The organism is Micromonospora sp. GCM10011541 (genome assembly GCF_042650725.1).
GTDB classification, from domain to species: Bacteria; Actinomycetota; Actinomycetes; order Mycobacteriales; family Micromonosporaceae; genus Micromonospora; species Micromonospora sicca.
Genome location: NZ_JBHSBP010000049.1, coordinates 502504 through 558909 on the forward strand (window position 1 = coordinate 502504; position 56406 = coordinate 558909).

Genomic DNA, 56406 nt, shown 5'->3' on the forward strand with positions numbered 1-56406 from the left:
CGCTGACTTTCGTTTCGGGCGACGTCGTCGAGGCGGCGAAGGGGCTTCGCGACTTCGCGAAGGCCAACCCGAAGCTGGTCATCAAGGGCGGTGTCTTCGAGGGCAAGGCCATTTCCGCGGCCGAGGTCACGAAGCTCGCCGACCTGGAGTCCCGCGAGGTGCTGCTGGCCAAGCTGGCCGGCGCGATGAAGGGCAACCTGAGCAAGGCCGCGGCCCTGTTCCAGGCTCCGCTCTCCAAGACCGCCCGTCTGGCGGCCGCCCTGCAGGACAAGCGCGAGAAGGAGGGCGCCGAGGCGGCCTGAGGCCTCCCGGCGCACCCACGTTCTTAGTTTTCACCTTTAGAAAGGACGCCAGACATGGCGAAGCTCAGCACCGACGAGCTGCTCGACGCGTTCAAGGAGATGACGCTGATCGAGCTCTCCGAGTTCGTGAAGCAGTTCGAGGAGACCTTCGAGGTCACCGCCGCGGCCCCGGTCGCCATGGGCGTTGCCGCCCCGGGTGCCGCGCCGGCCGAGGCCGAGCCGGAGAAGGACGAGTTCGACGTCATCCTCGACGCCGACGGTGGCAAGAAGATCCAGGTCATCAAGGTCGTGCGTGAGCTGACCGGCCTGGGCCTCAAGGAGGCCAAGGACCTGGTCGAGGCCGCTCCGAAGGCCGTCCTGGAGAAGGCCAACAAGGAGACCGCCGAGAAGGCCAAGGCCAAGCTCGAGGGCGAGGGTGCCAAGGTCACCCTCAAGTGACCTTGCGTACGACCTGACGCGCGTCCGGCTCACGTGAGCCGGGGCACAACCGCGTCGCGGCGGGCGGTGATCCGGGAACGGATCGCCGCCCGCTGTGGTTGGTAGTTCCGGTGGCAGCGGCGTGAGCAGGGCGTCCGGCGTCCGGCGTACCCCTGCACAGCGGGTCCTGTCGGTAGTCCGTCGGTGGGAAAGACACCCCGACCGGTAACCGGCCCTTGACGCGACACCGGGCTGACAGGCACGCTGACACCAGCAAGACCTTCCGCGCTTGCAACGGCCACCTCTCGGGTAATGGCAACGGCAGCACCACCGCCCGCGGCACCCGAGCGGACCGGCAGGAACATCGCGTTCCGAGCGGCCCGGTAGACCCGGTTTTCCGAGGTCCCGAGGCGTGTTCCGCGATGACCTGCGGGGTGGGCTGGACAGCGGTTAGCCTCTCGGCTACACTGCTAGTTTGCGCTGCCTTCCGACTAGACCCCTGCTCGGAAATGTCCGTTTACGGATATTTCTGGTGGGGTCATTGGAGTGCACGCGTACCAGCCGTTCTGCAGCACCGGTCCTCGGAAGGACGCATCTTGGCAGCTTCCCGCCCTGCGAAGACCAGTCGTACGTCGAGCGCTTTCGCTCCCCGCCGAGTTTCATTCGGCAGGATCACCGAACACCTCGAGGTCCCCAACCTCCTCGCCATTCAGAACGAGTCCTTCGACTGGCTCGTCGGCAACGAGGCTTGGCAGGGCCGGTCGGCGGACGACCCGCACGCACGCTCGGGTCTCGCGGAGATCCTCGAAGAGATCAGTCCCATTGAGGACTTCTCCGGCACCATGTCGCTCTCCTTCTCGGCTCCGCGCTTCGACGAGGTCAAGGCCTCGATCGAGGAGTGCAAGGAGAAGGACCTGACCTACTGCGCGCCGCTGTTCGTGACCGCGGAGTTCACCAACAACACCACTGGCGAGATCAAGAGCCAGACGGTGTTCATGGGTGACTTCCCGATGATGACGCCGAAGGGCACCTTCATCATCAACGGCACCGAGCGCGTCGTGGTCAGCCAGCTCGTCCGGTCCCCGGGCGTGTACTTCGACAAGCAGCCGGACAAGACCTCCGACCGCGACCTCTCCAGCGTCAAGGTCATCCCGAGCCGGGGTGCCTGGCTGGAGTTCGACATCGACAAGCGCGACACGGTCGGCGTTCGCATCGACCGCAAGCGCCGGCAGGCCGTCACCGTCCTGCTCAAGGCCATCGGGTGGTCCGCGGAGCAGATCCGTGAGAAGTTCGGCTGGTCCGAGCTGATGATGACCACGCTCGAGAAGGACCACATCGCCGGCCAGGACGAGGCGCTGCTCGACATCTACCGGAAGCTCCGCCCTGGCGAGCCGCCGACCCGTGAGAACGCCCAGACCCTGCTCGACAACCTTTTCTTCAACCCGAAGCGGTACGACGTCGCCAAGGTCGGGCGCTACAAGTTCAACAAGAAGCTCGAAGTCGACGTGCCGATCACCACCGGCACGCTCACCGAGGACGACATCGTCGCCACCGTGGAGTACCTCTGCCGGCTGCACGCCGGCGAGGACGGCTACGAGGCCGACGACATCGACCACTTCGGCAACCGGCGCCTGCGTACCGTGGGCGAGCTGATCCAGAACCAGGTCCGGGTCGGTCTTTCCCGGATGGAGCGGGTCGTCCGCGAGCGGATGACCACCCAGGACGTCGAGGCGATCACGCCGCAGACCCTGATCAACATCCGCCCGGTGGTGGCGGCGATCAAGGAGTTCTTCGGCACGTCGCAGCTGTCCCAGTTCATGGACCAGACCAACCCGCTGGCGGGTCTGACCCACCGGCGCCGGCTGAGCGCGCTCGGCCCGGGTGGTCTGTCCCGGGAGCGGGCCGGCTTCGAGGTCCGTGACGTGCACCCGTCCCACTACGGCCGGATGTGCCCGATCGAGACGCCGGAAGGCCCGAACATCGGTCTGATCGGCGCCCTGTCCACCTTCGCCCGGGTCAACCCGTTCGGCTTCATCGAGACGCCGTACCGGAAGGTCGTCGAGGGTCGGGTCACCGACCAGATCGACTACCTGACCGCGGACGAGGAGGACCGGTTCGTCAAGGCGCAGGCCAACGCGCCGCTGAAGGCGGACGGCACGTTCGCCGAGGACCGCGTCCTGGTCCGCCGTAAGGGCGGCGAGACCGAGGACGTCGCGCCGGGCGCCGTGGACTACATGGACGTCTCGCCGCGGCAGATGGTCTCGGTCGCGACCGCGATGATCCCGTTCCTCGAGCACGACGACGCGAACCGCGCGCTGATGGGCGCGAACATGCAGCGCCAGGCGGTGCCGCTGGTCAAGGCCGAGGCTCCGCTGGTCGGCACCGGCATGGAGTACCGCGCCGCCGTCGACGCCGGTGACGTCGTCGTCGCCGAGGTCGGCGGTGTCATCGAGGACCTCTGCGCCGACTACATCACCGTCCACCAGGACGACGGCCACCGCCGGACGTACCTGCTGCACAAGTTCCGCCGCTCCAACGCCGGCTCCTGCGTCAACCAGAAGCCGGTCGTCTTCGAGGGCGACCGCGTCGAGGCCGGTCAGGTCATCGCCGACGGTCCGTGCACCGACGAGGGCGAGATGGCGCTCGGGCGCAACCTGCTCGTGGCGTTCATGTGCTGGGAGGGCCACAACTACGAGGACGCGATCATCCTGTCGCAGCGCCTCGTGCAGCAGGACGTGCTCACCTCGATCCACATCGAGGAGCACGAGGTCGACGCCCGGGACACCAAGCTCGGCCCGGAGGAGATCACCCGCGACATCCCGAACGTCAGCGAGGAGATGCTCGCCGACCTCGACGAGCGCGGGATCATCCGGATCGGCGCCGAGGTCGTCCCCGGCGACATCCTGGTCGGCAAGGTCACGCCGAAGGGCGAGACCGAGCTGACCCCGGAGGAGCGGCTGCTCCGCGCGATCTTCGGTGAGAAGGCGCGCGAGGTCCGGGACACCTCGCTGAAGGTGCCGCACGGCGAGACCGGCACGGTCATCGGGGTGCGTACCTTCTCCCGCGAGGACGGCGACGAGCTGCCGCCGGGCGTCAACGAGCTGGTCCGGGTGTACGTCGCCCAGAAGCGCAAGATCCAGGACGGTGACAAGCTCGCGGGCAGGCACGGCAACAAGGGCGTCATCTCCAAGATCCTGCCGATCGAGGACATGCCGTTCCTGGAGGACGGCACCCCGGTCGACATCGTGCTCAACCCGCTGGGTGTGCCCTCCCGGATGAACATCGGCCAGGTCCTGGAGACCCACCTCGGCTGGGTCGCCAAGACCGGCTGGAGCGTGGAGGGCGACGACGCGGCGTGGAAGAAGCAGCTGCGCTCGATCGGCGCCCACGAGTCCGAGCCGGACACCAACGTGGCCACTCCGGTCTTCGACGGTGCCCGCGAGGAGGAGATCTCCGGTCTGCTCTCGTCGACCCTGCCCAACCGGGACGGCAAGCAGCTGATCGGCTCCTCCGGCAAGGCGCAGCTGTTCGACGGTCGCTCCGGCGAGCCGCTGCCGGACCCGATCGCGGTCGGCTACATCTACATCCTGAAGCTCAACCACCTGGTCGACGACAAGATCCACGCCCGGTCGACCGGCCCGTACTCGATGATCACGCAGCAGCCGCTGGGTGGTAAGGCGCAGTTCGGTGGCCAGCGCTTCGGTGAGATGGAGTGCTGGGCGATGCAGGCGTACGGCGCCGCCTACGCGCTGCAGGAACTGCTGACCATCAAGTCCGACGACGTCCTCGGCCGGGTCAAGGTCTACGAGGCGATCGTCAAGGGCGAGAACATCCCCGAGCCGGGCATCCCGGAGTCGTTCAAGGTGCTGCTCAAGGAGCTGCAGTCGCTGTGCCTCAACGTCGAGGTGCTCTCCAGCGACGGTGTGGCCCTAGAGATGCGCGAGACCGACGACGAGGTGTTCCGGGCCGCGGAGGAGCTGGGCATCGACCTGTCCCGGCGCGAGCCGAGCTCGGTCGAAGAGGTCTGAGGTGAGCGGTCGGGAGCCGGCTCGCCGGCTCCCGATCCGCCCACCCACTAGCTAAGCAGTACAGACGACGACATAGGGGACATAGTGCTCGACGTCAACTTCTTCGACGAGCTGCGCATCGGCCTCGCCACCGCCGACGACATCCGTCAGTGGTCGCACGGTGAGGTCAAGAAGCCTGAGACGATCAACTACCGCACGCTCAAGCCGGAAAAGGACGGGCTCTTCTGCGAGAAGATCTTCGGTCCGCAGCGGGACTGGGAGTGCTACTGCGGTAAGTACAAGCGGGTCCGCTTCAAGGGCATCATCTGCGAGCGCTGCGGCGTCGAGGTGACCCGTTCCAAGGTCCGTCGTGAGCGGATGGGGCACATCGAGCTGGCCGCTCCGGTGACCCACATCTGGTACTTCAAGGGCGTGCCGAGCCGGCTGGGCTACCTGCTGGACCTGGCCCCCAAGGACCTCGAGAAGATCATCTACTTCGCCTCGTACGTCGTGACGAGCGTGGACGCCGAGTCGCGTCACCGTGACCTCTCGACCATCGAGAACGAGATCCTGGCCGAGAAGCGGCAGGCCGAGAACAGCCGCGACTCGGAGATCGAGAAGCGGGCCGCCAAGCTCGAGGCCGACCTGGCCGAGCTGGAGGCCGAGGGTGCCAAGGCGGACGTCCGGCGCAAGGTCAAGGAGGGCGGAGAGCGCGAGATGCGCCAGATCCGCGACCGGGCCCAGCGCGAGATCGACCGCCTCGACGAGGTTCTCGACACCTTCCGCAAGCTCGAGCCGAAGCAGCTGGTCACCGACGAGCTGCTCTACCGCGAGCTGCGCGACCGCTTCGGCGAGTACTTCACCGGCGGCATGGGCGCCGAGGCCATCAAGGCCCTGGTCCAGAACATGGACCTGGATGCCGAGGCCGATAGCCTGCGCGAGACCATCCGCTCCGGCAAGGGCCAGCGGAAGATCCGGGCGCTCAAGCGGCTGAAGGTCGTCGCGGCGTTCCAGAACACCCGCAACTCGCCGCTCGGCATGGTGCTGGACTGCGTCCCGGTCATCCCGCCGGACCTGCGTCCGATGGTGCAGCTGGACGGTGGCCGCTTCGCGACCTCCGACCTGAACGACCTGTACCGCCGGGTGATCAACCGGAACAACCGCCTCAAGCGGCTGATCGACCTCGGCGCGCCCGAGATCATCGTCAACAACGAGAAGCGGATGCTCCAGGAGGCCGTCGACGCGCTGTTCGACAACGGCCGCCGTGGCCGGCCGGTCACCGGCCCGGGTAACCGCCCGCTGAAGTCGCTCTCCGACATGCTCAAGGGCAAGCAGGGCCGGTTCCGCCAGAACCTGCTGGGCAAGCGCGTCGACTACTCCGGCCGTTCGGTCATCGTGGTCGGCCCGAAGCTCAAGCTGCACCAGTGCGGCCTGCCCAAGCAGATGGCGCTGGAGCTGTTCAAGCCGTTCGTGATGAAGCGGCTGGTCGACCTCAACCACGCACAGAACATCAAGTCCGCCAAGCGGATGGTCGAGCGGCAGCGGCCGGTCGTGTGGGACGTGCTGGAAGAGGTCATCGGCGAGCACCCGGTGCTGCTGAACCGCGCGCCGACCCTGCACCGGCTGGGCATCCAGGCCTTCGAGCCGCAACTGGTCGAGGGCAAGGCCATCCAGATCCACCCGCTGGTCTGCACCGCGTTCAACGCCGACTTCGACGGTGACCAGATGGCGGTGCACGTGCCGCTGTCCGCCGAGGCCCAGGCCGAGGCGCGGATCCTGATGCTCTCGTCGAACAACATCCTGAAGCCGGCCGACGGCAAGCCGGTCACCATGCCCACCCAGGACATGGTCATCGGCCTGTACCACCTCACCCACCTCACCCCCGGTGAGAAGGGCGAGGGCCGGGCGTTCAGCTCGGACGCCGAGGCCCGGATGGCGTTCGACAACGGCGAGCTGCACCTGCAGGCTCCGGTCAAGATCCGGCTGCGCGGCGTCATCGGTGTCGACAACGGCGCCGGCGCCGAGCCGTGGACCGCGCCGGAGGGTTGGGTCGAGGGCGAGCCGCTGACGGTGGACACCACCCTCGGTCGGGTGCTGTTCAACGAGACGCTGCCGCAGGGCTACCGCTTCGTGAACTACGAGATCCGCAAGGGTCAGCTCTCCGCGATCGTCAACGACCTCGCCGAGCGCTTCCCGAAGGTTGCCCTCGCGGCCACCCTCGACGGGCTCAAGGAGGCCGGTTTCCACTGGGCCACCTGGTCCGGCGTGACGATCGGCATGGAGGACGTCATCGCTCCGCCGCGCAAGCGGGAGATCCTGGAGCGGTACGAGGCGGAGGCCGACCGGATCGACAAGCAGTACCAGCGTGGTCTGATGACCGCCGAGGAGCGTCGCGGCGAGCTCATCGAGATCTGGACCAAGGCGACCAACGAGGTCGCCAAGGAGATGGACACCGCGCTGCCGCAGGAGAACCCGCTGTGGAAGATGATCAACTCGGGTGCCCGCGGTAACCTGCTCCAGCTCCGGCAGATCGCGGCGATCCGTGGTCTGGTGGCCAACCCCAAGGGTGAGATCATCCCGCGGCCGATCAAGGCCTCGTACCGGGAGGGTCTGTCCGTGCTGGAGTACTTCATCTCCACGCACGGTGCCCGTAAGGGTCTCGCGGACACCGCCCTGCGTACCGCCGACTCGGGTTACCTGACCCGTCGTCTGGTGGACGTCTCGCAGGACGTCATCATCCGTGAGGAGGACTGCGGCACCGACCGCGCCATCCCGATGCAGATCGGCGAGCGGCTCGACGGCAAGCTGGTGGTCCACACCCACGCCGAGACCAGCGTGCACGCCCGGACCCTGGCCGACGACATCAAGGGGCCGGACGGCACCGTCGTCGCCGAGCGGGGCCAGGACCTCAACTCGATCCTGGTCGACAGGATCGTCGCGGCCGGCGTGGAGACGGTGCGGGTGCGCAGCGTGCTCACCTGCGAGTCGAAGCTGGGCGTCTGCGCGGCCTGCTACGGCCGTTCGCTGCCGACCGGCAAGTCGGTCGACATCGGCGAGGCGGTCGGCATCATCGCCGCCCAGTCCATCGGTGAGCCGGGTACCCAGCTGACGATGCGTACCTTCCACACCGGTGGTGTCGCGGGTGAGGACATCACCCAGGGTCTGCCGCGTGTCCAGGAGATCTTCGAGGCCCGGGTCCCGAAGGGTAAGGCGCCCATCGCCGACACCCCCGGCCGGATCCGGATCGAGGACGGCGAGCGGTCCCGGAAGATCATCGTGGTGCCGGACGACGGCAGCGAAGAGATCGTCTACGACAAGATCTCCAAGCGGGTCAAGCTGCGGACCCACGACGGCGGTCACGTCGAGGTCGGCGAGAAGCTCACCGAGGGCACCATCGACCCGCACGAGCTGCTGCGCATCCTCGGCCCGCGCGCGGTCCAGGTCCACCTGACCCAGGAGGTCCAGGAGGTCTACCGCTCGCAGGGTGTGCTCATCCACGACAAGCACATCGAGATCATCATCCGCCAGATGCTCAAGCGGGTGACGGTCATCGACTCCGGCTCGACCGAGTTCCTGCCGGGTGTGCTGGTCGACCGGGCGCTCTTCGAGTCGGAGAACCGCCGGCTCGTCGGCGAGGGCGGCGAGCCCGCCGCTGGTCGCCCGGTGCTGATGGGTATCACCAAGGCCTCGCTGGCCACCGACTCCTGGCTCTCGGCGGCCTCCTTCCAGGAGACCACCCGGGTGCTGACCGACGCGGCGATCAACTCGCGCAGCGACTCGCTCGTCGGCCTCAAGGAGAACGTGATCATCGGTAAGCTCATCCCGGCTGGTACGGGCATCAGCAAGTACCGCAACGTCCGGGTTGAGCCGACCGAGGAGGCGAAGGCCAAGGTCTACTCGATGACCGGCTACCCGGAGACCGACTACGGGTTCGGGCCGGCCAGCGGCCAGGCGGTGCCGCTGGACGACTTCGACTTCGGGTCGTACCGCTAACCAGCAGTAGACGACGAGGCCCCCGGCACCCGCCGGGGGCCTCGTCGTGTCCGTGGAGTTCATGCGACGCGTGGGGGAGCGGGCGGGCGGTCCGGGCCGCCGGCCGGGCCGGCGGGGCATGATGGGGACATGACGACCGCACCCGGGCCGGCACCGGTCGCCCAGCACGGTCCGCGCCACCCGCTCGACCCCGAGCCGGCCCGGTCGACGAAGGCCCGCGCGGTCTTCGCCCTGGGCCTGATCGGGGCGTTGACCGGGCTCTTCGTCGGTGGCGTGGTGCCGTCGACGATCGCCCTCCAGCTCGCCCGGCAGGCGCGTCGGGAGGCGTACGCCTCCGGCGGCTTCCTGACCGGCGGGGAGCGGCTGCGGCGGGGGGAACGGCTGGCCCGGACGGGCCTGGTGCTGGCGGCCGTGGCGGTGGTGGCGGCGGTGGTGATCGGGGTCGTCCGGCTCGCCGACGCGCCTTTCGGGCACGACTACGCCCCGAACGTCGACTGACCGCCCGGGCGGAGGAGCCGTCCGTGCCCGGACCCGCCCGCAGGACCCGCGACGGTAGCCTGACCCGTGTCCGCCGCGCGGCGGGTGAGCCACTTCCCCAGGAGGACCCCGTGACGGAACCGGCCCCATCGCCGGCAGGCGACCCCACCCGGCCCGCCGCCGGTCCGGATGCCGCCGAGCCGGACGCCGGCGGGCCGACGCCGGGCGGGGAGCCCACCAGCCCGTGGGCCGCGCCGGGGGCCGGGCTCGACGAGGGGCCGAGCGTGCCGCCGGAGGTCGCCACCGTGGGGTACGCCCCGCCGCCGGTCGCCCCGCCGTCCGCGCCGGCGGGCCCGTATCCGCCGGTCGGGCCGTCGGGTGCCGTGCCGGCCGGGCCACCGCCTCCCCCCGGCGCTCCGCCGCATTACGTCGGATACGCCCCACCCACCGGCCTCGGCACGTACCCCGGATCGCCGTCCGCCGCCGGCGGGTGGGCGCCCCACGGGGCGTACTCCGGCAACCCGTCGGCCCCCGGCGGCTGGACGGCTCCGGGTGCCGGCTGGGGTCCGATGCCGCCGGCGGTGGGTCCCCGGCCCGGGCCGGTGCCACCGCCCCCGCGCGAGCCGGCCCGCCCACCGAAGCGGGTCGATCCGGTCCCCGGCACGCCCTTCGGCGTGGTCCACCTGGACGTGCCGCCGGTGACCTCGGGGCTGGCCGTGGGGTCGCTGGTGACCGGGATCGCCGCCATCCTGGTCTCGTTCCTGGTGCTCTGCTTCGGGGTTGCCGGCCCGGACTATGGCGGAGCCTGGGCCGCCGGGGCGTTCACCGTGCTCGGTGGCCTGGCCGGGACGGCGGCGATCGTCGCCGGTCTGTTGGCGCGGCGGCAGATCCGGCGGCCGGCGCCGCCGCCCGCGGTCCGCTTCACCGGCAACGGGCTTGCCATGGCCGGCCTGAGCTGTGGCGGGGTGGGGTTGCTGCTCAGCCTGCTCGGGCTCGGCCTGGCGCTGGCGGTCCAGCTGGTGTGACCGGATTCACCTTCGGCCCGGCGCGTCGATGACCTCGGCGGGCGGGCGGGCCCGGCGGTCCGGCCCCCGGGCGGAACCGGGGCCGCCGGGCCGTCCCGCGGGGAAGCCGGTAGACTTGTCACCGTAGGTGCCCATTGCGGGTGGGCGGGCATGACGGGTTCGGCCGGCGGGCTACGACGCAGGTTCTTCCGGACCGCTCCGTTTTGACCTGCGCGGCTGTGGTAGGTACTCTTTCCCCTTGTGCCCGGGCCAGCCCGGGCAATGCGTGCGTGCGCTGGAACCGGTCCACCGGTGATCGCGCGGAGCACGATCAAAGCCAAAGATCCGGCGCTCGGTGATCTGTGTGCCGGTGACACACCCGGTACGACGCGCGAGCGCCGCGATCGGAACCGTGATTCGGGCGACACGCCCGACCGCGGGTGCTGGGACCTCCGTCAGGTGGCCCTGGTTGGAATGTAAGAGAGCCGTCCATCAGGCCGGCTACGAGCAGACGGTGCGGCCGCGACAGCGGCCGAAGGGAGCGGAGAAACCCGGTGCCCACGATCCAGCAGTTGGTCCGAAAGGGCCGCCAGGCCAAGACGACCAAGACCAAGACCCCGGCGCTGAAGGGCAGTCCTCAGCGGCGCGGTGTGTGCACCCGCGTGTACACCACCACCCCCAAGAAGCCGAACTCGGCGCTCCGCAAGGTCGCTCGTGTCAAGCTCAGCAGCCAGATCGAGGTGACCGCCTACATCCCGGGCGTGGGTCACAACCTGCAGGAGCACTCGATCGTGCTCGTCCGCGGCGGCCGGGTGAAGGACCTCCCCGGCGTGCGTTACAAGATCGTCCGCGGTTCGCTGGACACCCAGGGTGTCCGCAACCGCAAGCAGGCGCGCAGCCGTTACGGCGCGAAGAAGGAGAAGAGCTGACATGCCGCGTAAGGGACCCGCTCCGCGGAAGCCGCTGGTCGCTGACCCGGTGTACAACTCGCCGCTGGTCACCCAGCTGGTCAACAAGATCCTGATGCGCGGCAAGCGTCAGCTCGCCGAGCGCATCGTGTACGCCGCCCTCGAGGGTTGCCGTGAGAAGTCCGGCACCGACCCCGTCGTCACCCTCAAGCGGGCGATGGACAACGTGAAGCCGACCCTCGAGGTCCGCAGCCGTCGCGTCGGTGGCGCCACCTACCAGGTTCCGGTCGAGGTCCGCCCGTCCCGGGCGACCACCCTCGGGCTGCGCTGGCTGGTGACGTACTCCAAGGCGCGTCGCGAGAAGACCATGGTCGAGCGGCTGATGAACGAGCTGCTGGACGCGAGCAACGGCCTCGGTGCCGCCGTCAAGCGGCGCGAGGACACGCACAAGATGGCCGAGTCCAACAAGGCCTTCGCGCACTACCGCTGGTAACACCTTGGTTCCGGTGCCCATGCGGCGCCGGAACCGCCACCAGTTGTGTCGAGACGACGATAAGTAGGGATTGAAGTGGCCGCCGCAGACGCGCTCGCCAACGTACGCAACATCGGCATCATGGCGCACATCGATGCCGGTAAGACCACGACCACCGAGCGGATCCTGTTTTACACCGGTATCACGTACAAGATCGGTGAGGTCCACGAGGGCGCTGCCGTCATGGACTGGATGGAGCAGGAGCAGGAGCGTGGTATCACCATCACCTCCGCTGCTACCAAGTGTGAGTGGAAGGGCCACACGATCCAGATCATCGACACGCCCGGTCACGTCGACTTCACGGTCGAGGTCGAGCGGTCGCTGCGGGTGCTGGACGGTGCGGTCGCGGTCTACGACGGTGTCGCCGGCGTGGAGCCGCAGACGGAGAACGTCTGGCGTCAGGCCGACAAGTACCACGTCCCGCGGATGTGCTTCGTCAACAAGCTCGACCGGACCGGTGCCGACTTCTTCCGCTGCGTCCAGATGATGATCGACCGGCTCAACGCCACCCCGCTGGTGCTCCAGATCCCGATCGGGCTCGAGGGTGACCACATCGGCGTCGTCGATCTGATCAACATGCGCGCCCTCACCTGGCGTGGGGAGACCCAGAAGGGTGAGGACTACGCCATCGAGGAGATCCCGGCCGAGCTGGCCGACTCCGCGGCGGAGTGGCGCGAGAAGCTGATGGAGACCCTGGCCGACGTCGACGACTCGGTGATGGAGAAGTACCTGGAGGGCGAGGAGATCTCCGTCGAGGAGATCAAGGCCGCCATCCGGCGGGCCACCATCGCCAGCAAGGCCAACCCGGTGCTCTGCGGCTCGGCGTTCAAGAACAAGGGCGTGCAGCCCATGCTCGACGCCGTGGTCGACTTCCTGCCGTCGCCGCTGGACGTCCCGGCCATCGAGGGCACCGCGACCGACGGCGAGACTCCGCTGCAGCGGAAGCCGTCGAAGTCCGAGCCGTTCTCCGGCCTGGCCTTCAAGATCCAGACCGACAAGCACCTCGGCAAGCTCACCTACGTCCGGGTCTACTCGGGTGTGGTCGAGACCGGTACCCAGGTGGTCAACTCCACCAAGGACCGCAAGGAGCGGATCGGCAAGATCTACCAGATGCACGCCAACAAGCGGGAAGAGCGCGGTTCGGCCCAGGCTGGCGACATCATCGCGGTGCAGGGTCTCAAGCAGACCACCACCGGTGACACCCTGTCCGATCCGGCGAACCCGGTCATCCTGGAGTCGATGACCTTCCCGGAGCCGGTCATCGAGGTCGCCATTGAGCCGAAGACCAAGGCCGACCAGGAGAAGCTCAGCACCGCCATCCAGCGGCTGGCCGAGGAGGACCCGACCTTCCGCGTCAAGCTGGACGAGGAGACGGGTCAGACCGTCATCTCCGGAATGGGCGAGCTGCACCTGGACATCCTGGTCGACCGGATGCGCCGCGAGTTCAACGTCGAGGCGAACATCGGTAAGCCGCAGGTGGCGTACCGCGAGACCATCCGCCGCAAGGTGGAGAAGGTCGAGTACACCCACAAGAAGCAGACCGGTGGTTCCGGCCAGTACGCCCGCGTGATCGTGAGCATCGAGCCGCTGCCGCTGGACAACGACTCGCCGACCTACGAGTTCGCGAACGCCGTCACCGGTGGCCGCATCCCCCGGGAGTTCATCCCTTCGGTGGACGCGGGCGCCCAGGACGCCATGCAGTACGGCATCCTCGCCGGCTTCCCGCTGGTGGGTGTCAAGCTGACCCTGCTGGACGGCCAGTACCACGAGGTCGACTCGTCGGAAATGGCATTCAAGATCGCCGGCTCGATGGTGATGAAGGACGCGGCCCGCAAGGCCGACCCGGCGTTGCTCGAGCCGATGATGGCCGTTGAGGTCACCACTCCTGAGGAGAACATGGGCGACGTCATCGGCGACCTCAACTCCCGCCGCGGCATCATCCAGGCGATGGAGGAGCGCAGTGGCGCCCGCATCGTGAAGGCTCTGGTGCCGTTGTCGGAGATGTTCGGCTACGTCGGCGACCTGCGGTCGAAGACCCAGGGCCGGGCTAGCTACAGCATGCAGTTCGACTCCTACGCCGAGGTTCCGCAGAGCGTCGCGAAGGAGATCATCGCCAAGGCGACGGGTGAGTGACGCTCACCTGAGTTCGATCCGATGATCCGGGGCTGGTCGCGGGAGGGATTCCCGCCCGTGGCCACCTCGTCGGGTTGTGTGAGACCGGGCCTGTAGGCTTCATCGCCGCAGAACCCACAAAAGCTCTCCGGCCGTCAGGCCGGAAAGGCTGTCGACAGAGTCCTAAGCGCCGACCGGCGCGCCGGGGCGAACGAACCAAGAAGTCCACAGGAGGACACCAGTGGCGAAGGCGAAGTTCGAGCGGACTAAGCCGCACGTCAACATCGGCACCATTGGTCACATCGACCACGGTAAGACGACGCTGACGGCGGCCATCACCAAGGTCCTGCACGACAGGTATCCGGATGTCAACCCCTACACGCCTTTCGACGAGATCGACAAGGCGCCGGAGGAGAAGGCCCGCGGTATCACGATCTCGATCGCACACGTCGAGTACCAGACCGAGGCGCGGCACTACGCACACGTCGACTGCCCCGGTCACGCCGACTACATCAAGAACATGATCACCGGTGCCGCGCAGATGGACGGCGCGATCCTGGTGGTGGCGGCGACCGACGGCCCGATGCCGCAGACCCGCGAGCACGTGCTGCTGGCCCGCCAGGTCGGCGTGCCCTACATCGTCGTGGCGCTGAACAAGAGCGACATGGTCGACGACGAGGAGCTCCTGGAGCTCGTCGAGCTCGAGGTCCGCGAGCTGCTGTCGGCGCAGGAGTACCCGGGCGACGACCTGCCGGTTGTGCGCGTCTCGGCGCTGAAGGCGCTCGAGGGCGAGCCGGAGTGGACCGAGCGGCTCATGGAGCTGATGAACGCGGTTGACACTGCGATTCCGCAGCCCGAGCGGGAGACCGAGAAGCCGTTCCTCATGCCGATCGAGGACGTCTTCACGATCACCGGTCGTGGCACGGTCGTCACCGGTCGCGCGGAGCGTGGCATCCTCAAGCCGAACGAGGAGGTGGAGATCGTCGGCATCCGCGAGAAGTCGCAGAAGACGGTCTGCACCGGCATCGAGATGTTCCGCAAGCTGCTCGACGAGGCCCGCGCGGGCGAGAACGTCGGTCTGCTGCTGCGTGGCATCAAGCGCGAGGACGTCGAGCGCGGCATGGTGGTCGTCAAGCCCGGCACCAGCACCCCGCACACCGAGTTCGAGGCGACGGTCTACATCCTCTCCAAGGAGGAGGGCGGCCGGCACACCCCGTTCTTCCAGAACTACCGTCCGCAGTTCTACTTCCGGACCACGGACGTCACCGGCGTCGTCACGCTGCCCGAGGGCACCGAGATGGTCATGCCGGGCGACAACACCACGATGACCGTGAAGCTGATCCAGCCCATCGCGATGGAGGAAAACCTCAAGTTCGCGATCCGGGAGGGTGGCCGTACGGTCGGCGCGGGTCGCGTCACCAACATCATCAAGTGAGCTGGGTAACCCCGATTAGCGTCGCCGCCGGTCGTGCGGCATACTAGTCAGGTTGCGTAACGACGGTTAGTTGCCCGCGTCCGGTGGAAGCTGGACCTCCGGGAGACGAACAGTCGCGCGTAGGGTGGTTGATCGCCCCAGGCGGTCAACCACCCTCGCACGGCGTCCAGGTCGCGGGTTCGCGATCGGCGCCTTGACCCACCGCGTGGTCAGAGAATCGCTCCGGAGTCCCGGGGCGGAGCCTGGTCCGAGGGCGCGACACGCCCGACCGCGGGGGTCGGCGAAGTGGGCCTGTACCAGCCGGTACAGGTGCCCGCAACACAGCGGCATCGAGAGAAGGAACAGAAGCCACCATGGCGGGACAGAAGATCCGCATCCGGCTCAAGGCCTATGACCACGAGGTCGTCGACTCCTCGGCTCGGAAGATCGTCGAGACGGTGACGCGTACCGGGGCGCAGGTCGCTGGCCCGGTGCCGCTGCCCACGGAGATCAACCGTTTCTGCGTTATCCGCTCGCCGCACAAGTACAAGGACTCGCGCGAGCACTTCGAGATGCGCACGCACAAGCGTCTGATCGACATCATCGACCCGACCCCGAAGACGGTCGACTCGCTCATGCGCCTCGACCTGCCGGCTGGCGTCGACATCGAGATCAAGCTGTAGGGACCGGACAAATGGACAGGCAAGTCAAGGGGATCCTGGGCGCAAAGCTCGGCATGACCCAGGTCTGGGACAACAACCGAGTTGTCCCCGTGACCGTGGTTCAGGCCGGCCCGTGCGTCATCAGCCAGGTTCGTAGCGCCGAGAAGGACGGTTACTCCGCGGTCCAGCTGGCGTACGGCACGATCGACCCGCGCAAGGTCAAGAAGCCGATCAGCGGGCACTACGCGAAGGCGGACGTGGCGCCGCGCCGGCACATCGTCGAGCTGCGCACCGCGGACGCCGCGGACTACTCGCTGGGCCAGGAGGTCACGGTCGAGGAGTTCCCGGCCGGCGTCACCATCGACGTCACCGGCAAGACCAAGGGCAAGGGCTACGCCGGCCCGATGAAGCGGCACGGCTTCCACGGCCTGCGCGCCAGCCACGGTGTCGAGCGAAAGCACCGCTCGCCGGGCTCCATCGGCGCCTGCGCCACCCCGGGTCGCGTCTTCAAGGGCACCCGGATGGCGGGCCGGATGGGTGGCGTGCGCTACACCGTCCAGAACCTGACCGTCCAGGCGGTCGACACCGAGAACAACCTCCTGCTCGTCCGCGGTGCCATCCCCGGCCCCAAGGGCGCGCTGGTCCTGGTCCGTACCGCGGCCAAGACCAAGGTGAAGAAGGGCGGTGCGGCCAAGTGACCACCGTTGACGTCCGCAACGTCGAGGGCGCCAAGAGCGGCTCCGTCGAGCTGCCGGCCGACATCTTCGACGTCCAGGCCAACCTCGCGCTGATGCACCAGGTCGTGGTGGCCCAGCTCGCGGCGGCCCGGCAGGGCACGCACAAGGTCAAGACCCGCGGCGAGGTCGCCGGCGGCGGCAAGAAGCCGTACAAGCAGAAGGGCACCGGTCGTGCCCGCCAGGGCTCGATCCGCGCGCCGCAGTTCGCCGGCGGTGGCGTGGTCCACGGCCCGGTGCCGCGCGACTACAGCCAGCGGACCCCGAAGAAGATGAAGGCCGCCGCCCTGCGTGGCGCCCTCTCCGACCGGGCCCGCGCCGGGCAGGTGCACGTCGTCGAGGCGTTCGTCTCGGGCGAGAAGCCGTCGACCAAGGCCGCTCTGGCCACGCTGACCAAGCTGACCGAGGCCCGTCGGGTCCTGGTCGTGCTGAGCAGCACCGACGAGCTGAACTGGGTGTCGCTGCGCAACGAGCCGCGGGTGCACCTGATCGAGGCCGGCCAGCTCAACACGTACGACGTGCTGGTGGCCGACGACGTGGTCTTCACCAAGGACGCCCTGGACGAGTTCCTGGGTGTTCCCGCCGAGACCACCGAGGAGGGTGGCAAGTGAGCACGATCGCCGATCCGCGCGACATCATCGTCGCGCCGGTCGTCTCGGAGAAGAGCTACAGCGAGCTGAACCGCAACTGGTACACCTTCCTGGTGCACCCGGACGCCAACAAGACCGAGATCAAGATCGCTATCCAGCAGATCTTCAACGTCCGCGTCCTGACGGTCAACACGCTCAACCGCGAGGGCAAGCGCAAGCGCACCAAGACCGGCTTCGGTCAGCGCAAGTCCACCAAGCGGGCGATCGTGAAGCTGGCTGACGGTGACCGTATCGAGGCCTTCGGCGGCCCGGTCAGCTGAGGGGTGTAGACAATGGCTATCCGTAAGTACAAGCCGACGACGCCGGGCCGGCGTGGCTCGAGCGTCGCCGACTTCGCCGAGATCACCCGGTCGACTCCCGAGAAGTCGCTGCTGGCTCCGCTGCCGAAGAAGGGCGGACGCAACGCCCACGGCCGGATCACCACGCGGCACCACGGTGGCGGTCACAAGCGCCAGTACCGCCTGATCGACTTCAAGCGGGTCGACAAGGACGGCGTGCCGGCGAAGGTCGCCCACATCGAGTACGACCCGAACCGCACCGCGCGCATCGCGCTGCTGCACTACGCCGACGGCGAGAAGCGCTACATCATCGCGCCGAAGGACCTGAAGCAGGGCGACGCCGTCGAGTCCGGGCCGGGCGCCGACATCAAGCCGGGCAACAACCTGCCGCTGCGCAACATCCCGGTCGGTACCACCATCCACAACGTGGAGCTGCGTCCGGGCGGCGGCGCCAAGCTGGCCCGTTCGGCCGGCGTCGGCATCCAGCTGCTCGGCCGTGAGGGCGTCTACGCGACCCTCCGCATGCCGTCCGGTGAGATCCGGCGGGTGGACGTGCGCTGCCGCGCCAGCATCGGCGAGATCGGCAACGCCGACCAGTCGAACATCAACTGGGGCAAGGCCGGCCGGATGCGGTGGAAGGGCAAGCGCCCGACCGTCCGTGGTGTCGCGATGAACCCGGTCGACCACCCGCACGGTGGTGGTGAGGGTAAGACCTCCGGTGGTCGCCACCCGGTCAACCCGCAGGGTAAGCCCGAGGGCCGCACCCGTCGTAAGGGCCAGCCGAGTGACCGGCTGATCGTCCGCCGCCGCTACGCCACGCGTAAGCGCGGCTGAGGGAGATAAGACATGCCTCGCAGCCTGAAGAAGGGCCCGTTCGTCGACGACCACCTGCTCAAGAAGGTGGAGACGCAGAACGACAAGGGCTCGAAGAACGTCATCAAGACCTGGTCGCGGCGCTCGACGATCATCCCGGAGATGCTGGGTCACACGATCGCCGTGCACGACGGACGCAAGCACGTCCCGGTGTTCGTGACCGAGGCGATGGTCGGGCACAAGCTCGGCGAGTTCGCGCTGACCCGCACGTTCAAGGGTCACGAGAAGGACGACCGGAAGAGCCGTCGGCGCTGACGCCGCGGGCATACGGATAGAGGAACAAGGGGTTACAGCGATGCCAGGAAAGGGCGACGCTCCGGTGCTTCCGGGCGCGCGGGCGGTTGCGCGGCACGTGCGCATCTCGCCGATGAAGGCGCGCCGGGTGGTCAACCTCGTCCGCGGCCTGCCCGCGAAGGAGGCGCTCACGGTGCTGCAGTTCGCGCCGCAGGCTGCGAGCGAGCAGGTGTACAAGGTGCTCGCGAGCGCGATCGCCAACGCGGAGAACAACGAGCGGCTGGACCCTGACGCGCTGCTCGTCAGCGAGGCGTTCGTCGACGAGGGCCCGACCATGAAGCGGTTCCGGCCGCGGGCGCAGGGCCGGGCGTTCCGGATCCGCAAGCGCACCTGCCACATCACCGTGGCGGTCGAGGCGGTCGCGCCGGCCGCGCCGAAGAAGTCCGCGGCGAAGAAGGCCGCCCCGGCGCAGCAGGCCGAGGCCGCTGAGACGGAGAGCAAGACGGAGGGTGCCGAGTAATGGGTCAGAAGGTTCACCCCACTGGGTTCCGGCTCGGCATCTCGACCGACTGGAAGTCCCGCTGGTTCGCGGACAAGCTCTACAAGGACTACATCGGCGAGGATGTCAAGATCCGCCGGATGATGTCCAAGGGCCTCGAGCGTGCCGGCATCTCCAAGGTCGACATCGAGCGCACCCGGGACCGGGTCCGCGTCGACATCCACACCGCCCGGCCGGGCATCGTCATCGGCCGTAAGGGTGCGGAGGCCGACCGGATCCGCGGCGAGCTCGAGAAGCTCACCGGCAAGCAGGTGCAGCTGAACATCATCGAGGTGAAGAACCCCGAGTCGGACGCGCAGCTGGTCGCGCAGGGCGTGGCCGAGCAGCTGTCCAGCCGGGTCAGCTTCCGTCGGGCGATGCGCAAGGCGATGCAGTCGGCCATGAAGAACCCGGTCGCCAAGGGCATCCGGGTGCAGGTCTCGGGCCGTCTCGGCGGCGCCGAGATGAGCCGGACCGAGTTCTACCGCGAGGGTCGGGTTCCGCTGCACACGCTGCGGGCCAACATCGAGTACGGCTTCTTCGAGGCCCGTACCACCTTCGGCCGGATCGGCGTGAAGGTCTGGATCTACAAGGGCGACGCCGTCCCGGGCCGGGAGGCTCCGGCCGAGGCCGGTCCGTCCCGCCCGCGCCGCGACCGCGGCGACCGCCCCGAGCGGCCGCGCCGTGGCCGGTCGGGTTCGTCCGGCACGACCGCCGGTGGCACCGAGGCCGGCCGGGCTGCCGCGACCACCATCGCGCAGCAGGCCGAGACGCCGAGCGGCGAGCCGGTCGACAGCGCTGCTGTCGCCGCCACGGCTTCCGCTCCGGCAGAAACTCAGCAGGAGGGCTGACAGATGCTGATGCCGCGCAAGCCCCCGAAGGGCTTCCGCAAGCCGCACCACCCGGACCGCCACGGCGCGTCCAAGGGTGGTAACCGGGTGGTGTTCGGCGAGTTCGGGATCCAGGCTCTCGAGCCGGCGTACGTGACCAACCGGCAGATCGAGTCGGCGCGTATCGCGATGACCCGTCACATCAAGCGTGGCGGCAAGGTCTGGATCACGATCTTCCCGGACCAGGCGCTGACCAAGAAGCCGGCCGAAACCCGGATGGGTTCCGGTAAGGGTTCGCCCGAGTGGTGGGTCGCCAACGTCAAGCCGGGGCGGGTTCTCTTCGAGATGTCCTTCCCCAACGAGCAGATCGCGCGAGAAGCGATGCGTCGCGCGATCCACAAGCTCCCGATGAAGTGCCGCATTGTTACGCGCGAAGTGGGTGAATCCTGATGGCAGCGGGCGTCAAGCCTTCCGAGCTGCGTGAGCTCTCCGAGGAGGAGCTGGTCACGAAGCTGCGTGAGGCCAAGGCGGAGCTGTTCAACCTCCGCGTGCAGGCCGCAACCGGGCAGCTGGACAACAACCGGCGGCTGCAGGTCATCCGTCGGGAGATCGCCCGGATCTACACGATCATGCGTGAGCGCGAGCTGGGTCTCTCGGCCGCGCCGACTGAGGTGACTTCGTGAGCGAGCGGAGCGAGGGTAAGGGGGCTCGAGCATGAGCGAGAACACCACGGCGAGCGCCCAGCGCTCGCGTCGCAAGGTTCGTGAGGGCCTCGTGGTCAGCGACAAGATGGAAAAGACCGTCGTGGTCGAGGTCGAGGACCGGGTCAAGCACGCGCTGTACGGCAAGATCATGCGCCGGACCAGCAAGCTGAAGGTGCACGACGAGCAGAACTCCGCCGGGATCGGCGACCGGGTCCTGATCATGGAGACCCGGCCGCTCTCCGCCACCAAGCGTTGGCGGCTCGTGGAGATCCTCGAGAAGGCCAAGTAGCGAAGGCTCGAGCTCGGCCGGCATGGTCGGGCGCAGGTTCCGCCAGGCTCCGGCCGCTTCCGGGCGGCCGGAGAACCGGCAGACATAGGAGATAGACGTGATTCAGCAGGAGTCGCGACTGCGCGTCGCCGACAACACGGGTGCCCGGGAGATCCTGTGCATCCGGGTTCTCGGTGGCTCCGGTCGGCGCTACGCGAGCATCGGCGACGTCATCGTGGCCACCGTCAAGGACGCGATCCCCGGTGCCGGTGTGAAGAAGGGCGACGTCGTCAAGGCCGTCGTCGTTCGCACCGCCAAGGAGAGGCGGCGGCCGGACGGGTCGTACATCCGCTTCGACGAGAACGCCGCCGTCATCATCAAGGACGGTGGGGACCCGCGCGGTACCCGTATCTTCGGCCCGGTGGGTCGCGAGCTGCGGGACAAGCGGTTCATGAAGATCATCTCTCTCGCGCCGGAGGTGTTGTGACCGTGAAGGTCAAGAAGGGCGACACGGTCGTCGTCATCGCCGGCAAGGACAAGGGTGCCAAGGGTAAGGTCATCGCGGCCTACCCGCGGCAGGACAAGGTCCTGGTCGAGGGCGTGAACCGGGTCAAGAAGCACACCCGCATCAGCACCACCCAGCGTGGCGCCAAGACCGGTGGCATCGTCACCCAGGAGGCCCCGATCCACGTCTCGAACGTGCAGGTCCTGGACTCCGACGGGAAGCCGACCCGGGTCGGTTACCGGATCGACGACAACGGCCAGAAGGTCCGCATCGCGCGTAGCACCGGTAAGGACCTGTGATGACCACGGCTACCGAAACCAAGACCATGCCGCGCCTCAAGGAGCGGTACCGCAACGAGATCGTGGCCGAGCTGCAGAAGCAGCACAACTACGGCAACCCCATGCAGGTGCCGCGGTTGGTCAAGATCGTCGTCAACATGGGTGTCGGCGAGGCCGCTCGGGACGCCAAGCTGATCGACGGCGCGGTCCGCGACCTCGCCACGATCACCGGCCAGAAGCCGCAGGTGCGGCGGGCGACCAAGTCCATCGCGCAGTTCAAGCTGCGTGAGGGCATGCCGATCGGCGCGAAGGTGACCCTGCGCGGCGACCGGATGTGGGAGTTCCTGGACCGGCTGCTGTCCATCGCGCTGCCGCGTATCCGCGACTTCCGCGGCCTGGACGGGCGCAAGCTCGACGGGCACGGCAACTACACGTTCGGTCTGACCGAGCAGTCGGTGTTCCACGAGATCGACCAGGACAAGATCGATCGCCAGCGGGGCATGGACATCACGGTGGTCACGACCGCCACGACCGACGACGAGGGCCGGGCGCTGCTCAAGCTCCTGGGCTTCCCGTTCAAGGAGAACTGAGATGGCCAAGAAGGCGCTGATCATCAAGGCGGCCGCGAAGCCGAAGTTCTCGGTTCGCGCGTACACCCGCTGCCAGCGGTGCGGGCGTCCGAAGGCGGTCTACCGCAAGTTCGGTCTCTGCCGGGTGTGCATCCGGGAGATGGCCCACCGCGGTGAGCTGCCCGGCGTGTCCAAGGCTTCCTGGTAATAGCTCGGCGCGCTCTGCGCGTTGGCTGAACTGTCTCTTCGCCGTAGGCCCCGGGCAATGCCCGGGGAACCCCGGCGAGAAAGGTTGACGAATTCATGACGATGACCGACCCGATCGCAGACATGCTCACGCGTCTGCGTAACGCCAACCAGGCGTACCACGACCAGGTGAAGATGCCCTACTCGAAGATCAAGGCGAACATCGCCGAGGTCCTCAAGGCCGAGGGTTACATCGCCACCTGGTCGGTCGAGGAGCCCGAAGAGGGCGCCGTCGGCAAGCGACTGGTCGTCGAGCTGAAGTACGGCCAGAACCGCGAGCGGAGCCTGGCCGGCATCAAGCGCGTGTCCAAGCCCGGTCTCCGGGTGTACGCCAAGTCGGACGGGCTCCCGCGGGTGCTCGGCGGGCTGGGCGTGGCGATCATTTCGACGTCCCAGGGGCTGCTCACCGACCGGCAGGCCCGCAAGCGGAGCGTTGGCGGGGAAGTCCTCGCCTTCGTCTGGTAACGGGAGACAGGTAGAAATGTCGCGTATTGGACGTAAGTCGATCCCGGTGCCAGCCGGCGTCGAGATCACGATCGAGGGCCAGACCGTCAAGGTCAAGGGCCCGAAGGGCGAGCTGAGCCACGTCCTGGCCGAGCCGATCACGGCGGAGCGGGGCGAGGACGGCGAGCTGCACGTCAACCGGCCGAACGACGAGCGCAAGGCGAAGGAGCTGCACGGCCTGAGCCGTACGCTGGTCGCCAACATGATCGTCGGGGTCACCGAGGGCTACCGCAAGAGCCTCGAGATCGCCGGCACCGGTTACCGCGTCACCGCCAAGGGCAAGGACCTGGAGTTCGCGCTCGGGTTCTCGCACCCGGTGCTGGTGCCCGCCCCGGACGGCATCACCTTCACGGTGGAGCGGCCGACCCTGTTCCACGTGGCCGGCATCGACAAGCAGCAGGTCGGCGAGGTCGCCGCCAACATCCGGAAGATCCGCCCGCCGGAGCCCTACAAGGGCAAGGGCGTCAAGTACCAGGGCGAGATCATCCGCCGCAAGGCTGGAAAGGCAGGTAAGAAGTGAGCGCCACGCTGCTCAAGCGCCGCCGCGGCGTCGCCGCCAAGCGCGCCGTCGGGCGTGCGCGCCGGCACTTCCGGGTCCGCAAGAACATCAGCGGCACCACCGAGCGTCCCCGCCTGGTCGTCACCCGCTCCCTGCGGCACATCGTCGCCCAGATCGTGGACGACACCAAGGGTCACACCCTGGCGTCGGCCTCGACCCTGGACGCCTCGCTGCGCGGCGCCGAGGGCGACAAGAGCGCCCTGGCCGGCAAGGTCGGCGCTCTGCTCGCCGAGCGGGCCAAGGCCGCCGGCATCTCGAAGGTCGTCTTCGACCGCGGTGGCAACCGGTACGCGGGGCGGGTCGCCGCGCTTGCCGACGCCGCCCGCGAAGCCGGGCTCGAGTTCTAGAAACCCCGTCACGAGAGAGAAGGAAGGCTGCTGATGCCAGGTCAACAGCGCCGTGGCGGCGGGTCCGGTGGCAACGAGGGTGGTCGCCGCGACAACCGCCGTGAGGGCGGCCGCGGAAACGCGCCCGTCGAGAAGACCCCGCACCTCGAGCGGGTCGTCGCGATCAACCGCGTCGCCAAGGTCGTGAAGGGTGGTCGTCGCTTCAGCTTCACCGCCCTGGTGATCGTGGGCGACGGCGACGGCACCGTCGGTGTGGGCTATGGAAAGGCCAAGGAGGTGCCCGCGGCGATCGCCAAGGGTGTCGAGGAGGCCAAGAAGCACTTCTTCAAGGTGCCGCGGATCGGCCAGTCGATCCCGCACCCGGTGCAGGGCGAGGCCGCGGCCGGTGTGGTGCTGCTCAAGCCGGCCTCGGCCGGTACGGGCGTCATCGCCGGTGGTCCGGTGCGTGCCGTGCTGGAGTGCGCGGGCATCCACGACGTGCTCTCCAAGAGCCTCGGCTCGTCGAACCCGATCAACATCGTGCACGCCACGGTGGCGGCCCTGAAGGGGCTCGAGTCCCCGGAGCAGGTCGCGGCCCGTCGTGGTCTGCCGGTCGAGGACGTCGCGCCGGCCGCCATGCTGGCGTCGCGGGCGGGGGTGGCTTCCTGATGGCTCGCCTGAAGGTCACCCAGGTCCGGTCCGAGATCGGGACCAAGCAGAACCAGCGTGACTCGCTGCGTTCGCTCGGTCTCAAGCGGATCAACGACGTGGTGGTCAAGGAGGATCGTCCGGAGATCCGCGGCATGATCTTCACGGTCAACCACCTCGTGAAGGTCGAGGAGGTCGAGTAATGACGATCAAGGTCCACCACCTGCGCCCGGCGCCCGGTGCCAAGACCGCGAAGACCCGCGTGGGTCGCGGTGAGGGCTCCAAGGGCAAGACCGCCGGTCGCGGCACCAAGGGCACCAAGGCCCGCAAGAACGTCTCGGCGGCGTTCGAGGGTGGGCAGATGCCCATCCACATGCGCCTGCCGAAGCTGAAGGGCTTCAAGAACAAGTTCAAGGTCGTCTTCCAGGTGGTCAACCTGGACCGGCTCGCCGAGCTCTTCCCGAACGGCGGCCAGGTCGGCCCGATCGAGCTGGTCGAGGCCGGCGCGGTCCGCAAGGGCCAGCCGGTCAAGGTCCTCGGCACCGGCGACCTCGGCGGGGTGGCCCTCCAGGTGTCGGCGCACGCGTTCAGCGCGTCGGCCAAGGAGAAGATCACCGCCGCCGGTGGCTCCGTCACCGAGCTGTAAGGCAGGACCCGTGGCGCCCGCTCAGTTGTGACCAACTGGGCGGGCGCCATGGTCTACCTGGTGCGTGTGCGCCGGGTAACATCGGATTCGGTTTATGTAGCCGGGCACATCTGCCCGGACCGGGGGCGGACTGTTAGAGTCCCATCCCAGCTATGGATATCGGGCACTCGCCCGGCACCCACCCCGCTCCGCCAGGGATCATGACCGGCGGCCCGCGTCGCGCAGGAGGAAGAAGTTGCTGTCCGCCTTTCTCAGTGCGTTCCGTACGCCTGACCTGCGCAAGAAGCTGCTGTTCACAGTAGGCATCATCGCGGTCTACCGGCTCGGCGCAACGCTGCCGAGCCCGGGTGTCTCGTACGGCAACGTGCAGAAGTGTCTCGACACCATCCAGGGCAGCGGCACTGGCGTGCTGAACCTGCTGGACCTCTTCTCCGGCGGCGCGCTGCTGCAGCTCTCGGTCTTCGCGCTGGGCATCATGCCCTACATCACCGCGTCGATCATCCTGCAGCTGCTGACGGTGGTCATCCCGCGGCTGGAGCAGCTCCGCAAGGAGGGCCAGGCCGGTCAGGCGAAGATCACCCAGTACACCCGCTACCTGACGCTGGGCCTGGGCATCCTCCAGTCCTCGGCGTTCGTGGCGCTGGCCCGCTCCGGGCAGCTGTTCCAGAACCGCTGTGACCAGTTCCCGATCGTCCCCCGGGACACCGGCATCCCGGACTGGCTGACCCTGACCATCCTGGTCATGACGATGACCGCCGGCACCGGCGTGGTGATGTGGCTCGGTGAGCTGATCACCGACCGGGGTGTCGGCAACGGCATGTCCGTGCTGATCTTCACCTCGATCGCGGCCCGGCTGCCCAGCGAGGGCTGGAAGATCAAGACCACCAAGGGCTGGGGGATGTTCGCCCTGGTCATCGTCCTGGTCCTGCTGGTCATCACCGCGGTCACCTTCATCGAGCAGGCCCAGCGCCGGATCCCGGTGCAGTACGCCAAGCGCATGATCGGCCGGCGGATGTACGGCGGCACCTCCACCTACATCCCGCTCAAGGTGAACCAGGCCGGTGTGATCCCGGTCATCTTCGCCTCGTCGCTGCTCTACCTGCCGCAGCTCGCGCTCCAGTTCTTCAACCAGACCAACCCGGGCAAGACCCAGGCCTGGATCCAGAACCACATCGTCAAGGCGAGCGCGCCGGAACACATCGCGATCTACTTCCTGCTGATCATCTTCTTCACGTACTTCTACGTGTCCATCACGTTCAACCCGACTGAGGTCGCGGACAACATGAAGAAGTACGGCGGTTTCGTGCCGGGCATCCGCCCCGGCAAGCCGACCGCCGAGTACCTCGACTTCATCCTCAGCCGGATCACCCTGCCGGGCGCGCTCTACCTGGGCATCATCGCGATCCTGCCGAACTTCTTCTTCATCTGGCTGGACAACCAGCAGTTCCAGAACTTCCCGTTCGGCGGCACCGCTGTGCTCATCATGGTCGGCGTCGGTCTGGAGACCGTGAAGCAGATCGAGAGCCAACTCATGCAGCGGAACTACGAAGGGTTCCTGCGGTAGATGCGACTCGTTCTGGTTGGCCCGCCGGGCGCGGGCAAGGGCACACAGGCGGAGTTCATCGCCGCCCACCTCTCGGTGCCGAAGATCTCGACCGGTGACATCTTCCGGGCCAACGTCTCCCAGGGCACGCCCCTGGGAGTCGAGGCCAAGCGCTACATGGACGCCGGCAAGCTGGTCCCGGACGAGGTCACCATCAACATGGTGCGGGACCGGCTCGCCGAGCCGGACGCCGCCGAGGGTTTCCTGCTCGACGGCTTCCCGCGCACCACGCCGCAGGCCGCCGCGCTGGACAAGCTCCTCGCCGACCTCGGCACGGCGCTGGACCTGGTGCTGGAACTGGTCGTTGACGACGACGAGGTGATCCGACGGCTCTCCGGCCGACGTACCTGCCGGGGCTGCGGCAAGATCTGGCACGTCGAGTTCGACGCGACCACCCGCGAGGGCGTCTGCGACCGCTGCGGCGCCGAGCTGTTCCAGCGCGACGACGACAAGCCGGAGACCATCGCCGCCCGCCTCCGGGAGTACGCGGAGAAGACCGCGCCGCTGGTCGACTACTACGGCGCCCAGGGCAAGCTCGTCGGCATCGACGCGACCGGGCCGGTGGAGGACGTCACCGTCCGCGCCATCGACGCCCTGCGCTCGTACGGCGGCTGACGTCCCGCCGGATCTCCGGCGGATAGAGTGCGAACAGCGGGGTACGTCCGACGTGCCCCGCTGTTCCGCGCGACGAAAGGTTACGGCTCCGATGCGTCGTCCCCAGCTGGACATCCAGCTGAAGACCCCAGACCAGATCGAGAAGATGCGGGCCGCCGGTCTGGTGGTCGCCCGTGCGCTGCGTCTGATGCGGGAGGCGGTCGCTCCCGGGGTCAGCACCGCCGACCTCGACGCGATCGCCGAGTCGACCATCCGCGGGGCCGGCGCGATCCCGTCGTTCAAGGGCTACCACGGCTTTCCGGCGTCCATCTGCTCCTCCGTCAACGAGCAGGTCGTGCACGCGATCCCGTCGTCGCAGCAGATGCTCCGCGAGGGGGACCTGATCTCGATCGACTGTGGCGCCGTGCTGAACGGCTGGCACGGCGACGCCGCCATCACCGTCGGCGTCGGCGAGGTCGACCCGGCCCTGCTGAAGATGGCCGCGGTCGCCGAGGACGCCATGTGGGCCGGGATCGCCGCCGCCGCCCGGGGCGCGGCGAGCGGCAAGGGCCGACTCACCGACATCTCGCACGCCGTGGAGAGCGCGGTCCGCAAGGGCGGCCGGTACGGCATCGTCGACGGGTACGGCGGCCACGGCATCGGCACCGAGATGCACCAGGACCCGCACGTGCTCAACCACGGGCGGCCGGGCAAGGGCCCCCGCCTCGTCCCCGGGCTGGCGCTGGCGATCGAGCCGATGATCACCATGGGTTCGCCGCGCACGGTGGAGCTGGGCGACGGCTGGACGGTGGTGACCCGGGACCGGTCGATGGCGGCGCACGTCGAGCACTCGATGGCGCTGCTCGACGACGGCGTCTGGGTGCTGACCGCGGAGGACGGCGGCCGCGCCCGCCTCGGCGACCTGGTGACCGCTCGCCAGTCCGCCGACTCCCCGGCGCGCTGACGGCCGACCGTCGGGCCCGGGCTGCCGTCGGGCGCCTGCCGTGGATCAGGGCCCGGGCTGCCGCCGGCGCCTGATCCGGTGAGCTTCACCCGCCGGCACTAGCGGCGGAGAGGGTTGGCCGCCGTCCCGGGACGCTCCTGTCGCGGGCGCTGTGGAGCTGATGTCGCGAACGCATCGGCCGCGCCGCGGCGATGGGGTCTCGGGGCCCCTTGGCGCCCGTTGTCCGGATCCGGCTGCGGCCGCGGCCGCCGGTTGCCCGCGGGTGGCGGAACGGTGGCATGCTTGCCGGCATGGACTGGCGGGACGGGATGCGGGCGGCCGACGCGGACCGGCAGGAGACGGCGGACCGGCTCCGGGTCGCGCTCGAAGAGGGCCGGATCGACCTGTTCGAGTACGACGAGCGGCTGCAACGGGCCTACGGCGCGAAGACGTACGGGGAACTGGGCCAGGTCCTGGCCGACCTCCCCGGACCGGCGCCGGTGGACCGGTCGGCGCTGGCTCCGCGCCAGCCGGGCCCGGCCGACGTGGCCGCGCCCGCGCCGCCGCCGGCCGCCCCGACCTCGGGTCCGGTGCCGTCCGGCGCACCGAGCGGCTGGCTGCTCGAGGTGTGGATGCCGTGGCTGCGGGTCGCCGCGATCCTGACCGCGATCTGGGGGCTGTCCGCCGTCGGCGCCCGGGAGTTGGTCTTCTACTGGCCGCTGTGGGTGCTCGGGCCGTGGGGCGCGCTGCTGCTGATGCGGACGGCGGGCGGCCTGGCGGCCGGTGAGCCTCGCCACCGGGACGACCGGCGGGAGCGCCGCCTGGCCCGCCGGCAGGCCCGACGGGCGGGGGAGCGGTAGCGTCTTCGCTCGTCACGGCACGGATCCGCCCCGGCTGTCCGTTTTCCCGGGCAGGTGACGTGCGGGGTGGTCGGTTTGGCGACGGACCGCAGGCGGGCGTACACTTTCAGATCGGCGCACAGCGTCCACTCCGGCATGCCCACCCTGCGCTTCGGTGGGAGTCGGAGCCGCGGCTGGCTCGGGCCCGACGATTTCCGTCGGAGCCCGTGTAAGACGTTGTGGGCCGTCCGGAGTAACCGACGTCAGGACAGCGGAGGACATGCCGAAAAAAGACGGAGCCATCGAGATCGAGGGTCGGGTCATCGAGCCCCTGCCGAACGCCATGTTCCGGGTGGAGCTCGCGAACGGTCACAAGGTGCTGGCTCACATCAGCGGCAAGATGCGGCAGCACTACATCCGCATCCTGCCGGAGGACCGGGTCGTCGTCGAACTCTCGCCGTACGACCTGACCCGCGGGCGCATCGTCTACCGCTACAAGTAAGCCTGACGGCGGCCGGGACGTCCCCGTGTCCGTCTTCGACGTCCGGCGTCGCGCGTGGTCGCGCCTCCGGGCCAGATGGGAAGTAAGGCAACCGTGAAGGTCAAGCCGAGCGTCAAGAGGATCTGCAACAACTGCCGGATTATCCGCCGGCACGGCCGGGTCATGGTCATCTGCAGCAGCGACCCGCGCCACAAGCAGCGCCAGGGCTGAACCAGTCCCACCGGTCGTGACACGGCCGGTCGGATCGGCCCGGGCGTCGTAGATCCCGACAGCACATCACCAGCTCGTCCCAGCCGCGAGCGGTACGCAGCGCGTACTCCCTCGTGGTTGACCCCCGGTCGGAGGCCGGGGCCCGCTCGGGCAGCGACCGATCCCGGTCGCCGGCGCTGACAGCGTCGGAAAGACGGGACGGCCGGTAGCGGGGTGGGACGGGTCCACACCTCCGCAACAACATCACGAGGAGTACGCCCGCACATGGCACGTCTAGCCGGCGTGGATCTCCCCCGCGACAAGCGGATGGAGATCGCGCTCACCTACATCTTCGGGGTCGGCCGTACCCGCGCCCTGGAGACGCTCGCCGCCACCGGCATCTCGCCGGACAAGCGCGCTCGGGACCTCACGGATGAGGAGCTGGTCCAGCTCCGCAGCCACATCGAGGGCAACTACAAGGTTGAAGGCGACCTGCGCCGCGAGGTCGCCGCTGACATCCGCCGCAAGGTCGAGATCGGCTGCTACGCGGGTATCCGGCACCGCCGGGGCCTGCCCGTCCGTGGCCAGCGGACCAAGACCAACGCGCGGACCCGGAAGGGTCCGAAGCGGACCGTCGCCGGCAAGAAGAAGCCCGGCAAGAAGTAACTAGGAGCGCACAGACTTATGCCACCGAAGGCTCGTGCCGGAGCCGCCGTCAAGAAGGTCCGGCGCAAGGAACGCAAGAACGTCGCCCACGGGCAGGCGCACATCAAGAGCACCTTCAACAACACCATCGTGTCCATCACGGACCCGACCGGTGCGGTCATCTCCTGGGCCTCCTCCGGCCAGGTGGGCTTCAAGGGCTCCCGCAAGTCGACCCCGTTCGCCGCTCAGCTGGCCGCCGAGGCCGCCGCGCGTCGGGCGATGGAGCACGGCATGCGCAAGGTCGACGTGTTCGTCAAGGGCCCCGGCTCCGGCCGGGAGACCGCCATCCGTTCACTGCAGGCCGCCGGGCTGGAGGTCGGGCAGATCTCCGACGTCACCCCGCAGCCGCACAACGGATGCCGTCCGCCGAAGCGTCGCCGGGTCTGAGAGGTAGAGAGAGATGGCTCGTTACACCGGTGCTGACTGCCGCCGTTGCCGGCGGGAGAAGATGAAGCTGTTCCTCAAGGGCAGCAAGTGCGATGGCCCGAAGTGCCCGTTCGAGTCCCGGCCGTTCCCGCCCGGGCAGCACGGCCGCGGCCGCACCAAGGAGACGGAGTACCTGCTCCAGCTCCGTGAGAAGCAGAAGGCCCGCCGTGTCTACGGCGTGCTGGAGAAGCAGTTCCGCGGTTACTACGAGGAGGCCGTGGGCAAGCAGGCCAAGACCGGTGAGGTCCTCCTGCAGATCCTCGAGTCGCGGCTGGACAACGTCGTTTACCGGGCTGGCTACGCCTCGTCCCGGGACATGGCCCGCCAGCTGGTCAAGCACGGCCACTTCACGGTGAACGGCAAGAAGGTCGACATCCCGTCGTACCGCGTCAAGGAGCACGACATCATCGAGGTGCGGGGGAAGAGCAAGGAGCTGACCCCGTTCATCGTCGCGCAGGCCCAGGCCGGTTCCCGGTCGGTGCCGGCCTGGCTGGAGGCCATCCCCAGCCAGATGAAGATCCTCGTGCACTCGCTCCCGGCCCGCCAGGTGATCGACACCCAGGTCCAGGAGCAGCTGATCGTCGAGCTCTACTCCAAGTAAGGGCTCGTTGCGGTGGCCCGCCCTCCGGGGCGGGCCACCGGAACAGTTTGTGTCGTGGGCGTCATATAGCGGGCGCCCCGGAAGAGAAGAGAAGAAATGCTCATCAGCCAGCGACCGTCTCTCTCCGAAGAGTCGATCAACGAGACCCGCTCCCGGTTCACCATCGAGCCGCTGGAGCCGGGCTTCGGCTACACCCTGGGCAACTCGCTGCGGCGTACGCTGCTGTCGTCCATCCCGGGTGCGGCGGTCACCTCGATCAAGATCGACGGTGTCCTGCACGAGTTCACCACCATCCCCGGTGTCAAGGAGGACGTGGTCGAGCTCGTCATGAACATCAAGGAGCTCTGCGTCAGCTCCGAGCACGACGAGCCGGTCAGCATGTACCTGCGCAAGCAGGGCCCGGGCGACGTGACCGCCGGTGACATCCAGCCCCCGGCCGGTGTCTCGGTGCACAACCCGGACCTGAAGCTCGCCACCCTGAACGGCAAGGGCCGGCTCGACATGGAGCTGACCGTCGAGCGGGGCCGGGGCTACGTCACGGCCGCGCAGAACAAGCAGGCCGGCGCCGAGATCGGCCGGATCCCGGTCGACTCGATCTACTCGCCGGTGCTCAAGGTGACGTACCGCGTCGAGGCGACCCGCGTCGAGCAGCGGACCGACTTCGACCGGCTGATCATCGACGTCGAGACCAAGCCGTCGATGGGCCCGCGCACCGCGCTGGCCTCGGCCGGCTCGACGCTGGTGGAGCTCTTCGGGCTGGCCCGGGAGCTGGACGAGACCGCCGAGGGCATCGACATCGGGCCGTCCCCGCAGGACGCGCAGCTGGCGGCGGACCTGGCCCTGCCGATCGAGGAGCTGGACCTCACCGTCCGCTCCTACAACTGCCTCAAGCGCGAGGGCATCAACTCCGTTGGTGAGCTCATCGGGCGTACCGAGGCCGACCTCCTCGACATCCGGAATTTCGGTCAGAAGTCGATCGACGAGGTCAAGATGAAGCTCGCCGGGATGGGTCTCGGGCTGAAGGACTCGGCCCCGAACTTCGACCCGGCGCACGTCGTGGACGCCTTCGGCGAGGCCGACTACGACACCGACGACTACCGCGAGACCGAGCAGCTCTAGTCCGCGCTGCCGCCACACCTGAGGAGCACCAAGCATGCCCACGCCCACCAAGGGCCCCCGCCTCGGCGGCAGCCCCGCGCACGAGCGGCTGATGCTGGCCAACCTGGCCACCGCGCTGTTCCAGCACGGCAAGATCCAGACCACCGAGACGAAGGCCCGGCGGCTGCGTCCGCTGGCCGAGCAGCTCATCACCAAGGCGAAGCGGGGCGACCTCGCCGCGCGGCGGCGGGTGCTGGGCGTCGTCAAGGACAAGGACGTGGTCTACGCCCTGTTCGACCAGATCGCGCCCCGGTACGCCAACCGCAACGGTGGCTACACCCGGATCGTGAAGACCGGTCCGCGCAAGGGTGACGCCGCTCCGATGGCGATCATCGAGCTGGTGGAGGAGCTTCAGGTCGCCGAGCCGAAGGCGAACAAGAAGACCGCCGCCCGCAAGGCCGCCCAGCAGGACAAGGTCGAGGCGCTCGCCCCGGCCGAGGAGACCCCGGAGTCGACCCCGGTCGACCAGGACTCCGAGGCGCCGGTGTCGGCGTCCGGTGACACCGACGCCGCCCGCGAGGACAGCGACGAGGCCACCGAGAACAAGGCCTGAGCACAGGCAGCATCGTCGGGCCCGGCATCCCTTCCTGGGGTGCCGGGCCCGACGCCGTGAACGGGAGGTACGAGGTGGACGAGCGGATCCGGCTGCGGCTGGACGTCTCCTACGACGGCACCGACTTCTCCGGTTGGGCCGCCCAGCCGACCCGGCGCACCGTCGCCGGGGTGCTCGTCGAGACGCTGGACCTGGTGCTCGGCGCGGGGACCGCGACCGGGCTGACCGTGGCCGGCCGCACCGACGCCGGCGTGCACGCCGCCGGCCAGGTCTGCCACCTCGACCTGCCCACCGCCGTGTGGCGGGAGCACGAGGGCCGGCTGCTGCGCCGGCTGGCCCGGCTGCTCCCCACCGACGTGCGGGTCCGGGCGATGACCGAGGTCCCCGCCGACTTCGACGCCCGCTTCGCGGCGACCTTCCGCCGCTACGAGTACCGCGTCACCGACGCCCCCTGGGGTGCCGAGCCGCTGCGCCGGCGCGACACCCTGGCCTGGCCCAAGCCGCTCGATCTCACCGCGCTGAACGCCGCCGCATCGGGCCTCGTCGGGGAGCACGACTTCGCCGCGTACTGCCGGCGCAAGGAGAACGCCACCACGCTGCGCGAGGTGACCCGGCTGGACTGGCGGCGGGACCCGGACGGCATCCTGGTCGCCACCGTACAGGCCGACGCGTTCTGCCAGGCGATGGTGCGCAGCCTGGTCGGCGCGATGCTGGTGGCCGGGGACGGCCGCCGGCCGGTCGAGTGGCCGGCGAGCCTGCTCACCCGCCGGGAACGCTCCAGCGAGGTCACCGTGGCGGCCGCGCACGGGCTGACCCTGGTCGCGGTCGGCTATCCGGAGAATCCGGCCGAGTACGCCCGCCGCGCCGACCTGACCCGCCGACTCCGGGTGCCGGTGGTCGAGGGCTGACCCCGCCAACCGCGGAGCGGGGGAGCGACCGCCGTCCGGAGCCGGGCGGCGAACGGCCCGCCGTCCCGGTGCCGGACATCGCCGGCGGGGACGGCGGGCCGCCTGGTCGCTGCTCAGGTGCCGGGCGACTCCCGGACGTCGCGGCCGCCCTCCTGGCCGGCGGTGCCGTCCGTCGGGGCGTCGGTGGGCTGGCTGGCCACGCCGGCGTTCGCCCGCCGCTCCAACACGCCGCGGTTGAGGTGCACCTCGATCATGTCGTACAGGATCTCGCCGACCTTGGCGTCGTCGGCGCTGATCCGCTGCCCATCGGCCCGGGTCACCACGCAGTACGCGAGGTAGTGGCCGCGTACCTGCCAGCCGACCCGGGCGGCGGCGTTCGCCACGGCCTCGGTGTCGGCCCCGGCGGACATGCCCTGGAGGCGGCCGTGCCGCTCGTCGAGCATCTGCCGGATCCGGTCCCGGGCCCGCTGGGCGCTGGCCAGGTCGGTCAGGTTGAACAGCCCGGCGGTGAGCAGGTGGCCGCCGTCCGGGGAGCGGAGGGTGGCCCGGACCACCTGGTTGCAGCCGAGCCGGACCAGCAGGTCGGCGACCTCGCCGGTCGCCGCGACCGCGCAACTGCCGCTGGAGTGGGTCTTGAGCACCTGGTAGCCCGGCTGGCCGTCGGCGACCACCAGCGCCTTGCCGGGGAACACCTCCTTGGCGCTCAGCCCCAGCGGGTCGGTGTCCCGGGAGTTGAGGTCGGGACCGTCGTGCGGCGCGGCCGACTGCTCGGCCATGGGCTGGCCGGTCGGCGCGGCGCCCTGCGGGGTGGCGGTCCGGCTCTGGAGCAGGGCGGCGGCGGCCAGCCCGCAGAGGGCGAGCAGCATCAGGACGGCCGCGCCGCCGATCAGCACCTGCCAGGTCCGGCCGCCCCCGCGCTTGCGGTCGCCGTGGCGGGACCGGGGCAGGTCGAGCGGCTGGCTCGGGTCGGGAACCTCGGTCGGCGGCGTCTCCGTGGCGATGTCCGACGTAGCGGCCGGGGCGATGCCGGGCGCGCTCGCCGGGGGCTGCGGCGCCTGGGTGGGCGCGGATTGCGGCACTGGCACAGCGGCCCGGGCCGGGGCCGGGTCGACCGCGGGTCGGGCCGGGCTCGGGCTCGCTTCGGCCGCCGGCGGCCGGGTCGGCCGCACGGTCCGGGCCGGTGGCGGCAGCGACGGGGTCGGGAAGCGGGACGGCGAGGGCCGGGCGGGCGGAGGCGCACCGGCGCCGAGCACCGACAGGTCGTACCCGGGCTCCGGGTACTCCAGGAAGGCGTCCTCATCGGACTCGTACCGATACACCATGTGGCCCACAGTAAGGCCGATTTCCCCTTTAGAGGGTAATATTGGGAAATTCTGGCGAAGGTGGCGTGGCGTGCTGTCCGCCACGCCGTCGACGGGCCCACATCGGGCCGGTGCGACAATGCCGGACGTGACCGGCGACCACTACTTCACCGCTGAACCCACGACCGCCGCCCAGCCGCGCGAGGTCGAGTTCTCCGTCGCCGGGCGCGACTTCACCCTCACCTCGGCCGGCGGCGTCTTCTCCGCCGACCGCCTCGACCCCGGGACCGCCGTGCTGCTGCGCAAAGCGGAGCTGCCGGCGCCCGGCGCCGCCGGGCCGCTGCTCGACCTGGGCTGCGGATTCGGCCCGATCACCTGCGTGCTCGCCACGTGCGCCCCGGACGCCACTGTCTGGGCGGTCGACGTCAACGAGCGGGCCCGCGCGCTCACCGCCGCCAACGCCGCCCGGGTCGGCGTGGCCGACCGGGTGCGGGTGGCCGCCCCGGACGACGTACCCGCGGACCTGACCTTCGCCGAGCTCTGGTCCAACCCGCCGATCCGGATCGGCAAGGCCGAGCTGCACGAGCTGCTGCGCCGCTGGCTGCCCCGGCTCGCCCCGGACGGCGTCGCCTGGCTGGTCGTCGCCCGCCACCTCGGCGGCGACTCGCTGCACCGCTGGCTCGTCGAGCAGGGCTGGCAGGTGGAACGGCACGCCAGCCAGAAGGGCTACCGGGTGCTGCGGGTCACCCGGTAATCGAGTGTCGCCCACCCCGGGCACTCCGGCAGGATGCCGGCGTGGGATACGTGGACGTGGCAGCGGTCGGGCACATCCTGCCCGACGGTCGGGAACTCTTCTCCGACGTGTCGTTCCGGGTCGGCGAGGGCGCCAAGGTGGCCCTGGTCGGGCCGAACGGCGCCGGCAAGACGACCCTGCTGCGGATGGTCGCCGGTGACCTGCCGGTGAAGACCGGCGCGGTCGCCCGCTCCGGCGGCCTCGGCGTGATGCGGCAGTTCGTCGGCATGATCGGGGACGACACCACGCTCGCCGACCTGGCGCTCACACTCGCCCCGCCGGCACTGCGCGACGCCGGCCGCCGGCTCGTCGCCACCGAGGCGGCCATGCGCGACGCCGAGGTCCGCGGCAAGTACAGCACCGCCGCCGGCAAGGCCCAGCTCGCGTACGCGGACGCGCTCGCGGCCTGGGGCGAGGCCGGCGGGTACGGCGCCGAGGTGCTCTTCGACACCGTCGCCACCATCGTGCTCGACCTGCCGTGGGACGCCGCCCGCGACCGTCCGGTGCGGACCCTCTCCGGCGGCCAGCAGAAGCGCTTCGCCCTGGAACTGCTGCTCCGCGGCACCGACGAGGTGCTGCTCCTCGACGAGCCGGACAACTTCCTCGACGTGCCCGGCAAGCGGTGGCTGGAGGCGCGGCTGCGCGAATCCGGCAAGTCGGTGCTGTACGTCTCGCACGACCGGGAGCTGCTGGCGCAGACCGCCGACCGGGTGGTCGCGGTCGAGGGCGGCAGCGCCTGGGTGCACCCGGGCGGCTTCGCGAGCTGGCACGAGGCGCGGGTGGCCCGGCACGCGCGCCTCGACGAGCTGCGCCGCCGCTGGGACGAGGAACACCAGAAACTGCGCGAGCTGATGCTGATGTACAAGCAGAAGGCGGCGTACAACGACGGGATGGCCTCGCGGTACCAGGCCGCGCAGACCCGGTTGCGCAAGTTCGAGGAGGCCGGGCCGCCGCCCGTACCGCCGAAGGACCAGGACATCCGGATGCGCCTCACCGGCGGGCGGACCGGCAAGCGCGCGGTGGTCGCCGAGCAGCTCGAGCTCGACGGCCTGACCTACCCCTTCGACCTGGAGATCTGGTACGGCGACCGGGTCGCCGTGCTCGGCGCGAACGGGACGGGGAAGTCCCACTTCCTCCGGCTGCTCGCCCGGGGCGGCACCGACCCGGAACCGGCCAACACCCCGGTGGACGGGGCGGGCGCGCTCGCGCCCGTCGCCCACGACGGGCTGGTGCGGCTCGGCGCCCGGGTCCGGCCCGGGCACTTCTCGCAGACCCACGACCGGCCCGAGCTGATGGCGAAGACGCTGGTCGACATCCTCTGGCGGGGCGACGAGCACCGCGCCGGGATGGACCGGCACGCGGCCATGGCCGCGCTCAGCCGGTACGAGCTGGCCGGCCAGGGTGACCAGCGGTTCGGCACCCTCTCCGGTGGGCAGCAGGCGCGGTTCCTGGTGCTGCTGCTGAAGCTGTCCGGGGCGACCCTGCTGCTGCTCGACGAGCCGACGGACAACCTCGACCTGGCCTCCGCCGAGGCGCTGGAGGCGGGGCTGGCCGCGTTCGAGGGGACCGTGATCGCGGTGACCCACGACCGCTGGTTCACCCGCTCGTTCGACCGGTTCGTGCTGTTCCGGGGCGACGGCGAGGTGGTGGAGACGGTCGAGCCGGTCTGGGACGTGAAGTGATCGGCGCGGTGCGGGCCGTCCGGCCGAGGGCGGGCCGCCGGTTGGCGACTGCGCGGGTGGGCCCGGACGGGCGGGCATAGGGTGGATCTCGTGACTGAGATGAACTACCGCCGACTGGGCGACTCCGGGCTCGTGGTGTCCGTGGTCGGCATCGGCTGCAACAACTTCGGCCGGAAGCTCGACCTCGACGACACCCGAGCGGTGGTCGACGCCGCCCTCGACGCCGGGATCAACTTCTTCGACACCGCGGACATCTACGGCGAGCCGCAGGGCAGCTCGGAGGAGCTGCTCGGCCAGGCGCTCAAGGGCCGCCGGGACGACGTGGTGGTCGCCACCAAGTTCGGCATGGACATGCACGGCCGCAACGGCCCGGACTTCGGCGCCCGCGGCGCCCGCCGCTACATCGCCCGCGCCGTCGAGGCGTCGCTGCGCCGGCTCGACACCGACCACATCGACCTGTACCAGATGCACGAGCCCGACCCGGGCACCCCGATCGACGAGACCCTCGCCGCCCTGGACGACCTGGTCCGGGCCGGCAAGGTGCGCTACCTCGGCAACTCCAACTTCGCCGGCTGGCAGATCGCCGACGCCGACTGGACCGCCTCGTCCCAGGGGCGGACCCGCTTCATCTCCGCGCAGAACCACTACTCGCTGCTGGAGCGGTCCGTCGAGGCCGAGGTGATCCCCGCGTGCGAGCGGTTCGGCCTGGGCATGCTGCCGTTCTTCCCGCTCGCCAACGGCCTGCTCACCGGCAAGTACAAGCGCAACGAGGCCCCGCCCGCCGGCAGCCGGCTCTCCGGCGGCGGCCGGTACGCCGAGCGCCTGGCCGCCGCCGACTGGGACACCATCGAGGCGCTCGAGGCGTACGCCGCGGAGCGCGGGGTCAACATGCTCCAGGTGGCCATCGGCGGGCTGGCCGCCCGGCCGGCGGTGACCTCGGTGATCGCCGGCGCCACCACGCCCGAGCAGGTGCGCGCCAACGCCGAGGCGGGCGCCTGGCAGCCGACCGACGAGGACCTCGACGCCCTGGACGCCATCCTCTGACCCGCCCGCACCACCCCCCGCCGCGCGCCGTGCCCGGCCGCCCGACCGTGGGCGGCCGGGCATTTCGCGCTGCCGACCACCACGCCATCGCCCAGGTGAGCAGCCCGTCGGCGACGGCCCGACTGCCGCAGGACGGCAGGAACGACAGCCGTCGGGGCACGCGCGGGGCCGAAGGCATCCGGACAGCATGGCGTGAGCGGACGGTCACCCGCTGCCCCTGCCGTCGACTCCGGACGGTCAGTGGGAAAAGCGGACCCCTGCCCTTGGCGGATCCGCCCGTCCGTCGTACGGTAGGCCGCAAGTAACCCACGGGAGCCCGGTGCACCGGGCTGAGAGGGGGGCTGAAGCCCCCGACCGTCGAACCTGATCCGGGTAATGCCGGCGCAGGGAGGAGTGTTGCCGTGCCGTCTCTCGGACGACTGCATCTGATCACCGACACCCGGCCGGGGCGGGACCCGCTCACCGTGCTGCGGGCCGCCCTGCCGGTGGCCCGCGCCGAGCTGGTCGTCCAGGTCCGCGTCGAGGACGACGCCACCGACCGCCAGGCGTACGAGCTGGCCCGCCGGGTGGTCGCGCTCTGCCGGCCGTACGGGGCGACGTGCCTGGTCAACGACCGGCTGCACGTGGCGCTCGCGGTCGACGCCGCGGGCGGGCACGTCGGCGCGGACGACCTGCCGGTGCGGGCGGCCCGTCGGGTGCTCGGCTCCGCCGCGGTGCTCGGGGCGACCGCCCGGGAGCCGGGGAGCGCCGCCGAGGCGGTCGCCGCCGGGGCCAGCTACCTGGGCGTGGGCCCCTGCCACGCCACCACTACGAAGACCGGGCTGCCCGCGCCGATCGGCCCCGCCGGGGTGCGCGCGGTTGCCGCCGCGGTGGACGTTCCGGTGATCGCCATCGGCGGGGTGACCGCCGCGAGCGTGCCGGCGCTGCGGGCCGCCGGGGCGTACGGGGTGGCGGTGGTCGGGGCGCTCTCCGGGGCCGCGGATCCGGCCCGGGCCACCGCCGAGCTGCTCGGGGCGCTGACGTGCTGACCCGACCGGACGTCGCCGTGGTGGGGGCGGGACCGGTCGGGCTGGCGATCGCCTGGCGCTGCGCGTCGCGGGGGCTGCGGGTGGTCGTGCACGATCCGGCCCCGGGTTCCGGGGCGTCGTACGTCGCGGCCGGGATGCTCGCGCCGGTCGCCGAGGCGTACTTCGGGGAGCGCGAGCTGACCGGGCTGCTCGCCGAGTCCGCCGCCCGCTGGCCGGGCTTCGCCGCCGAGCTGACCGACGCCGCCGGCACCGGATTCGGGTACCGCACGGAGGGCACGCTGGTGGTCGGGTTGACCGGCGACGACCTGGCCGAGGCGCGCCGGCTGTGGTCGTACCAGCAGGGGTTGGGGCTGCCGATCACGCCGCTGCGCCCGTCGGAGCTGCGGGAGCGCGAACCGGCGCTGGCGCCGCGGGTGCGCGGCGGCGCGGTCGCCACCGGCGACCACCAGGTCGACCCGCGGCGGCTGGTCGCCGCGTTGCGGGCGGCGGCCGAGCAGGCCGGGGCGACGCTGGCGCCGGGCCGGGTCGACCGGCTGTCCGACGTGGACGCGGGCGTCACCGTGGTGGCGGCCGGCTGCGGGGCGGCGGCGCTCACCGGGCTGCCGGTCCGGCCGGTGAAGGGGCAGGTGCTTCGGCTCCGCGCGCCCGGTCGCGGCACGCCGGGCTTCCGGCACGTGATCCGGGGGTACGCGGACGGCGAGTCGGTCTACCTGGTGCCCCGGGACACCGGCGAGGTGGTGGTCGGGGCGACCGTCGAGGAGCGTGCCGACACCGAGGTGACCGCCGGCGCGGTGCTGCGGCTGCTCCGCGCCGCCGTCGACCTGCTGCCCGGGCTGACCGAGTACGACCTGGTCGAGGCGTCCGCCGGGCTGCGGCCCGGTACGCCGGACAACGCGCCGGTCATCGGGTGGCTGCCCGGCCGGCCCGGCGTGCTCGCCGCCACCGGGCACCACCGGCACGGCATCGTGCTCACCCCGGTCACCGCCGACCTGGTCACCGAGCTGATCGTCACCGGCGAGGCGGACCCGCTGCTGGCGCCCTGCACACCCGACCGGTTCACCGCCGAGGAGGAGACGTGGAACTGATCGTGAACGGCGCCGGGCGCGACCTGCCGGGCGGGTCGACCGTGGCGGACCTGGTCCGCGCGGTCACCGACCAGCAGCGCGGGCTCGCGGTGGCGGTCAACGGCGAGGTGGTGCCGCGCGGCGGCTGGCCGGCGACGGTGCTGCGGGACGGCGACCGGGTCGAGGTGCTCAGCGCCGCCCAGGGCGGGTGAGCGCGGTGACCTTCACGATCGGCGGCGCGACGTTCGGCTCGCGGCTCATCCTGGGCACCGGCGGCGCGGCCAACCTGCACGTGCTGGAGCAGGCGATCCGCGCCTCCGGCACCGAACTGGTCACCCTGGCGCTGCGCCGCGTCGACACCGCCCCCGGCGGCGCCGGCGGGCTGCTCGACCTGCTCGACCGGTGCGCGGTGAAGCTGCTGCCGAACACCGCCGGCTGCCACACCGCCACCGAGGCGGTGAAGGTGGCCCACCTGGCCCGGGAGGCGTTCGACACCGACTGGGTGAAGCTGGAGGTGATCGGCGACGAGCGCACGCTGCTGCCCGACGGGGTGGAACTGCTGCGCGCCGCCGAGGAGCTGGTCGCCGACGGGTTCACCGTGCTGCCGTACACCTCGGACGATCCGATCCTGGCCCGCCGGCTCGCCGACGTGGGCTGCGCGGCGGTGATGCCGGCCGGCGCGCCGATCGGCTCCGGGCTGGGCGTCACGAACCCGCACCACATCCGGCTGATCCGGCAGGGCGTGGCCGTGCCGGTGATCCTGGACGCCGGCATCGGCACCGCCTCCGACGCGGCGCTCGCCATGGAGTTGGGCTGCGACGCGGTGCTGCTGGCCAGCGCGGTCACCCGGGCCGCCGACCCGGTGGCGATGGCCACCGCCATGCGGTACGCCGTGCAGGCCGGCCGCCTCGCCCGCGCCGCCGGCCGCATCCCGCGCCGCTTCCACGCACTCCCGTCCACCCCCGACGAGGGAAGGCCGGACCTGTGACCGGCAGCTCGGGCGCGGTCACCGTGGAGCTCGGTACGCGGCGGCCGCCAGAGGCGCCGGCTGCTTCCGCGGTGTCGGGGGTGGTGGTGCTGACGGACCGGCGGGTGGCGCGGCGGCCGCTCGTGGCGGTGGTCGCGGCGGCGGTGGCCGGGGGAGTGCGCCGGGTGGTGCTGCGGGAGAAGGACCTTCCGCGCGCCGAGCGGGCCGCCCTCGCCGTCGAACTCCGCGCGCTGCTCGCCGAGGCCGGCGGCACGCTGATCGTCGCCGGCCCCGACCCCCTCGGCGGCGACGCCGTCCACCTGCCCGCCGCGGGCCCCTACCCGCCGCCGAGCTGCGGGCTCGTCGGCCGCTCCTGTCACGACCAGGCGGAACTGCGCCGACTCACCACAGAGGACTACGCCACCCTCTCACCCGTCTTCCCCACCAGAACGAAACCCGGCCACGGCCCACCCCTGCATCCCGAGGGACTCCGCGAGCTGATCGAGGTCAGCCCGGTGCCGGTCCTGGCGTTGGGGGGAGTCGAGACGCCGGACCAGGTGCGCGCCTGCATCGGCGCGGGAGCAGTGGGCGTGGCGGTGCTCGGCGCGATCATGCGCGCCGAAGACCCGACCGCGGCAGCCACGACGCTGACCTCGGCTTTCTTCAAGGCGGTGCGGCAGCCCTCAGGCGCAACCACCGGAGACCAGAAGTGACCCCCACGACAGTGCTCACCATCGCCGGCTCCGACTCCGGCGGCGGCGCCGGGATCCAGGCCGACCTCAAGGTCTTCGCCGCCCTGGGCGCGTACGGCACCAGCGTCATCACCGCCGTCACCGCGCAGAACACCCGGGGCGTGGACGCCGTCCTGCCGCTGCCACCCCGCACGGTCATCGACCAGCTCGACAGCGTGCTCGGCGACTTCGACGTACGGGCGGTGAAGACCGGCATGCTCGGCACCCCGGCGGTCGCCGAGGTGGTGGCCGACGCGGCGCGGTCCGGGCGGCTGCCCCGCCTGGTCGTCGACCCGGTGCTGGTCGCCACCAGTGGGCACCGGCTCGGCGTGGTGGAGGCGGTCGAGCGGCTGCTGCCGTACGCGGAGGTGGCGACGCCGAACTGCGCGGAGGCCGCAGCCCTCACCGGACGCCCGGTGACCACGGTCGAGGAGATGGTCGCCGCCGCCGAGGCGCTCGCGGCCGGCGGCCCGGCGCACGTGGTGGTGACCGGCGGCGACGTGGACGCGGCCGGCGAGTCCGTCGACGTGCTCGTCGGCGGCGGGGTGACCACGCTGCTGCGGGCGCCGCGGGTGGCCACCCGGCACAGCCACGGTACGGGCTGTTCGTTCTCGGCGGCGGTCGCCGTCCGGCTGGCGGCGGGCGACCCGGTGCCGGTCGCGGTCGCCGCCGCCAAGGAGTACGTCACCCGCGCGCTGACCGGCGGGCGGGGTTGGGAACTGGGCGCGGGACGCGGCCCGCTGGACCACTTCGGCTGGTCCCGTTGACCATCAGGGAGGCTGTCATGCAGGCACGTCGCAAGGTCTACGTCGAGGGGGCACGGCCGGACGTCCGGGTGCCGTTCGCCGAGGTGGAGCTGACCGGGGACAACCCGCCGCTGCGGCTGTACGACACGTCCGGGCCGGGCTCCGACCCGGAGGTGGGGTTGCCTCCGCTGCGCGGCCCGTGGATCGCCGAGCGCGGCGACGTGGCCCCGGTACGCGGTGCGGGAACGCCGCTGGCCGGCGCGGACGGGAAGCGGCCGACCCAGCTCGCCTACGCGCGGGCCGGGATCGTGACGCCGGAGATGGAGTTCGTGGCGATCCGGGAGGGCGTCGCGCCGGAGTTCGTCCGGGAGGAGATCGCCGCCGGCCGGGCGGTGCTGCCGTTGAACGTCAACCACCCGGAGTGCGAGCCGGCGATCATCGGCAAGGCGTTCCTGGTCAAGGTGAACGCGAACATCGGCACCTCGGCGGTCACCTCCTCGGTCGCGGAGGAGGTGGAGAAGCTGACCTGGGCGACCCGGTGGGGCGCCGACACCGTGATGGACCTGTCGACGGGCAAGCGGATCCACGAGACCCGCGAGGCGATCGTGCGCAACTCGCCGGTGCCGATCGGCACCGTGCCGATCTACCAGGCCCTGGAGAAGGTCGGCGGCGACCCGGTGAAGCTGAGCTGGGAGGTGTTCCGGGAGACCGTGATCGAGCAGGCCGAGCAGGGCGTCGACTACATGACGGTGCACGCCGGGGTGCTGCTGCCGTACGTGCCGCTCGCGGTGGACCGGGTCACCGGGATCGTGTCCCGGGGTGGCTCGATCATGGCGGCCTGGTGCCTGGCGCACCACGAGGAGAACTTCCTCTACACCCACTTCCGGGAGCTGTGCGCGCTGCTGGCGGAGTACGACGTGACCTTCTCGCTCGGCGACGGGCTGCGCCCGGGCTCGATCGCCGACGCCAACGACGAGGCGCAGTTCGCCGAGCTGCGCACCCTCGGCGAGCTGACCAGGGTCGCCTGGGAGTACGACGTGCAGGTGATGATCGAGGGGCCGGGGCACGTGCCGATGCACAAGATCAAGGAGAACGTGGACCTCCAGCAGGAGTGGTGCCACGAGGCCCCGTTCTACACCCTCGGCCCGCTGACCACCGACATCGCGCCCGCGTACGACCACATCACCTCGGCGATCGGCGCCGCGATGATCGGCATGTTCGGCACCGCGATGCTCTGCTACGTCACCCCGAAGGAGCACCTGGGGCTGCCGGACCGGGACGACGTGAAGGCGGGCGTGATCGCGTACAAGATCGCGGCGCACGCGGCCGACCTGGCCAAGGGCCACCCGGGCGCACAGGCCTGGGACGACGCGCTGTCGAAGGCCCGGTTCGAGTTCCGCTGGTCCGACCAGTTCAACCTCTCGCTGGACCCGGAGACCGCCCGGTCTTACCACGACGCGACGCTCCCCGCGGAACCGGCGAAGACCGCGCACTTCTGCTCGATGTGCGGGCCGAAGTTCTGCTCCATGAAGATCACCCAGGAGCTGAAGGACTACGCAGCCCGGGGCATGCGGGACAAGTCGGCGGAGTTCCTGTCCTCCGGCGGTCGGGTCTACCTGCCGCTCGCCTGAGGTCACGCCGGCCGGGCCGTCCGGTGCGGTCGGCCCGACCGGCGTGCCGGTCAGTCCCGGTGGTGCCGGCCGGTACGCAGCGAACCGGGGTCGCTGTCCGGGGCGGGCCGACCCAGCCCGCTGACCCAGTCGAGGTACTCCTCGTCCTGCGCGGGCACCGGCTCCGGCTCGCGGCTGTTCCGGTTCGGCGTGCTCTCCTCGCCGCCCTTTGCCCGGTTCCGGCGGAACAGGCCAAGGCGGGGCCGCGACTTCCCGGCGTCGAACTCCTCGTCTCCGTCGGTCGCGGCCGGCGACCGGTCGTCCGTCTCCCGCTCCGGCTCGTCGGCCGGTGCGGGGACGGGGGAACCGGCCGGGTCGACCGGGTTCGGCCCGGCCGCGCGTCGCGCGTTCGCCAGGGCGTCCCAGTTCGCCGCCCGGCCGAAGTCGGGCAGCGCGCGGTGCCGGGGACGCGGCGCCGGCTCGGCCGGGGTGCCGCCGTCGTCGTCGGCGGTGGCGTCCGGCGTGGACCCGGTCGGGGCGGCGGGCTGTCGCGGGGTGGTCGGCCAGGCCGGCGCGGGCGCGATCGGCCAGGCCGGTCGGATGTCACTACGCCGGTCCGCGTCGTCCTCGAAGATCGGACCGCGGGGGCGCGGCGACCAGCCCTGCCCAGCCTCCGCCGGGGCGTCGTCGGGCGCCGCCGACGACAGGTACGCCGGGCCGGTGGCCGGTGGAGCGGGCAGGGCCGCGCCGGTGTCCGTCGCGGACTCCGGCGAGCCGCCGGCGCCGGGCGAATCGGCGGTTACGGCCCGGTCCGCGGCGGCGGCCTCGCCGGTGCTGGTGGGCCGGTCGGGGGTACGCGCCTGTCCGGTGGCGGTGGACCGGTCACCGGTACGGGATCGTCCGGTGGCGGCATCGGCGGTCGGCGACTGTCCGGTCGCGGTGGTCGAGGGGAGGTCGCTCGGTGTCGAGGAGGAGAAGGCCGTCGGCAGGTCGGTGCCGGCGACGGCGGGCGCCACGTCGGTCGGCCGGTCGGCCAACGGTGTGGGGCGGATGCGGCCCGGGGCGCCGTTCGATGTCGGGCGCCCGGTCTCCGGTGCGGCGTCGGCCGAGGTCGGCGTCGGGGCGGTGGTCGTCGGCCCGGCCGCCCCGCTGGCGGCCGACCGCGGCTTGCGGGCCCGCTTCGGCCGGCTCGTCGACGACGCCGCAGAGGCCGACCGGGACCCGGCGGACGAGCCGGACCGGGACCGTCGGCCGTCGGCGGCCGTACCGGGCGACCGGGCCGGGGCCACCCCGTCCGGCATCTCGGCTTCCGGTCCGGGCGCGGCGGTCTCCGGCATGCGTGCCGGCGCCTCCACATCGGGCGTGGCCGCGCTGTCCGTGGGCGTGCCGGCCGACAGCGGGACCCCCGGGTCACGAGTCTCGACGTCGGCCGCGGGCAGCGCCGTCCCGGCCGACTGCGCGGTCCTCGCCGTGCCGGCCGAGGGAGCGGATGCCGCTGTCTCGACCGAGGAATCGGCGGTCGCCGTTCCTGGCCTGGGTGCCGTCACCTGGGTCGAGGGGCGGGGGGTCGCCGTCTCGAGCGGCGCTACCTCGGTCGAGGGGTCGGGGCTCGCCGTCCCGGGCGTGGGTGCCGTCACCTGGCTCGATGGGCCGGGGTCCGCCGTCCCCGGCGTGGGCGCCGCTGGAGCCGGCGTCACTGTCCCGGCCGCGGTCGTGGCGGCTCGCGTCGCCTGCGGCGTCGTCGTCCGGCCGGCGGCGACCACGTCGACGGCCGAGATGCGCCTCGCCGACGAGAGTGGGGCGGGCGCCGGCAGGCTCTGGGTCGGGTCGTCGGCGTCCCGCTCGATCACCCGACCCGCCCCGATCGTGGCCGCCTGACCGATGGTGCGGTCGGGGGCGCCGGCGTCGGGAGCCGGGGCACCGGCGAGACGCCCCGGGTCACCGTCGCCGGCCGGGACGGGAGCCGCGGTCGCGAGGTTGCGGTCGTCGATGGGCATCGCGGGCCGGGTGGCGAGGTCGTGGTCGCCGGCGGGCATCGCGGGCCGGGTGGCGAGGTCGTTGTCGCCGGCGGGCACCGCGGGCCGGGTGGCAAGGTCGCGGTCGTCGGCGGTGGAGAAGACAGCCGGGGTCGCGGGGCCGGGGTCGTCGGCGGGCACGACGGACGGGGCCGGGCGGTCGCGGTCGTCGGCGGGGGCCGGTACGGGGACGGCCGGGCCGCGGTGCTCGCCGGAACGGGCGTGCCGGCGAGTGGACGGCCGGGCGAGGCCGGCCGGTGCCGGCGTCGGGGTGCCGGTCGCCGCCACCGGCCAGTCCCAGTGTGCGGGGGTGGGTCGGCCGGCACCGGTCGGGTGGGTCTCCCGGCCGGCCGAATGGAGGCCCAGGTCGGCGGTGCTGCCGGCCAGGGCCGCGGGCGGTGCCCCGCCGGGGCTCGGGTCGGTCGTGGCCGGACCGCCCGCCGCCCGGTCCGCCGGGGAACCAGCGGGAGCGGGCCCGGTCGGGAGGGGCTGGAGGATGTCGGTCGGCTCGATGGCGTCGGTCGCCGGCGCCGGCCGACGCAGCACGGTGGTGGCCGTCGAGCCGAGCGCGCCGGCGGCGACCGCGATGAGCGCCCCGTAGTAGGGCGCGAGCTGGTACCGGTCGGCCGCGACACCCGGGCCGGCGGTCAGGTAGGCGAACGCCACCAGGACCGGGCCGGCCGCGCCCGCGGCGCCGCCGACCAGCGGCAGGTGGCCGCGCAGGCGGGCCAGCGCGCCGACCGCCGCGCCCGCGAGCAGGGCCACCGTGGGCAGGATCAGCATGGCCAGGCGTTGGGCCGCCGCCGCGTCCAACCACGACGGTTCCAGGACCCCGAGGCGTACGGTGGGCAGCGGCCCGGCCGCGGCCAGCGCCGGCGCCGCCGAGAGCAGCGCGAGCAGCCAGATCACCCCGCCCGTCAGCGCGATGTTCCAGCCGAGCGGCGAGTTCAGCAGTACGGCGAGCGCCGCCCCGGCGCCGACCACCGCGCCGAGGATGGCGCAGATGCCGACCGCCCAGACCGGGTCGACCGTGCCGCCCAGTTCGGCCGCGCGCGCGGGCTGCATGCACAGCGGCGCGACGACGATCGCGCCCAGCGCGGCGGCCCCGGCGACCGCCAGTTGTTCGGTGGTGCCGCCCGGGAGCCCGTCCCGGCGGGCGAAACGTTCGGTGAGGACGGCGCCGGCCACCGCGGCGACCGCCGCGAACCAGGCCACCCAGACGAGCTGGGCCGGCCACCGGTTGACCGAGCCGTCGGTGAACGCGCCGTTGAGGCGCACGACGCCGAACCCGTACGCGACGCCGAGCTGGCCGGCCCCGGCCAGCACGCTCACCCCGAGCGCCGTGAGCAGCAGCCTGCCCCACGTCCGAAAGGCCATGTCGGGCACGTTACGGCCCGGTGCGCCCGATCGCCACCTTGACGCAGCGCGGCGCGGCGCGCGCCGCCGGTGTGGCTACTTCAGCTCGACCAGACGGGCCAGATAGGTCGTGTCCCCGACATTGGTCAGCATGTGCACGGCGCCCGGGTCGCGGTAGACCACCCCGCCGGTCGGTTCGTCGGCGTCGATCCGGGTGCCGTCGACGGTCTGCACCACGTTCTTCGCGCCCTCGATCGCCACCACCAGGTACGGGTGGTCGTGCCGGTGCAGCGGCTGCCGCTCGCCCGGCTCCAGCCGGATGTGCCAGACCCGCACCCGGTCGTTCTCGTAGACGATCTCCTGGCCCACCGGGCCGAGTTCGACGTCCTGGGACAGTTCGGTCATCGGCTTCCGTCCAGCTGGGGGAGCACCTCGGCGGCGATGAGCTCCAGGTGGTCGAGGTCGGCGAAGTCGATCAGCCGCAGGTGGACCCGGGTGGCGCCGATCGCGGCGAACTCGCCGAGCCGGTCGACCAGCTGCGCCGGTGAGCCGACCACCGGGTCCTCCGGCGGCAGGGCGCTCTTGACGTGCAGCGGCGCGGCCCGCCGCTGCGCCTCCGCGTCGGTCCGGCCGATCGCCACCACGATCCCGGCGGAGAGCACCAGCGGCGCCCGCCCGGACTCCGTACGGCCGGTGCGCTGGCACGCCTCGGTCACCCGCTCGTACGCGGCGGCCGTCTCGGCGACGCTCTTGAACGGCATGTTGAACTCGTCCGCGTACCGGGCGGCCAGCTCGGGGGTGCGCTTGGGGCCGCGGCCGCCGACGATCACGGGCGGGCCGGGCCGCTGCACCGGCTTGGGCAGCGCGGGCGCGTCCACGAGCCGGTAGTGGTCGCCGGTGAAGCGGTACGTCTCGCCGGACGGGGTGGCCCACAGCCCGGTGATGATCTCGAGCTGCTCGGCCAGCCGGTCGAACCGCTCCGCCACCCCGGGGAAGGGGATGCCGTACGAGAGGTGTTCCCGCTCGTACCAGCCGGCGCCGATGCCCAGCTCGACCCGGCCGCCGCTCATCTGGTCGACCTGGGCCACCATCACCGCGAGGGGCCCGGGGAGCCGGAAGGTGGCGGAGCTGACCAGCGTCCCCAGCCGGATCCGGGAGGTCTCCCGGGCCAGCCCGGCCAGGGTGAGCCAGGCGTCCGTGGGACCGGGCAGCCCGGGGTCGTCGCCCATGGACTGGTAGTGGTCGGCGCGGAGGAAACCCTCGAATCCGGCCGCCTCGACCAGCCGGGCGAACCGGAGCTGGTCGTCGTAGCTGGCCCCCCGGTGCGGTTCGGTGAAGACCGAGACGCGCATGGTCACCGCCCTCCCGTGCCGGAGCCCGCCGGCGTCTCCACCGGGTCGGCCGCCGCCGCGTCCTCGGCCTGCGCCGGCGCGCCGGGGGCGTCCCGTTCCATCAACAGCTCGTGCAGGTCGGCGCTGACCCGGGACACCTCGGCCAGGTGGGCGTTGCGGCCGAGGGTGCGGGGTCGGGGGATGTCCACGTCGAGGATCTTCCGGATCCGGCCGGGGCGGGGGCTGAGCACGACGACCCGGTCGGCGAGCAGCACCGCCTCGTCGATCGAGTGGGTGACGAAGACGATGGTCGCCTTCGTCTCCATGTGCACCCGCTGGAGTTCGCCGGAGAGCTCCTCCCGGGTGAGCGCGTCGAGCGCCGAGAAGGGCTCGTCCATCAGCATCACCCGCGGCTCGCCGATCAGCGACCGGCACAGCGAGACCCGCTGCTGCATGCCGCCGGAGAGTTCGTGCGGCAGGCGCTTCTCGAAGCCGCCGAGGCCGGCCAGGTCCAGCAGTTCCCGGGCCCGCTCGCGGTGCTTCGCCCGGCTCCAGCCGAAGATCTCGACCGGGAGCAGGACGTTGTCCAGCACCGAGCGCCAGGGCAGCAGGGCGGGCCGCTGGAACAGCATGGCGATGTCGCGGCGGGGCTTGGTGATCGGCGTGCCGGCCACGGTGATCCCGCCCTCGCTGACCGGCAGCAACCCGGCGATCATGCGGAGCAGGGTGGACTTGCCGCAGCCGGAGCGGCCGAGGACGGCGACGAACTCGCCCTCCGCGACGTCGAGGTCGATGCCGCGCAGCGCCTCGACCCGCCCCGCGCGGCCGTCGAAGGTGCGGGACACCGCGGACAGTTTGATCATCCTCCGCCGGCTCCCTCCCGCTCGACGATCACGAGCCCGGCAAAGGGTAACCGGCGGCGGTCCCTGTAGCACCGTCCAGGGTGGACGGCTGTCAGTTTCCGTCACGCAACTTCGTTTCCGTTCCGCAACCGATACGCCCGGCCTGCCGATGCTGGCCTTCTCGTACGCTGTGCCCGCGAACAGTCCCCTCACGACGGTCCCGTCGGCTGCCCCTCCTGCCGGCACCGTCGGACCCACGACCCGTCCGGGCGAAGATGACCTGGTCGGAAAGGACATGGTGCACTGATGAGAAGGCTGACCCGTACGGTCGCCGCGGCCGCGCTGGCCACCGCCCTCGCCCTGGTCTCCGGCTGCAGCAGCGGCTCGGACAAGTCCGACGACGCCAAGAGCGCCGGCACCGGCACGCTGGAGAAAGTGACGTACCTCACTTCGTTCGGCAACTTCGGTCGGGACTCCTACGCCTGGGTGGCGAAGGAGAAGGGCTTCTTCTCCGACGCCGGCTTCGACGTGGAGATCAAGCCCGGTCAGGGCACCGGTGCGGTCATCCAGACCGTGGTCGGCGGTCAGGCCGACTTCGGCCCGATCGACCTCACCGGTGGTCTGCTCCAGCTCGGCAACGGCCAGGCCAAGGACTTCGTCGCGGTGGCGGCGATCCAGCAGCGCACCATGGCGGCCATCGTCTCGGTCGAGGGCAAGGGCATCGCCACCCCGAAGGACCTGGAGGGCAAGAAGCTCGCCGACACCCCCGGCTCCGTCGTGCGCAACCTCTTCCCGACGTACGCCCGGCTGGCCGGCATCGACGCCGCCAAGGTGACCTGGATCAACGGCGAGGCGCAGACGCTGATGGGCACCCTGGCCTCCGGCTCGGTCGACGGCATCGGCCAGTTCGTCGTCGGTCAGCCCACCGTCGAGGCGGTGACGAAGAAGAAGCCGGTCGTGCTGCCGTACAGCAACGTCATGCAGGACCTCTACGGCAACGCGCTGATCACCTCCGCGAAGATCGCCAAGGAGAAGCCGGAGATGGTCAAGCGCTTCACCGCGGCGCTGCTCAAGGGCCTGGAGTACGCCCTGGCCAACCCGCAGGAGGCGGCGGACATCCTGAAGAAGAACGTGGCCGCCACCAACCCGGCCGCGGCCGCCGCCGAGCTGCAGCTGATGGCCGCGTACGTCCGGTCCAGCAACTCCGGCACCGCGCTGGGCACCCTGGACAGCGGCCGGGTCGCCAAGAGCATCGCGCTGCTGCAGGGCGCGGGCGCGCTCAAGCAGAACCTGACCCCCGACCAGATCATCGACTTCAACCTCGCGCCGAAGGCTTGACCGGTCGACCCGGACATCGGGGGTGCGGCCCGCCGGGGTTCCGGTGGGGGCGCACCCCCTTCGCGTGCCGGTCGTCGGGCCGGTCCAGCAGAGGAGGACACGTTGACGGAGTTGACCGGGACCAGGGTCGGCGCGGCGGCGCCGGACCAGCCGGCGATCGAGCCGGCCGGGCCGCGCCGGACCGGCGTACGCCCGGCGGCGGTGGGGCTGCCGGCGCTCGGGCTGCTGATCGCGGTGACCGTCTGGTGGACGGTGACGTCGGGTCTGCACCTGGTTCATCCGGCGTCCCTACCGCCGCCGCAGGTGGTGTGGAGCGCGCTGACCGGGACGAGCGACGTGCTGCTGCCGGCGCTGGGCATCACCACCGCGATGACCCTTCTCGGCTTCCTGCTCTCCTCGGTGGCCGGCGTGCTGATCGGCATGGCGCTGGCCGCCTCCCGCCGGGTCGAGCGGATGTTCGCGCCGCTGCTGGTGGCGATCAACGCGGTGCCGAAGATCGCGCTCGGCCCGCTCCTGGTGGTCTCGGTGGGCTGGGGCCAGAAACCCATCCTGACCATGGTGTTCCTGCTCTGCTTCTTCCCGATCGTGCTCTCCACCGCGACCGGGCTGACCACCACCCCGGCCGACCTGGCCGACCTGGCCCGCTCGCTGAACGCCTCCTGGTGGCAGTCGTTCCGCAAGGTGCGCTTCCCGGCCGCCCTGCCGCAGATGTTCGTCGGGCTGAAAGTGGCGATGCCGCTCGCCGCGATCGGCGCGGTGATCGGGGAGTTCTACTCGGACAAGCCGGGGCTGGGCTACCAGATCCTCCAGTACAACGGGATCGGGGACAGCGCGACGGCCTGGGCGGCGATCGTGCTGATCGCGCTGATGAGCATCCTGCTCTACTCCGCCCTCAGCCTGGTGGAGCGCCTCGCCCTCCCCTGGGTCCGCGCCACCACCTCATCCCGCTGACCCCACCTTGACCGGAGACGCTAAAGATCACCCCCCCACCCCATGACCGCCCGGAGCCGGTTGCGGTGGGGCCACACCCACCAGGGCGACTATCCCGCGAGCCGCCAGCGGCCGCCCCGGGCGACCAGGGTCGTGAGGGCCTGGGGCATCAGGCCGGAGTGGTTGTCCGGGGTCATCCGGATCGGGCCGGAGAGGCCGTCCAGCTGCGACGTCTCCAGCACGTCGCGCAGGGCGGCCCGGTTCACCCGGCCGGGCTCCCCACCGGCGCGCAGCTCGGCGTCCGCGACGAGCTGGACCGCGTCCGCGGCGAACGACGAGAAGCCGTGGTACCCGCCGAAGCGGGCGGTGTAGTCCTGGAACCACTGGCGGCGGGCCGCCTTGGCCGGGGTGGTGGCGATGACGTCGTCGATCACCATGGTCTGGGTGAAGATCAGGGTCGCCCGCTCGGTGGTCCGTGCCGAGCCGCCGAGGAAGAGGTCGCCCGCGGCCGACGCGTCGAAGAACAGCGATCCGGCGAACCTGGCCTGCCGGGCGCTGGCGGCCGCGAGCGACGCCTGCTCCGGCGGCGTCCAGACGACCAGCGCCTGGGGCTTCCGCTCCACCAGGGCCGAGACCTGGGTGGTGACGTCGGTGTCGGTGGTCCGTACGGTCTCGGCGCCCAGCAGCCGGATGCCGGCCTTGGTGAACTCGCCGCGCAGCGCGGCCAGCCCCTCCCGCCCGTAGTCGTCGGCGGTGTGCAGCACGGCCACCCTGCGGATGTTGCGGCGGGTGAGTTCGGTGGTGAGCGCGCCGGCGCTGTCGGCCGCGTTGGGGGCCAGTTTGAAGACGTACCGGCGCTGGGCGACCGGCTCGGTGACGGCGGCGGAGGCGGCGAGCGCGATCGTCGGAATGCGCTTCTCGTCGATGGTGCGGACGGCGCCGACCGCGCATTCGTTGCAGCCGCCCATGATGATGGCGGTGACGTCGGAGTCGTTGCTGAAATCGTTGATGTTGCGCAAGGATTCGGCGGCGTCCGAGCGGTTGTCCTTCACCTTGAGCTCGATCTTCCGGGCGCCCAGTGCGCCGGAGGAGTTCAACTGCTCGACCTTCAGTTCCAGCGCCCGCTGGTACACCTTGCCGACCGGTGCCGAGGCGCCGGAGAGTTCGAGGTCGGCGGCGATCACGATCGGGTTGGTGTCCTGCTGCTCCTCGCCGAACTGGCAGCCGGTGAGCGTGGTGGCCAGCACGGCCGATGCGAGCGCCGCGATGCTCGCGGAGCGGATGGGGCTCAACTCAGTCCTCCAGGTGCGGCGCGGGCGCTGCCCGATCACCGCCGCTTGTCCGTCCTCAGTGGAGAACGGGATTGGTCTGCCGTACGGTGTGCGCGAAGCCTGCAAAACCTTGCCAACGCCGGGCCCTGTGGTCAAGCGCGGAAGGCGGGGAGCTGTTTCGGGACGCTCATCCCACATGGTGGGGACATCGAATGTTTACCGTCGCTCACTTTGCAGCGTCGACCGACCACTCTGGATGTACATGCCCTGTTCAGGGGGCTGGGGAAAAGAAGGTAATAGTTGACCGGAGACCGGCTTGAGGGCCCGCCGACCGATTCCTACCTCACTGCGGCTTCCCAAACAGGATCTTCTCTGATGAAATCGCGGCCGTGCCGCGCGTGGCGCTGGCCGCTGCACCAGGCACGGGTCGGCGGGTCAGGCGTGGGAGAAACGACGGAGGCGATGTCGTGAGCACCGGACCTACGACCCTGCCCGCGAGCCTCGGTGCCGACCCGCGGAACCGGCGACGGCGGCTGCCCCGGCTGCGGGACGCGCGGATCCGTTCCAAGCTCGCCCTCATCCTGGTCGTCCCGGTCGCCGCCGTCATCGCCCTGGCAACCATCCGACTCGTCGCGGTCGGCGAGGGTGCCTACGACGCCACCCGGATCCGCTCCCTCACCTCGCTCTCGATCGACATCTCGGCGCTCAGCCAGGACCTGCACAAGGAGCGGATGGCCGCAGCCGTCTACCTGGCGGCGCCCGACCAGAAGCCGGACGACTACAACCTGCGGGTCCGCAGCACCGACGAGCGGATCACGGCGTACCGGGACGAGCGGGGCCGGCTCGACGGGCTGCCCGCCTCCGTCCGGAACCGGCTCAAGGTCATCGACGACCACCTGGCGACGCTGAACGGCACCCGGCAGGAGGTGCTGGACCGGCAGCAGATGCCGGTGGCCGAGGCGAGCCTGCGCTACGGCATCATCCTCACCGACCTCGTCTCGTACGGCGACACGCTCGCCCAGCAGCCCGGCGGGGAGAGCCTGGCCGACGCCCGCCGGGCGGTGGCGGCCTTCGCCCACGCCAAGGCCGCGGTCGCCGAGGAGCAGGCGGTGGCCTTCACCGCGCTGGCCTCCGGGCGACTCGACGAGGAGCAGTTCTCCTCCTTCGTGGCGACCCTGACCAGCCAGCAGGAGGCGCTGCTCTCCTTCTCGCGGGCCGCCGAGCCGGCGCAGCGGGCCCTGGTCGACAGCACCGTCTCCGGCGACGCGGTGCAGCTCTCCGACGGGGTCGCGGCCGACCTGTCCCGGTCGGTCGGGCAGCGCCCGCTGGTCACCCGGGACGACGCCTCCGCCGCCATCGGCGCGGTCGACGACCTGATGCGGTGGGCCGAGATCCAGCTCCAGGACCAGCTCTTCGCCGACGCCGACGCCGCGCGTACGGAGGTGATCCGGCAGGCCGTCGTCGAGACGGCGCTCGTGCTGCTCACCCTGCTCATCGCGGTGACGCTCGCCGTGGTCCTCGCCCGCTCGCTCAACCACTCGCTGCGTCGGCTGCGGGAGGGCGCCCTGGCGGTGGCCAACCACGACCTGCCGGAGGCGGTCAGCCGCCTGCAGAACATCGGCACCATCGGCGACGGCGGCGTGGAGGAGATCGTCCAGCAGGTCCGGGACCCGATCAAGCTCAGCAACCGCGACGAGGTCGGCCAGGTAGCGGTGGCCTTCAACGTGGTGCACCGGGAGGCCGTCCGGGTCGCGGCCGAGCAGGCCGCGCTGCGGACCAGCGTGTCGGCGATGTTCCTCAACCTGGCCCGGCGCAGTCAGACGCTGGTCGACCGCATGATCGGCGAGCTGGACGCGATCGAGCGCAGCGAGGAGGACCCGAAGCGCCTCGCTCAGCTCTTCGAGCTCGACCACCTCGCCACCCGGATGCGCCGCAACGACGAGAACCTGCTGGTGCTGGCCGGGGCCGACTCGGCCGTGCCGCGCCGCGACGACGCGCTCCTGGTGGACGTGCTGCGGGCCGCCCAGTCCGAGGTGGAGCTCTACAACCGGATCGAGTTCGGCACGGTCGACACGGACGTCTCGGTCGCCGCGCACGCGGTCAACGACGTGGTCCGGC

The 56406-nt window shown here is 71.0% G+C and carries 62 protein-coding genes and 1 riboswitch (2 of these 63 cut by a window edge); of the genes, 56 read left to right on the forward strand and 6 right to left on the reverse strand.

The window, feature by feature from the left end; genetic code table 11:
- The 43 genes from rplJ to truA all read left to right on the forward strand — a co-directional run.
- Positions 1-302: the 3' portion of a 50S ribosomal protein L10 gene (gene rplJ, locus ACFOYX_RS19555; RefSeq protein WP_088960245.1), read on the forward strand. 244 nt of this gene lie to the left of the window's left edge; only the last 302 of its 546 coding nucleotides appear in the window; its start codon lies off the left edge, out of view; the stop codon is at positions 300-302.
- Between the two features lie 54 nt (positions 303-356).
- Positions 357-740, forward strand: coding sequence for a 50S ribosomal protein L7/L12 (gene rplL, locus ACFOYX_RS19560; RefSeq protein WP_089012491.1), 384 nt, complete (start codon positions 357-359; stop codon positions 738-740).
- 575 nt (positions 741-1315) lie between these two features.
- Complete coding sequence (locus ACFOYX_RS19565; RefSeq protein WP_322439030.1) at positions 1316-4747, forward strand: DNA-directed RNA polymerase subunit beta; 3432 nt, start codon at positions 1316-1318, stop codon at positions 4745-4747.
- Positions 4748-4831: 84 nt separating this feature from the next.
- Complete coding sequence (locus ACFOYX_RS19570; protein WP_322439029.1) at positions 4832-8719, forward strand: DNA-directed RNA polymerase subunit beta'; 3888 nt, start codon at positions 4832-4834, stop codon at positions 8717-8719.
- 129 nt (positions 8720-8848) lie between these two features.
- On the forward strand, positions 8849-9217 hold the full coding sequence (locus ACFOYX_RS19575; protein ID WP_322439028.1) for a hypothetical protein: 369 nt from the start codon (positions 8849-8851) through the stop codon (positions 9215-9217).
- Positions 9218-9765: 548 nt separating this feature from the next.
- On the forward strand, positions 9766-10221 hold the full coding sequence (locus tag ACFOYX_RS19580) for a hypothetical protein (protein WP_322439128.1): 456 nt from the start codon (positions 9766-9768) through the stop codon (positions 10219-10221).
- Positions 10222-10754: 533 nt separating this feature from the next.
- Positions 10755-11129 carry a 30S ribosomal protein S12 gene (rpsL, locus tag ACFOYX_RS19585; RefSeq protein WP_007465318.1) on the forward strand — a complete coding sequence of 125 codons (375 nt, stop codon included), beginning with the start codon at positions 10755-10757 and terminating at the stop codon, positions 11127-11129.
- 1 nt (position 11130) lies between these two features.
- Positions 11131-11601 carry a 30S ribosomal protein S7 gene (rpsG, locus tag ACFOYX_RS19590; RefSeq protein WP_109801300.1) on the forward strand — a complete coding sequence of 157 codons (471 nt, stop codon included), beginning with the start codon at positions 11131-11133 and terminating at the stop codon, positions 11599-11601.
- A gap of 75 nt (positions 11602-11676) precedes the next feature.
- Positions 11677-13773, forward strand: coding sequence for an elongation factor G (gene fusA, locus ACFOYX_RS19595; RefSeq protein WP_322439027.1), 2097 nt, complete (start codon positions 11677-11679; stop codon positions 13771-13773).
- A 220-nt stretch (positions 13774-13993) separates the two neighbouring features.
- The gene (gene tuf, locus ACFOYX_RS19600) at positions 13994-15187 is read left to right on the forward strand and encodes an elongation factor Tu (RefSeq protein WP_109801298.1); all 1194 of its coding nucleotides are present in this window, start codon (positions 13994-13996) and stop codon (positions 15185-15187) included.
- Positions 15188-15540: 353 nt separating this feature from the next.
- Complete coding sequence (gene rpsJ, locus ACFOYX_RS19605; RefSeq protein WP_007073037.1) at positions 15541-15849, forward strand: 30S ribosomal protein S10; 309 nt, start codon at positions 15541-15543, stop codon at positions 15847-15849.
- Positions 15850-15860: 11 nt separating this feature from the next.
- Positions 15861-16526, forward strand: a complete 666-nt coding sequence (gene rplC / locus ACFOYX_RS19610; protein WP_109801297.1) for a 50S ribosomal protein L3 — start codon at positions 15861-15863, stop codon at positions 16524-16526.
- Positions 16523-17173 carry a 50S ribosomal protein L4 gene (gene rplD / locus ACFOYX_RS19615; protein ID WP_109801296.1) on the forward strand — a complete coding sequence of 217 codons (651 nt, stop codon included), beginning with the start codon at positions 16523-16525 and terminating at the stop codon, positions 17171-17173. Before rplC ends, rplD begins: the two co-directional genes overlap by 4 nt.
- Entirely contained in the window at positions 17170-17472 is a 303-nt protein-coding gene (gene rplW, locus ACFOYX_RS19620; protein ID WP_091317975.1) for a 50S ribosomal protein L23, read from the forward strand. The genes rplD and rplW overlap by 4 nt, the downstream gene beginning before the upstream one ends.
- Positions 17473-17484: 12 nt before the next feature.
- Positions 17485-18324 (forward strand): 50S ribosomal protein L2, encoded by an 840-nt coding sequence (rplB, locus tag ACFOYX_RS19625; protein WP_109801295.1) that lies wholly within the window; start codon positions 17485-17487, stop codon positions 18322-18324.
- Positions 18325-18336: 12 nt separating this feature from the next.
- A complete protein-coding gene (gene rpsS / locus ACFOYX_RS19630; RefSeq protein ID WP_007073032.1) occupies positions 18337-18618 on the forward strand; it encodes a 30S ribosomal protein S19 in 282 nt (93 codons plus the stop codon).
- A gap of 40 nt (positions 18619-18658) precedes the next feature.
- The gene (gene rplV / locus ACFOYX_RS19635) at positions 18659-19117 is read left to right on the forward strand and encodes a 50S ribosomal protein L22 (protein WP_109801294.1); all 459 of its coding nucleotides are present in this window, start codon (positions 18659-18661) and stop codon (positions 19115-19117) included.
- Positions 19117-19986 (forward strand): 30S ribosomal protein S3, encoded by an 870-nt coding sequence (gene rpsC / locus ACFOYX_RS19640; protein ID WP_322439026.1) that lies wholly within the window; start codon positions 19117-19119, stop codon positions 19984-19986. Before rplV ends, rpsC begins: the two co-directional genes overlap by 1 nt.
- 3 nt (positions 19987-19989) lie before the next feature.
- The gene (gene rplP / locus ACFOYX_RS19645; RefSeq protein ID WP_073834927.1) at positions 19990-20415 is read left to right on the forward strand and encodes a 50S ribosomal protein L16; all 426 of its coding nucleotides are present in this window, start codon (positions 19990-19992) and stop codon (positions 20413-20415) included.
- Complete coding sequence (gene rpmC, locus ACFOYX_RS19650) at positions 20415-20648, forward strand: 50S ribosomal protein L29 (protein WP_018784554.1); 234 nt, start codon at positions 20415-20417, stop codon at positions 20646-20648. Before rplP ends, rpmC begins: the two co-directional genes overlap by 1 nt.
- 31 nt (positions 20649-20679) lie before the next feature.
- On the forward strand, positions 20680-20958 hold the full coding sequence (gene rpsQ / locus ACFOYX_RS19655) for a 30S ribosomal protein S17 (protein ID WP_109801293.1): 279 nt from the start codon (positions 20680-20682) through the stop codon (positions 20956-20958).
- Positions 20959-21055: 97 nt separating this feature from the next.
- Positions 21056-21424, forward strand: a complete 369-nt coding sequence (gene rplN, locus ACFOYX_RS19660) for a 50S ribosomal protein L14 (protein ID WP_007465279.1) — start codon at positions 21056-21058, stop codon at positions 21422-21424.
- Positions 21421-21741, forward strand: a complete 321-nt coding sequence (rplX, locus tag ACFOYX_RS19665; RefSeq protein ID WP_007465276.1) for a 50S ribosomal protein L24 — start codon at positions 21421-21423, stop codon at positions 21739-21741. The genes rplN and rplX overlap by 4 nt, the downstream gene beginning before the upstream one ends.
- Positions 21741-22310, forward strand: a complete 570-nt coding sequence (rplE, locus tag ACFOYX_RS19670) for a 50S ribosomal protein L5 (RefSeq protein ID WP_073834925.1) — start codon at positions 21741-21743, stop codon at positions 22308-22310. Before rplX ends, rplE begins: the two co-directional genes overlap by 1 nt.
- Before the next feature lies 1 nt (position 22311).
- Complete coding sequence (locus ACFOYX_RS19675) at positions 22312-22497, forward strand: type Z 30S ribosomal protein S14 (protein WP_007465272.1); 186 nt, start codon at positions 22312-22314, stop codon at positions 22495-22497.
- Between the two features lie 95 nt (positions 22498-22592).
- Positions 22593-23000, forward strand: a complete 408-nt coding sequence (gene rpsH / locus ACFOYX_RS19680) for a 30S ribosomal protein S8 (RefSeq protein ID WP_007465270.1) — start codon at positions 22593-22595, stop codon at positions 22998-23000.
- Between the two features lie 16 nt (positions 23001-23016).
- The gene (rplF, locus tag ACFOYX_RS19685; RefSeq protein WP_109801292.1) at positions 23017-23559 is read left to right on the forward strand and encodes a 50S ribosomal protein L6; all 543 of its coding nucleotides are present in this window, start codon (positions 23017-23019) and stop codon (positions 23557-23559) included.
- Positions 23556-23945 (forward strand): 50S ribosomal protein L18, encoded by a 390-nt coding sequence (gene rplR / locus ACFOYX_RS19690; RefSeq protein ID WP_109801291.1) that lies wholly within the window; start codon positions 23556-23558, stop codon positions 23943-23945. Before rplF ends, rplR begins: the two co-directional genes overlap by 4 nt.
- Positions 23946-23978: 33 nt before the next feature.
- Positions 23979-24593: a 30S ribosomal protein S5 gene (gene rpsE / locus ACFOYX_RS19695; RefSeq protein ID WP_109801290.1), complete on the forward strand. Its 615-nt coding sequence runs from the start codon at positions 23979-23981 to the stop codon at positions 24591-24593.
- Positions 24593-24775, forward strand: a complete 183-nt coding sequence (gene rpmD / locus ACFOYX_RS19700; protein ID WP_012015110.1) for a 50S ribosomal protein L30 — start codon at positions 24593-24595, stop codon at positions 24773-24775. The genes rpsE and rpmD overlap by 1 nt, the downstream gene beginning before the upstream one ends.
- Complete coding sequence (rplO, locus tag ACFOYX_RS19705; protein WP_109801289.1) at positions 24775-25218, forward strand: 50S ribosomal protein L15; 444 nt, start codon at positions 24775-24777, stop codon at positions 25216-25218. Before rpmD ends, rplO begins: the two co-directional genes overlap by 1 nt.
- Positions 25219-25453: 235 nt before the next feature.
- Entirely contained in the window at positions 25454-26782 is a 1329-nt protein-coding gene (secY, locus tag ACFOYX_RS19710; RefSeq protein ID WP_322439025.1) for a preprotein translocase subunit SecY, read from the forward strand.
- Complete coding sequence (locus ACFOYX_RS19715) at positions 26783-27436, forward strand: adenylate kinase (RefSeq protein WP_089012511.1); 654 nt, start codon at positions 26783-26785, stop codon at positions 27434-27436. It begins immediately after the preceding gene.
- Between the two features lie 91 nt (positions 27437-27527).
- Positions 27528-28379: a type I methionyl aminopeptidase gene (gene map / locus ACFOYX_RS19720; protein WP_322439024.1), complete on the forward strand. Its 852-nt coding sequence runs from the start codon at positions 27528-27530 to the stop codon at positions 28377-28379.
- Positions 28380-28669: 290 nt separating this feature from the next.
- Positions 28670-29218: a DUF1707 domain-containing protein gene (locus ACFOYX_RS19725; protein ID WP_322439023.1), complete on the forward strand. Its 549-nt coding sequence runs from the start codon at positions 28670-28672 to the stop codon at positions 29216-29218.
- 259 nt (positions 29219-29477) lie between these two features.
- Positions 29478-29699: a translation initiation factor IF-1 gene (gene infA / locus ACFOYX_RS19730; RefSeq protein WP_007073013.1), complete on the forward strand. Its 222-nt coding sequence runs from the start codon at positions 29478-29480 to the stop codon at positions 29697-29699.
- Between the two features lie 93 nt (positions 29700-29792).
- The gene (rpmJ, locus tag ACFOYX_RS19735; protein ID WP_109801286.1) at positions 29793-29909 is read left to right on the forward strand and encodes a 50S ribosomal protein L36; all 117 of its coding nucleotides are present in this window, start codon (positions 29793-29795) and stop codon (positions 29907-29909) included.
- A 264-nt stretch (positions 29910-30173) separates the two neighbouring features.
- On the forward strand, positions 30174-30554 hold the full coding sequence (gene rpsM, locus ACFOYX_RS19740; protein WP_109801285.1) for a 30S ribosomal protein S13: 381 nt from the start codon (positions 30174-30176) through the stop codon (positions 30552-30554).
- 18 nt (positions 30555-30572) lie between these two features.
- Positions 30573-30980, forward strand: coding sequence for a 30S ribosomal protein S11 (gene rpsK / locus ACFOYX_RS19745; RefSeq protein ID WP_014440747.1), 408 nt, complete (start codon positions 30573-30575; stop codon positions 30978-30980).
- Between the two features lie 13 nt (positions 30981-30993).
- Positions 30994-31620, forward strand: coding sequence for a 30S ribosomal protein S4 (gene rpsD / locus ACFOYX_RS19750; RefSeq protein ID WP_109801284.1), 627 nt, complete (start codon positions 30994-30996; stop codon positions 31618-31620).
- A gap of 96 nt (positions 31621-31716) precedes the next feature.
- Positions 31717-32739: a DNA-directed RNA polymerase subunit alpha gene (locus tag ACFOYX_RS19755; RefSeq protein ID WP_007073009.1), complete on the forward strand. Its 1023-nt coding sequence runs from the start codon at positions 31717-31719 to the stop codon at positions 32737-32739.
- Between the two features lie 34 nt (positions 32740-32773).
- Entirely contained in the window at positions 32774-33331 is a 558-nt protein-coding gene (gene rplQ, locus ACFOYX_RS19760; RefSeq protein WP_109801283.1) for a 50S ribosomal protein L17, read from the forward strand.
- Between the two features lie 74 nt (positions 33332-33405).
- Positions 33406-34239, forward strand: a complete 834-nt coding sequence (gene truA, locus ACFOYX_RS19765) for a tRNA pseudouridine(38-40) synthase TruA (RefSeq protein ID WP_322439021.1) — start codon at positions 33406-33408, stop codon at positions 34237-34239.
- Positions 34240-34352: 113 nt separating this feature from the next.
- On the opposite strand, the gene ACFOYX_RS19770 is transcribed toward truA, so the two are convergent.
- Positions 34353-35561 carry a hypothetical protein gene (locus ACFOYX_RS19770; protein WP_322439020.1) on the reverse strand — a complete coding sequence of 403 codons (1209 nt, stop codon included), beginning with the start codon at positions 35559-35561 and terminating at the stop codon, positions 34353-34355.
- A 127-nt stretch (positions 35562-35688) separates the two neighbouring features.
- On the opposite strand from ACFOYX_RS19770, the gene ACFOYX_RS19775 reads away from it, so the two are divergent.
- The 10 genes from ACFOYX_RS19775 to thiC all read left to right on the forward strand — a co-directional run bounded on the left by ACFOYX_RS19775 (position 35689) and on the right by thiC (position 45226).
- The gene (locus tag ACFOYX_RS19775) at positions 35689-36294 is read left to right on the forward strand and encodes a class I SAM-dependent methyltransferase (protein ID WP_109801318.1); all 606 of its coding nucleotides are present in this window, start codon (positions 35689-35691) and stop codon (positions 36292-36294) included.
- A gap of 41 nt (positions 36295-36335) precedes the next feature.
- Positions 36336-38015, forward strand: coding sequence for an ATP-binding cassette domain-containing protein (locus tag ACFOYX_RS19780; RefSeq protein WP_322439019.1), 1680 nt, complete (start codon positions 36336-36338; stop codon positions 38013-38015).
- 81 nt (positions 38016-38096) lie between these two features.
- Positions 38097-39059, forward strand: a complete 963-nt coding sequence (locus tag ACFOYX_RS19785; RefSeq protein ID WP_322439018.1) for an aldo/keto reductase — start codon at positions 38097-38099, stop codon at positions 39057-39059.
- Between the two features lie 298 nt (positions 39060-39357).
- A riboswitch (TPP riboswitch) is annotated at positions 39358-39466 on the forward strand.
- Positions 39461-40087 carry a thiamine phosphate synthase gene (thiE, locus tag ACFOYX_RS19790; protein ID WP_322439017.1) on the forward strand — a complete coding sequence of 209 codons (627 nt, stop codon included), beginning with the start codon at positions 39461-39463 and terminating at the stop codon, positions 40085-40087. It overlaps the preceding riboswitch by 6 nt.
- Complete coding sequence (gene thiO / locus ACFOYX_RS19795) at positions 40081-41172, forward strand: glycine oxidase ThiO (RefSeq protein ID WP_322439016.1); 1092 nt, start codon at positions 40081-40083, stop codon at positions 41170-41172. The genes thiE and thiO overlap by 7 nt, the downstream gene beginning before the upstream one ends.
- Entirely contained in the window at positions 41163-41363 is a 201-nt protein-coding gene (gene thiS, locus ACFOYX_RS19800; protein ID WP_322439015.1) for a sulfur carrier protein ThiS, read from the forward strand. Before thiO ends, thiS begins: the two co-directional genes overlap by 10 nt.
- The gene (locus tag ACFOYX_RS19805; RefSeq protein ID WP_322439014.1) at positions 41360-42139 is read left to right on the forward strand and encodes a thiazole synthase; all 780 of its coding nucleotides are present in this window, start codon (positions 41360-41362) and stop codon (positions 42137-42139) included. The genes thiS and ACFOYX_RS19805 overlap by 4 nt, the downstream gene beginning before the upstream one ends.
- Positions 42140-42210: 71 nt before the next feature.
- Positions 42211-42831 carry a thiamine phosphate synthase gene (locus ACFOYX_RS19810; RefSeq protein WP_322439127.1) on the forward strand — a complete coding sequence of 207 codons (621 nt, stop codon included), beginning with the start codon at positions 42211-42213 and terminating at the stop codon, positions 42829-42831.
- The gene (thiD, locus tag ACFOYX_RS19815) at positions 42828-43616 is read left to right on the forward strand and encodes a bifunctional hydroxymethylpyrimidine kinase/phosphomethylpyrimidine kinase (protein ID WP_322439013.1); all 789 of its coding nucleotides are present in this window, start codon (positions 42828-42830) and stop codon (positions 43614-43616) included. Before ACFOYX_RS19810 ends, thiD begins: the two co-directional genes overlap by 4 nt.
- Positions 43617-43633: 17 nt before the next feature.
- Positions 43634-45226: a phosphomethylpyrimidine synthase ThiC gene (thiC, locus tag ACFOYX_RS19820; RefSeq protein WP_109805006.1), complete on the forward strand. Its 1593-nt coding sequence runs from the start codon at positions 43634-43636 to the stop codon at positions 45224-45226.
- Between the two features lie 50 nt (positions 45227-45276).
- Here the strand turns inward: thiC and ACFOYX_RS19825 are convergent, their stop codons facing one another.
- The 4 genes from ACFOYX_RS19825 to ACFOYX_RS19840 all read right to left on the reverse strand — a co-directional run bounded on the left by ACFOYX_RS19825 (position 45277) and on the right by ACFOYX_RS19840 (position 50770).
- A complete protein-coding gene (locus tag ACFOYX_RS19825) occupies positions 45277-48597 on the reverse strand; it encodes a hypothetical protein (protein ID WP_322439012.1) in 3321 nt (1106 codons plus the stop codon).
- Between the two features lie 75 nt (positions 48598-48672).
- Positions 48673-48981: a cupin gene (locus tag ACFOYX_RS19830; RefSeq protein ID WP_322439011.1), complete on the reverse strand. Its 309-nt coding sequence runs from the start codon at positions 48979-48981 to the stop codon at positions 48673-48675.
- Positions 48978-49928, reverse strand: coding sequence for an LLM class F420-dependent oxidoreductase (locus ACFOYX_RS19835; RefSeq protein ID WP_322439126.1), 951 nt, complete (start codon positions 49926-49928; stop codon positions 48978-48980). The genes ACFOYX_RS19830 and ACFOYX_RS19835 overlap by 4 nt, the downstream gene beginning before the upstream one ends.
- A gap of 2 nt (positions 49929-49930) precedes the next feature.
- The gene (locus tag ACFOYX_RS19840) at positions 49931-50770 is read right to left on the reverse strand and encodes an ABC transporter ATP-binding protein (RefSeq protein ID WP_236648429.1); all 840 of its coding nucleotides are present in this window, start codon (positions 50768-50770) and stop codon (positions 49931-49933) included.
- Positions 50771-51055: 285 nt separating this feature from the next.
- On the opposite strand from ACFOYX_RS19840, the gene ACFOYX_RS19845 reads away from it, so the two are divergent.
- Together ACFOYX_RS19845 and ACFOYX_RS19850 are read left to right on the forward strand one after the other, a co-directional pair.
- Entirely contained in the window at positions 51056-52087 is a 1032-nt protein-coding gene (locus ACFOYX_RS19845) for an ABC transporter substrate-binding protein (protein ID WP_322439010.1), read from the forward strand.
- 111 nt (positions 52088-52198) lie between these two features.
- A complete protein-coding gene (locus ACFOYX_RS19850) occupies positions 52199-53038 on the forward strand; it encodes an ABC transporter permease (protein WP_375373557.1) in 840 nt (279 codons plus the stop codon).
- An 89-nt stretch (positions 53039-53127) separates the two neighbouring features.
- On the opposite strand, the gene ACFOYX_RS19855 is transcribed toward ACFOYX_RS19850, so the two are convergent.
- On the reverse strand, positions 53128-54309 hold the full coding sequence (locus ACFOYX_RS19855; protein WP_322439009.1) for an ABC transporter substrate-binding protein: 1182 nt from the start codon (positions 54307-54309) through the stop codon (positions 53128-53130).
- A 446-nt stretch (positions 54310-54755) separates the two neighbouring features.
- On the opposite strand from ACFOYX_RS19855, the gene ACFOYX_RS19860 reads away from it, so the two are divergent.
- Positions 54756-56406, forward strand: the 5' portion of a protein-coding gene (locus ACFOYX_RS19860) for a sensor histidine kinase (protein WP_322439008.1). Its footprint extends 1439 nt past the window's final position; 1651 of the gene's 3090 nt are visible here — the first part of the coding sequence; its start codon is at positions 54756-54758; its stop codon lies beyond the right edge, outside the window.

Bases quoted from the DNA above. Each gene is read 5' to 3' on its own strand.
- rpsH (WP_007465270.1), top strand. From the start codon at position 22,593: ATGACGATGACCGACCCGATCGCAGACATGCTCACGCGTCTGCGTAAC.
- rpsE (WP_109801290.1), top strand. From the start codon at position 23,979: ATGCCAGGTCAACAGCGCCGTGGCGGCGGGTCCGGTGGCAACGAGGGT.
- rpsJ (WP_007073037.1), top strand. From the start codon at position 15,541: ATGGCGGGACAGAAGATCCGCATCCGGCTCAAGGCCTATGACCACGAG.
- rpsC (WP_322439026.1), top strand. From the start codon at position 19,117: ATGGGTCAGAAGGTTCACCCCACTGGGTTCCGGCTCGGCATCTCGACC.
- ACFOYX_RS19835 (WP_322439126.1), bottom strand. From the start codon at position 49,928: ATGCGCGTCTCGGTCTTCACCGAACCGCACCGGGGGGCCAGCTACGAC.
- rpsD (WP_109801284.1), top strand. From the start codon at position 30,994: ATGGCTCGTTACACCGGTGCTGACTGCCGCCGTTGCCGGCGGGAGAAG.
- thiC (WP_109805006.1), top strand. From the start codon at position 43,634: ATGCAGGCACGTCGCAAGGTCTACGTCGAGGGGGCACGGCCGGACGTC.
- ACFOYX_RS19580 (WP_322439128.1), top strand. From the start codon at position 9,766: ATGCCGCCGGCGGTGGGTCCCCGGCCCGGGCCGGTGCCACCGCCCCCG.
- ACFOYX_RS19840 (WP_236648429.1), bottom strand. From the start codon at position 50,770: ATGATCAAACTGTCCGCGGTGTCCCGCACCTTCGACGGCCGCGCGGGG.
- rplF (WP_109801292.1), top strand. From the start codon at position 23,017: ATGTCGCGTATTGGACGTAAGTCGATCCCGGTGCCAGCCGGCGTCGAG.
- ACFOYX_RS19770 (WP_322439020.1), bottom strand. From the start codon at position 35,561: ATGGTGTATCGGTACGAGTCCGATGAGGACGCCTTCCTGGAGTACCCG.
- rpsQ (WP_109801293.1), top strand. From the start codon at position 20,680: ATGAGCGAGAACACCACGGCGAGCGCCCAGCGCTCGCGTCGCAAGGTT.
- rpsS (WP_007073032.1), top strand. From the start codon at position 18,337: ATGCCTCGCAGCCTGAAGAAGGGCCCGTTCGTCGACGACCACCTGCTC.
- rplP (WP_073834927.1), top strand. From the start codon at position 19,990: ATGCTGATGCCGCGCAAGCCCCCGAAGGGCTTCCGCAAGCCGCACCAC.
- rplQ (WP_109801283.1), top strand. From the start codon at position 32,774: ATGCCCACGCCCACCAAGGGCCCCCGCCTCGGCGGCAGCCCCGCGCAC.
- rpmC (WP_018784554.1), top strand. From the start codon at position 20,415: ATGGCAGCGGGCGTCAAGCCTTCCGAGCTGCGTGAGCTCTCCGAGGAG.
- ACFOYX_RS19575 (WP_322439028.1), top strand. From the start codon at position 8,849: ATGACGACCGCACCCGGGCCGGCACCGGTCGCCCAGCACGGTCCGCGC.
- ACFOYX_RS19830 (WP_322439011.1), bottom strand. From the start codon at position 48,981: ATGACCGAACTGTCCCAGGACGTCGAACTCGGCCCGGTGGGCCAGGAG.
- rplB (WP_109801295.1), top strand. From the start codon at position 17,485: ATGGCTATCCGTAAGTACAAGCCGACGACGCCGGGCCGGCGTGGCTCG.
- rplO (WP_109801289.1), top strand. From the start codon at position 24,775: ATGACGATCAAGGTCCACCACCTGCGCCCGGCGCCCGGTGCCAAGACC.
- rpsM (WP_109801285.1), top strand. From the start codon at position 30,174: ATGGCACGTCTAGCCGGCGTGGATCTCCCCCGCGACAAGCGGATGGAG.
- rpsK (WP_014440747.1), top strand. From the start codon at position 30,573: ATGCCACCGAAGGCTCGTGCCGGAGCCGCCGTCAAGAAGGTCCGGCGC.
- ACFOYX_RS19755 (WP_007073009.1), top strand. From the start codon at position 31,717: ATGCTCATCAGCCAGCGACCGTCTCTCTCCGAAGAGTCGATCAACGAG.
- rplV (WP_109801294.1), top strand. From the start codon at position 18,659: ATGCCAGGAAAGGGCGACGCTCCGGTGCTTCCGGGCGCGCGGGCGGTT.
- rplC (WP_109801297.1), top strand. From the start codon at position 15,861: ATGGACAGGCAAGTCAAGGGGATCCTGGGCGCAAAGCTCGGCATGACC.
- rplE (WP_073834925.1), top strand. From the start codon at position 21,741: ATGACCACGGCTACCGAAACCAAGACCATGCCGCGCCTCAAGGAGCGG.
- rpmD (WP_012015110.1), top strand. From the start codon at position 24,593: ATGGCTCGCCTGAAGGTCACCCAGGTCCGGTCCGAGATCGGGACCAAG.
- ACFOYX_RS19845 (WP_322439010.1), top strand. From the start codon at position 51,056: ATGAGAAGGCTGACCCGTACGGTCGCCGCGGCCGCGCTGGCCACCGCC.
- ACFOYX_RS19825 (WP_322439012.1), bottom strand. From the start codon at position 48,597: ATGGCCTTTCGGACGTGGGGCAGGCTGCTGCTCACGGCGCTCGGGGTG.
- ACFOYX_RS19725 (WP_322439023.1), top strand. From the start codon at position 28,670: ATGGACTGGCGGGACGGGATGCGGGCGGCCGACGCGGACCGGCAGGAG.
- ACFOYX_RS19675 (WP_007465272.1), top strand. From the start codon at position 22,312: ATGGCCAAGAAGGCGCTGATCATCAAGGCGGCCGCGAAGCCGAAGTTC.
- map (WP_322439024.1), top strand. From the start codon at position 27,528: ATGCGTCGTCCCCAGCTGGACATCCAGCTGAAGACCCCAGACCAGATC.
- rpsG (WP_109801300.1), top strand. From the start codon at position 11,131: ATGCCGCGTAAGGGACCCGCTCCGCGGAAGCCGCTGGTCGCTGACCCG.
- infA (WP_007073013.1), top strand. From the start codon at position 29,478: ATGCCGAAAAAAGACGGAGCCATCGAGATCGAGGGTCGGGTCATCGAG.
- ACFOYX_RS19715 (WP_089012511.1), top strand. From the start codon at position 26,783: ATGCGACTCGTTCTGGTTGGCCCGCCGGGCGCGGGCAAGGGCACACAG.
- rplL (WP_089012491.1), top strand. From the start codon at position 357: ATGGCGAAGCTCAGCACCGACGAGCTGCTCGACGCGTTCAAGGAGATG.